The following is a 42,912-nucleotide window of genomic DNA, read 5'->3' on the forward strand; positions in this document are numbered from 1 at the left end:
TGAATCCCCGTGAATCAAATCGCATTCAAATTCCAACTCAGGAAATTTCGCGGTGGAAGTCCTTAGCCGAAGTTACAGAAGTTCGAATCGGACTATCTCAGTTAATGACGTCAAATGGGAAGCCCTATGTCTTGATGCGTTACGGGGGCGGTCCACTCAGCATGCATCATGGTTAATATCAATTGAGAGAATGCACCAATGGACGCTGCAAGCAGCCCGCCCTGTTCACTCTCACCTATGACTATGAGGACAAGCTGGCCGTGATTGGTCCGCTGTCTCCAGAACCAGAGTCTGCTGCTCATGATTTATGCCGAAAGCATGCCCTTGGTTTCACTGCGCCTCAAGGGTGGAATGAGATGCGCCATTTAGACTTAGTCAATGAGCAAAAACGCCCCTGAAAATCCGGTTGAGAGCCTGCGTTCCATCGTTAAGGCCTACGACGTCCGTGGTTTGGTGGGCGAACAGCTGACCGAAGAAATGGTCGAAGCTCTCGCTGCCGGGTTCATCGACGAGATTGACGGAGCAGGTTCAGAGGTTGTTGTCGGTCACGACATGCGTGATTCTTCTCCCGGATTTGCAGCTGCCTTTGCTCGCGGTGCTCAGGCGCGCGGAGCACACGTGGTGAACCTGGGACTGTGCTCAACAGATGAGACCTACTTTGCATCTGGTTCGTGGAATGCTCCTGCCGCCATGTTCACAGCAAGCCACAACCCAGCTGCCTATAACGGGATCAAATTCTCCCGGGCTGGTGCTCAAGGCATCAGTCTTGACACCGGTCTTGCCGCTATTCGTGATCGTGCGTGTGAGTATCTCGAGAACGGTCTCACCTCTGTTGCCAACCCCGGCTCTTACCGCGAGGTGGACATTCTGGCTGAATATGCCGGCTACTTACGTTCACTCGTGGACCTCTCGGGCATCAAGCCCATCCGGGTTGTTGTTGATGCCGGTAATGGCATGGGCGGTATGACCGTTCCTGCCGTGCTCGGAACAGCGGCAGGACTTCCAGCTCTGCCCATCGAGATCATCCCGATGTATTTCGAACTTGATGGCAACTTCCCCAACCACGAAGCCAACCCGCTAGAGCCAAAGAACCTGGTCGATCTGCAGAAGGCAGTTGTGGAGCACGGTGCAGACCTAGGTCTTGCCTTCGATGGTGACGCCGACCGTTGCTTCGTCGTGGACGAGAACGGTGCTCCTGTTACACCTTCTGCAGTCTCTGCCATTGTTGCGCTGCGAGAGATTGCTCGCGCCAAGGCAGCAACCCCCAATGAAGAAATCTTTGTTATTCACAACCTCATCTCCTCCAACATTGTGAAGGAGACCATCATTGGTGCGGGGGCTACGCCAGTGCGCACCAGAGTGGGTCACTCACTGATCAAGGATCAAATGGCTGCCACTGGCGCTGTTTTTGGTGGGGAGCACTCTGCGCACTACTACTTCAGTAACTTCTGGGGTGCAGATAACGGCATGCTTGCCGCCATGCACGTGCTGGCAGAGTTTGGACACCAGCCCAAGTCCCTTTCTGGTTTTGCTGCAGAGTTCATGCCCTACGCCAGCAGTGGTGAGATCAACTCCACCGTCTCTGACGTGGTGGTGGCCACCCAACGCGTGCGCGAGGCGTTTGCTTCTCGTGGCACTGAAGATGGCCTAGACGGAATGACTATCACCGGAACCACCGGTGAAGGCGAAGCCTTCTGGTGGTTCTCGGTGCGACCTTCCAACACTGAGCCACTGCTGCGGTTGAATGTGGAAGCAGCGGATGAGCAGACCATGTCTGCTATCCGGGACGAAGTCCTCGCTCTCATCCGCGCTGAGTAATCTGCAGCGTTTTTGAGCCTTCGATCCGGCTCTAAACTTGAAGGCATGACTGTGCTGATGCCTACTGCAACCTTCGATGCTCAATCCGGCCTGGAATATAAGGTCGCTGACCTGAGTTTGGCTGAAGCAGGTCGTCACCAGATTCGCTTGGCAGAGAACGAAATGCCGGGGCTCATGGCCCTTCGTGACGAGTTTGGTCCTACACAGCCTCTCAAGGGTGCTCGTATTGCCGGCAGCCTGCACATGACCGTGCAGACAGCAGTGTTGATTGAGACCCTGGTGGCTCTCGGTGCTCAGGTTCGCTGGGCCAGCTGCAACATTTTCTCCACTCAAGACGAAGCTGCCGCAGCTATTGCGGTGGGACCCACCGGTACGGTCGATGCACCTGCCGGTTCTCCCGTGTTTGCCTGGAAGGGTGAAACCCTCGACGAGTACTGGTGGTGCACTGAACGCATCTTTGACTGGTCAACAGAGGCGGCTGCTGCTGGTGCGGACTGGATTGGTCCCAACCTGATTCTTGATGACGGTGGAGATGCAACCCTGCTGGTTCACAAGGGACGTGAGTTCGAACTTGCGGGTGCTGTTCCAGCAACCTCGGCAACAGATAGCCACGAATATGGCGTGATCTTGGAACTCCTGCGCAAGACGCTGGCCGAGACACCTTCTCGCTGGCAGACCGTGGCGTTAGAGCTCATCGGTGTGACCGAGGAGACCACCACCGGTGTTCACCGCCTCTATGAACTTTTTGCCAAGCAGGAACTTCTCTTCCCTGCCATCAACGTCAATGACTCGGTCACCAAGAGCAAGTTTGATAACAAGTACGGCATTCGCCACTCTCTTCCTGACGGTTTGAACCGTGCCACCGATGTTCTCATCGGCGGCAAGGTTGCCTTCGTTGCTGGTTATGGGGATGTGGGTAAGGGATCTGCTGAGGCACTGCGTGGTCAAGGCGCTCGGGTGATTGTCAGCGAGATTGACCCCATTTGTGCCCTGCAGGCAGCCATGGATGGCTACCAGGTGGACACCCTCGAGAACGTCGTGGGCCAGGTTGACATCTTTGTCACCACCACGGGAAACAAAGACGTTATTCGTCTCGAACACTTGCTGGAGATGAAGCACCAGGCCATCGTGGCAAACGTGGGTCACTTCGATAACGAAATCGACATGGCAGCACTAGAAAACCTTGCTGGCACCGAGAAGATCGAGATCAAGCCCCAGGTGCACGAGTGGCGCATGCCCAATGGACGCAGCATCCTGGTTCTGTCCGAAGGACGCCTGATGAACCTCGGTAACGCAACTGGACACCCCTCCTTTGTGATGAGCAACTCCTTTGCTAACCAGGTGTTGGCACAGATTGAGTTGTTTGTGCGCAGGGAGAACTACCCCGTGGGCGTGTATGTGTTGCCTAAACACCTCGATGAGAAGGTTGCGCGCCTCCACTTGGAAGCTCTTGGTGTGAAGATGACAACCTTGACCCCCGAGCAGGCTGCCTACATTGGCGTTCCTGTCGAGGGTCCCTACAAGGTTGACCATTACCGCTACTAGTCCTGCCGAGACTAGGCTCTAACGCATGAGTGCACGCATTCTCGTTGTAGACGACGACGCCGCATTGGCGGAGATGGTCGGCATTGTGCTGGAAGGTGAAGGCTTTGAGCCTTCCTTCTGCGCTGATGGTGCCGAGGCACTTGCGGCATTCCGGGAACACAAGCCAGACCTGGTTCTGCTTGATCTCATGCTTCCCGGTTTTGACGGCATAGAGGTGTGTGGCCAGATTCGTCAAGAATCTGGACTGCCCATCATCATGCTCACCGCCAAGGGCGACGCCACAGACGTCGTCGCTGGCCTGGAAGCAGGCGCCGATGACTACATGGTCAAGCCGTTCAACCCTGGTGAGCTTGTCGCACGTATTCGCACGCGACTTCGTTCCATGGCTCCTGCGCTGGCAACATCGCAGACCCTGCGCATTGGTGATCTCACCATTGATGTGGACGGTCACGAGGTCAAGCGTGGGTCGACATCTATCAACCTCACTCCGCTCGAGTTTGATTTGCTTGTTGCACTGGCATCGAAGCCTCAACAGGTGTTTACTCGTGAAATGCTGCTTGAGAAAGTCTGGGGCTACCAATACAAGGCAGATACTCGTCTGGTGAACGTGCACGTTCAGCGTCTGCGCAGCAAGGTTGAGCACGATGCCGATAACCCCACCATCGTGACAACCGTTCGCGGCATTGGTTACCGTGCCGGAGCTGTGATCTAGCCGACACAATGAAGGTTCGACGCTTCGACATTCTGGGATTGCCCGCGCGCGTGACGCGCATCTGGCGCCGATCCCTCCAGTTTCGAACCGTCGTGTCCTCGATGGCACTCTCTGGAGTTGCCATCATCTTGGTCGGTGTCTATATGTCCTTCTCGATCAGCAATGACCTCTTTGCCTCGAGGTTGAATCAGGTTCTTTCAGAATCTCAGCGTGCCCAGGTTGCTGCCCAGCGCATCTTCGATTCCTCAGACGCCACAGACCAGGCCTCGATGCAATCTGTCATGAATGCTGCCCGCACTGCCATTCGTGACGCCTCCTCGAGCTCGCTGGTGGCGGTCTATCGAGTGCCAGACCAGGAACCCAACCCCCTTGCACCGCAGAACTTCTCCAGTACGGAGCTCACCGGCGGTGTGATTACTCCTGAACTCAAAGATCAGGTGATGACCACCGCAGATCAGCAATTCTGGCAATCAGTTGAACTGCCCGTGAACGGCTCTCTTGTTCCCGGAGTTGTCGTTGGTTCTCAACTAGATATTCCTGGTGCAGGAACTTATGAGTTGTTCATTGGGTATGACTTTGAACAGTCCGAGCAAACACTGCTATTTATTCAGCAGGTGCTCTGGATTTCTGGCTTTGGACTGCTGGTTTTGGTAGGCGGTGTCGCCTGGGTCGTTTCCCGCATGGTGGTCTCGCCACTAAAGAACGCGGCAGAAACATCACAAAAACTTGCTGCCGGAGACTTGGCAGTTCGAATCCCGGAAAAGGGTGAAGACGTTGTGGCCACACTGGCCAGATCCTTCAACGACATGGCTGGCAGTATGCAGCGCCAGCTCACTGAACTGGCTGATCTCTCGGTCATGCAGCAAAGATTCGTCTCTGACGTCTCCCACGAGCTGCGCACACCACTGACCACCATCAAACTTGCTGGTGATGTTCTCTTCCAAGAGCGTGAAAACTTTGAGGCCAAAACCAGACGCAGCACAGAACTGCTCAATGCCCAAGTTCACCGCTTCGAAAAGTTGCTTGGTGACTTACTCGAAATCAGTCGCTATGACGCCGGAAGTGTGAACCTCGAAGCAGAACCTACAAACGTGGCCGGGCTTGTGCAGGACGTGGTGGGAACAATGACCACCCTGGCCGAACAGCACGGATGTGACTTGTCGCTGTCTGCACCCGGTGGTCACTTCGATGCTGATATTGACCCCCGTCGTGTTCGTCGCATTCTGATGAACTTGATTGGTAACGCCATTGAACATGGCGAAAACAAACCCATTGATGTCGCCGTTGACTCCAACGCCACGGCCGTGGCGATCAGTGTTCGTGACCACGGTGTGGGGATGGAACAGGAGCAGCTGGAGCAGGTGTTCAGTCGTTTCTGGCGGGCAGATCCTTCACGTCAGCGCACCTTAGGTGGCACCGGTTTGGGCTTGGCTATCTCGCTCGAAGATGCCCGCATTCACAACGGACAACTCGATGTCTGGGCAGCTCCAGGTGAAGGTGCTCTGTTTAGGCTCACGCTTCCTCGTGACATTGAGGTTCCTATTGCGTCCTCACCACTTCCGCTTCATCCCACTGAGAATTCTGGTGGTGAGGCGTAATGGCGAAGAAATTCTCACGAATCGTCATGGCCAGCATCGCACTAGCTTCACTAGCCGTGCTCACTGCCTGCTCAGGTATTCCACGTTCAGGTGCAGTCAACCAGGGTTCTGCTGTTGTCCCGGTTGAGGATGATGCGATTGAGTTCCTGCCGTCGGGGCCTTCCAGGAACGCCACGATCGAACAGATCTTGCGCGGGTTTATTGAAGCGTCTTCTTCGCCGGTGAGCGACTATGCCATTGCGCGCCAATTCCTCACCCCAGACTTTGCAACCAAATGGGATGCCACCACGACCGTGAGTGTTGATTCGGGGCTGCGTACCATTACCCAAACAGGGGAGAACCTGGGCCAACTCACCTTCTCCCTCGGGGCAGTAGTTGATGCGCAAGGAAACTATTCCGAGGTTGCCCCAGCTCAGTCAGTAACCGGTAATTACACCTTCGCTCAGGTGGATGGCCAGTGGCGCATCAGTGAAGCCCCCAATGGTGTGGTGATGGATCGCTTCACCTTTGACCAGGTCTATCAGCCCCACTCGCTCTACTTCTTTGACTCAACCAACACCAAGCTTGTTCCAGACGTTCGCTTCTTCCCTGCCGGTGCTTCTGCTAGCACGCGCATCACCAAGGCGCTCTTGGCTGGGCCATCTGCATGGCTGTCAGCCAATGGCGCCGTGCACACCAGCTTCCCTGCCGGAACCGCTCTTGTCGCAGACACGGTGCCCGTCTCTCGTGGAACCGCAACAGTAGACCTCAACTCTGCAGCGCTATCGTCTGATCCGGCGATTATTCGCCAGATGAAACAGCAGCTCTCGGCCAGCCTGACCAGCGTGGACAACATCAGTACCGTCACCATGCTGGTCGATGGTGCCACCCTCAACAGCGCCATCTCAGGAACCCTCGATGGCGTCCTACCTGCACCGGTAGATTCCAGACCACTTGTCTTGACCGATAAGACCTTTGGGTATTGGACAGGATCCAAGGTGGAGAGCGTGTCTCAGCTGTCCAACGCCATTGTGGAGCAGAAACCAACCGCCATCACCACGGCAATGAAGAATGGCATGGCTGCCATTCAGACAAGCCAGGGCGCAGCGTTTGTCCGTAATGGCTCTACTCAGCTCGTGGACACCCGTGCAGGGTTGATAGCTCCTGCCTTGGATAGCTTCGGTTATCTCTGGTCTGTCCCTCAGGATTCGCCTGGAAAGTTGTTTGTCATCTCAACCGATGGCAAACAACAATTGCTGGAAGTTCCTTGGACTACCGCAGACTCCATCTTGTCGCTGTCGCTCTCTCGTGATGGCACGAGGGTGCTGGCACTGCTGAAAGAAGGCAGCAGTTACCAACTGCTGGTCAGTGCACTGGTGCGTAGTGAAAAGTCACTACCTGCTCAATTGGGAGTTCCCCAAGTGCTCTCCCTTGCTTCCGGCACACCCATTACTGCAGGCTGGGTTGATTCCACCACTGTTGTGAGTGTTTCTGCAGGTGGCAGTGGTGTCACCAACGTGAAGACACAGGTTGTTGGTGGACAGGGAACTGACTTGGCACAAATCAGTGGCGCGACCCCAGTATCTGTGGCTGGGGCGAATACCGTTGCCGGTATTCGCATCTTGACCAGCGATGGCGTTGTACTTTCCCAGCGCAGTGGAGCTCAGTGGCTTTCTGCCATTACGAGTGTGAAGGCGCTCGCCGTTCAGCAATAAGCACACAACGTGAACCTGAGTCATTATCCACGGATGCGGCTCAGTGGTAGTCGTGTCGCCTGTTTGTCAGCCACACTTCCGGCATGACGTCACTCACTGACTTTATTTCGAGCCTTAAGGAACATGCCGCGGATGCGCTCGCGCTTGCACTGCCGATTTCTTGTGCAGGGTGCGGAATGCTCGATCGCAACCTGTGTCTATCTTGTCGGGATTCACTGGTTGCAACGGTGCAATATCGGGAACTCTTTGATGAAACCAGCCTGGAGCGACTCCCGCTTTGGTATGCCATGGAGTTGGCAGAACCCTTGAGTGGCATTGTTCATGCCTTCAAAGATCAGGGGAGGACTTCTGTCGCCAAGGCTTTGTCTGAGCCGCTTCGTGTGGCAATGAAAGCAATGTATTCGCAAGCTCGAGAAGCTGGGGTGACGGGAGAGATTTGCTGGGTAGTGCCACCATCTAGTCGGGCAGGCTTTCGCCAGCGGGGTTATTCACCCATTGTGGAACTGGTGAAGGCAGTGGGGGTTACCCCCACAAAACTCTTGCGCATCACTCGCACAAGAGCCGACCAATCCACCCTGGGACGCATGGAGCGATTTCACAATATGCGGGGTGTGTATCGGGCGCGAGACGGCATTAAAGGAAAGAACGTGATCCTGGTCGATGACGTGATGACCACCGGCGCCACCATGCTGGAATGCGCCCGGGCGCTGCGCGCCGGGGGCGCCGTGGTGCTCGGCGCAGCAGTGCTTGCCTACACTCCAAAAAACTTTCAGGACACTCGCAGGGAAATTGCGTGACATTTGTTGGGTAACAGGACTACATTTTCAACAACATCGATTGGCGTGAAAGGATCGCCCAAAAGTTGGGCGTAAACGCCAACTACGGGAGGTCGTCATGGAACTGAACTTCGTTACACGTCACATTGAAATCACTGACCGATTCCGTAATTACGTGGCCGAGAAGGTCGACAAGATCGAGAAGCTCGCAGACCGTCCACTCGAACTGGATGTCACCGTGAGCAAGCACCACGGAGGCAAGGGTCTCGTCGGTGGTGACCATGTTGAACTCAAACTGGTTGAGGCAGGTCCTGTTCTGCGTGCAGAGTCAGACGGCGAAGACAAATATGCTGCCTTTGACCTGGCCATGGGCCGTTTGATGGAACAACTTCGTCGTGCTCGCGATAAGAAGAAGATTCACCACCACGGCCACCAGAAGCCACTGTCCATCCATGAAGCAAGCGCAGACGCCTTTGCCCAGCTGGATATTGTCCCTGCTACCCCTGAAGACATTGAGCGTGTGAACACCGGTGAACACGCCATCATTCCTTCATCAGCGGCTTAGGGGGTAATGCTCACCCCACCTCCAGGGCTCTTACAGGGGTTGTTCAGGCGGGGAAAGCTCATTCCCGGTAGCATTGAGGGCGGTCTTACACGCATGCGTGAGGACCGCCCTCAGCGCTTACTGCGCAGCTAGAACGCTCGGAGATTTACGTGGCAAACATTCTTGACAAGGTCCTACGCATTGGTGAGGGTCGTACCCTGCGCAAGCTTGAAAATCTGGCGAAGGCAGTCAATGAACTCGAAGAGGGCTTTATCAACCTCACTGATGAGGAACTGCGTGCGGAGACCACAGACTTCCGCAAGCGCTACATCGAGGGAGAATCCCTCGATCACATGCTCCCTGAAGCTTTCGCAGCTGTGCGCGAAGCAGCACGCCGCACCATTGGTCTTCGTCACTTCGACGTTCAGCTGATGGGTGGTGCTGCACTTCACTTCGGCAACATTGCTGAAATGAAGACCGGTGAAGGTAAGACACTGGTTGCGACCCTTCCCGCATATCTCAACGCCATCGCTGGCCGTGGTGTTCACGTTGTGACCGTGAACGACTACCTGGCCAGCTACCAGTCAGAACTGATGGGCCGCGTCTTCCGCGCCCTGGGCATGACCACCGGTGTGATCACCGCCGGTCAGGTTCCTGCTGTTCGTCGCGAGCAGTACCTGTGCGACATCACTTATGGAACCAACAACGAGTTTGGTTTCGACTACCTCCGCGACAATATGGCGTGGAGTGCTGCTGACAAGGTTCAGCGCGGACACTTCTTCGCCATCGTCGATGAGGTTGACTCCATCCTCATCGATGAGGCTCGTACCCCACTGATCATCTCTGGTCCTGCCTCTGGTGAAGCTAACCGCTGGTTCACCGAGTTTGCCAAGATCGCCACCACATTAGAGCCCGGTGTTGACTACGAAGTCGACGAAAAGAAGCGCACCGTGGGTGTGCTCGAACCCGGTATTGAAAAGGTTGAGGACTACCTCGGTATCGACAACCTCTACGAATCAGCAAATACCCCACTGATTTCGTTCCTCAACAACTCTCTCAAGGCCATCGCGCTGTTCAAGCGCGACAAGGACTACGTCGTGATGAACGGTGAAGTGCTCATCGTGGATGAGCACACGGGCCGTATCTTGGCTGGTCGTCGTTACAACGAAGGTATTCACCAGGCCATTGAAGCCAAGGAAGGTGTTGAGGTTAAGGCCGAGAACCAGACCTTGGCTACTGTGACCTTGCAGAACTACTTCCGTATGTACGAGAAGATCTCGGGTATGACCGGTACGGCAGAAACCGAAGCCGGGGAGTTCATGAGCACCTACAAGATTGGTGTGGTTCCTATCCCCACCAACAAGCCCATGCAGCGCATCGACCAGCCAGACCTGGTTTACAAGAACGAAGTCATCAAGTTCGAGCAGGTTGCCGTTGACATTGCTGAACGCCACGCCAAGGGCCAGCCTGTGCTGGTTGGTACCACCTCGGTCGAGAAGAGCGAATACCTCTCCAAGCTTCTGGCGAAAAAGGGCATCAAGCACGAAGTCCTCAACGCTAAGAACCACGCCCGTGAAGCAGCCATTGTTGCTCAGGCAGGTCGCTTAGGTGCAGTTACTGTTGCCACCAACATGGCCGGTCGCGGTACCGACATCATGCTCGGTGGTAACGCTGAGCACCTGACCGTCACCGAGTTGGCATCGAAGGGTCTCAACCCCATCGAGACTCCTGACGAGTATGAAGCAGCTTGGGAAGAAGCCTTCGGCAAGGTCAAGGCTGCCGTTCAGGAAGAAGCCGACAAGGTTGTCGCCGCCGGTGGTCTTTACGTCCTCGGTACCGAGCGTCACGAGTCACGTCGTATTGACAACCAGCTGCGTGGTCGTTCCGGCCGTCAGGGTGACCCCGGTGAAAGCCGCTTCTATCTCTCCCTCACCGATGACTTGATGCGTATGTTCAACTCAGGTGCTGCTGAGGCCATCATGAGCCGTAGCAATATCCCAGATGACACTGCGATTGAGTCCACCATTGTTTCGCGTGCTATTCGCTCTGCACAGTCACAGGTGGAAGCACGTAACGCTGAAATGCGTAAGAACGTTCTGAAGTATGACGACGTTCTCAACCGTCAGCGTGAAGCGATCTACTCTGACCGTGCACACATCCTCGAGGGCGATGACCTCAAGGATCGCGTCCACGCGTTCCTTGAAGACGTCATCGACGAAGTTCTTGCCGTTCACACCGGTGAAGGCAATGGTGATGACTGGGACTTCGATGCTCTCTGGGCAGAGCTCAAGACCATCTACCCTGTCTCCATCACCATTGATGAGGTCATTCAGGAAGCTGGAAACAAGGGCCGTGTGAACAAGGAGTTCATGCGCCGCGAAATCCAGTCTGATGCTGTTCTTGCCTATGCACGCCGTGAAGAATCACTGGGCGAAACCGCTATGCGTGAACTTGAGCGCCGTGTTGTTCTCTCCGTGGTGGACCGCCGCTGGCGTGACCACCTCTATGAGATGGACTACCTCAAGGACGGTATTGGTCTTCGTGCCATGGCTCAGCGTGATCCTCTGGTGGAATACCAGCGTGAAGGCTTTGCTCTTTACCAGGGCATGATGGCTGCGATTAAGGCAGAATCTGTCGGCTTCTTGTTCAACCTCGAAGTTCAGGTCAACGCTGCTGAAGGCGACCCAGAACACCCCAGCATCGCCGCTAAGGGCCTGGGACAGTCTGAAGACGCTAATGCTCATCTCAGCTACACCGCACCTTCTGAGGACGGTCACGTCGAGGTCCGTGACGACCGTGGTCAGATCGAGAAGGCAGAGACCGCTCGTGCTCAGCAGGCAGCTGATAACGGCCGCCAGATTGTTCCTGAGCAGGAACGTCCCGTTGGTCCTTCCTCCGGTTCCCGCGGTGCGTTCGGTCAGCAGACCGGCGGAGCTCCTGCGATGAACCGCGCAGAGCGTCGCAAGAAGAAGTAGAGGCTAAGGCTGTGCTTCATTCACAGGAATGAAGCAATCTAGACTTTCTCTATGGAGAATGACTGGCTACTCTTGGCGTGGCTCTCGCCGTTGATTGTTGTCATGGTCATTTTTGACCTGAAAGCCAGGAATTACGGCAAGAAAGTTCTTCACCTACCCAAAAAGGAATATGTCAGCCTGTTGTGGTTGGCCATCTTTGATCCCGTTTTTGAAATATTGTTCATCGGGATTGTTCTCTGGGACGATCTTTCCCGCGATGTGTGGCATTGGTTTGCCGGTGGTGTCGGTGTCATCCTTGGCTATCTCTTTGCTCGCTATCGGACACGCATTATGTGGGTGCGCCCGCTACCCGAAAAGAAAGCGGTTATCGTTCGAAATAGCGGCGCAGAGTACTTGGCGTTGATATTCCTCGTCATCGTGAAAACAGTGTCTGAAAACAGCACTTATTCGAACTACTTCGTGAATCTCTTGATCACCACAGGCTTACTCATGATTGTGAGTGAATCAGCATTTAGGGTGGGCATGCTCTTCACGAGATACAACAAAGAACGACCCAACCTCACTGCTTAGAGAACGTGAATAGCGGTTGCTCTCCAGCGACCGTCTAAGCCTTGGAGGCGGATCGCGATAGAGCGGGTGCGGGCTTTGCCGTGCACAATCACCACTGATTCCACGACGCCATCTGTGGGGTGGGTAATGATGGTGCGGCCTAGACCAAATGTGGGCAGCACAACGGCTTGCTTCTTCACTGCACGAGCACGGCGCGAGATGTGCACGCGCTGTAACAGGTTGCGATAGACGTCATCGGTGACCCAGCGTGAGATCTGTTCCAGGTCCCGGCATCCAGCGAGGATTTCCATCACGCTGCGCGCCAGGTTTTCCACCATGGGTTGGGGATCAGGCAGTGCCGTGGTTGCGGTGGGCTGGTGCCCAAAGAATTCATCAGTAGAGATGCTGGTGCGTGGTGTTTGGAATAAGGGTGCGGGGGTCATGCCAACACTGTGACATGAAAATTAGACTGAAAGTCTATTTCTCAGGAAACATGTGGATAACTCCAGCAGATTCTCAGGTTCGCCACTTACCTTCGCTCACTATGGACTTCGAAACCCTTTTCCAAGATTTAGAGAATCAACTCGAATACGAGCTTGATGCCGAAATGATTAATCGCCTCGAAGATGAAGAACGTGAACGTCGTGCCAAGCTCAGTATTCGTGACCGCCTGCTTGCGCTCAAGCGCTCAGAATCAAACCTGGAACTGCGCGGAACAATCCGTGGCCAACGATCTCTTGTCTTCATAATCAAGAACGTGGGCAAAGACTGGGTTGCTATCGAAGTGCTGGAGCCCCAGGAAATCCAGGGTTCTGTAATCTGTCCCATCCATGCCTTTGTGACGCTCGAGATTCCACAGATGTCTGTCAAAGAAAGCTTGGGAACTGCAATTGGCGAAGTCTCAGATCACGACCTGCAGGCTTTCTCTGGAAAGAGCAGCCTTGCTGAAAAGGTCAACTTAGCCTTTGTACTGCGAGACATCAGCCGCCGCAGAAAGAACGTTCGACTTCACACCCAGACAGACATGGTTCACGGAACCATAGATCACGTGGGAAGTGATCACCTCGATGTGACATCCGGCGATGTTCGCCGGGTGATTCCCTTACGAGAAGTGCTCTTCGTTCAGATGGTTTAGAAGTCCACGATGTTGTGAACCGAGGCAAGCGAAGGGTTGTTCCACATCGCGCTGCGTCGAGACTCTTCGTATTGCTGGGCAATGAAGAGCTCGAAGATCTCGTGCTCGATACGCCAAGGACCGCGAGTGCCAACCTTGAATGCGTGTAACTCACCGGAGTCGATGAGTTCATGAACGTCTGCTGCGGAAACCTTGAGTAATTCCGCTGCTTCAGCAACGGTGAGGAAACGGTCAGCCTGAGCTTCGGTCGAATCAAAATCGTTCATATCCATACAATAAGAAACCCTCGCGTCCCAGAGGCCACCGATAGAGAATCTGTGGATAACTTCTGTGGTCCTTTCATCGCTTTAGAGAAGATGCTTGTCATGACTCACACTTCTCTTCGACGCTTCGATATGCGTCTCATCATTGGCATCGCACTGGTGATTGCAGCCGCCCTTGCTGGTTTCCTCCTCGTCACAGCAGCAGATAACACCACAGCTGTGTATGCCGCAACGAAAACTCTTGCGCCAGGTCACGTGCTTCAAAAGTCAGATCTTGTTCTCACCGATGTGAAGCTGGGTAAGTCTGGGAACTCTTATCTCTCGGCATCACAACTGAGTGCCGGATCTGTGGTCACCAAGACAGTGGGTGCTGGAGAACTCATACCCATCAGTGCCGTGGGGACGGCCAAGCAGGTCGCCACCACGAACGTGGTGGTCCAGCTTGACCTGCCACTGTCTTCAGACGCCACCGAAGGCTCCACCGTGGATGTCTGGGCCTCTATGGCAGCAGGTCAAGGTGTCTTTGGTCCACCAGCCGTCATCATTCCTGGAGCTCAGATTGCTCACATCACCGAGGCAACCGGTTTAGCTGCCTCCACCGGTGGAGTTCGCGTTGAGATTGTTGTTCCCCAGACCAAGGTTGCTGCCTTGCTTGAATCCCAAGCCAACGGAGATGCAATTTCTTTAGTACCCAGCAGGGGCAAGGCCTAATGTCTCAGCTGATTGCCGTGTGGGGACCAACAGGTGCTCCTGGTCGCACCACGGTCGCCATCAATCTGGCAGCAGAGCTGGCAGAGCAGGGCAGTCGAGTACTCCTCATTGATGCAGACACCTATGGCGGAGCTATTGCTCCGCTGCTTGGTCTGACCGATGACGCATCTGGCCTAGCTGCGCTGTGCAGATTGGCAGAGTCAGGGTCTTTAGCAGAAGAAGATATCGACCGGGTGAGCCAATTAGTTCCCACGGCACACGGAGAACTTCAGGTCATCTCTGGGATTGTGAAAACGGATCGATGGCCTGAACTCTCCGCTGAGCGCATGAAGAAAGTCTGTGCACTTGCCACACAGTGTTGTGATGTGGTCGTGGTTGATGTCGGTTTCAATCTTGAAACCGACGAAGAGATTACCAGTGACCTCTTTGCACCCAGGCGCAATGCGGCAACGCATGCTGTGCTCAAAGATGCTGATTGCATCATTGAAGTAGCAAGTGCAGATGCATTAGGAATTGCCCGCTTCATCAGAGCACACGACGTGTTGGTCGATGCGTTCCCAGAGTCACTGAGGTTGATAGTGGTCAACAAGGTGCGTTCAGGGTTCGATTCGAGGGGCACAACACAGGCAACAACGGCTCTAGGTCGCTATGCAGGTCTTCATGACTTGCACGAGCTTTCTTACGACGACAAAGCCATAGGTGCTTCTTCTGTGTTGTGTCAGCCACTCAACCAGGCTGCCAAGAACAGCAAACTGAGAAAGCAGTTCCTAACCTTGGCACAGCAGGTAGTGCCTGGTGAAGTATCTACTGCTGTGAAGTCGAACCGATTCGCTCGTTCAAGAAAGCAAGAGTCTGTGTCAGAGCAATCTGAGCAGCATCGAGATTCAGCTTGAACTGGTATTCGTGTGGCAACGCTGGCGTGTAGTCAGCTGGCCAGAACAACTCAGTGACATTCACTCCCAGTGATTGCAGTTTCGCTGCAAAAGGCTTGCTGTTTTCTGCAGTGAGGGGGTCTGCATTTCCACCTGAAATATAAGTTGCAGGGAAGTTGCTTGTGACGTGGTTAATGGTGGACATTTGGCCCATTGCTGGAGATGTGGTGATGTCTCGGTCACCGGTGTATGCCCAGAGCGACATGTCATCACCCCAGCCGAGGATTCCCTTGCCACCAATCAGCGAGGTGAGTTGGTATACGCCACAGTTGAGCACCATTCCCTGCAGGTTTTCTGACGTGAGGGCAGGAGTGAAGTTCATTTCCTTGGCAAAGTCAGGGTTAGTAATCAATGCAGCAAGTTGACTAGATAGTTGTGCACCTGCCGAGTCACCAGCAAGAACAATCTTGGTGGGGTCAATGTGGAACTTGTTTGCGTTCTCCAGCAAGAACTTGTGAGCTTGGTTGAGTTCAAACACTGCTGTGGGGTACTGAGCCTCGGGGCCGTAGGTGTAGTTCAAACCAACGACGGTGTATCCCTTAGATGCCAAGATCTCGAAGTAGCTGCGGTCATTGGACTTGTTACCTGAGATCCACGCACCACCGTGGGTCCAGATCACGGTGCCCAGTTGAGTAGTCGTTCCGGTGGGGTAGTACACATCCAGCTGTGTGAAGTCACTTGCTTTAACATGGGGTTCGGTTGAGTCTGTGGCGTATTGCACGTCGAGTACCGAGTCCACGCCGCTGGTGGGTGCGTAGGGCGCCATGATGGCGGCAGTCTTTTTGGCGCCGTCTTGGAAGATTTGGCGAATAATCAAGGCACTTGGCCAGGGGCTCAGAGTAAACACGAGAACGGTCACCACCACTAATCCGGCAAGGACGGACAGTGTCCGCCACAACCACTTTTTGCGCATGACTCTAGGCTAGAGGTATGTCGACCCTCAGTAACATCATGGAAGCCCAAGGAATTGGCTCAGCAGCCGATATTGAATGGCTCCATATGCTCATTGGGGACTGGCAGCTCATCGCTGACCTTGCCTTTGCCGACATTGTGCTCTGGGCTCCCACCCAAGATGGTTCCTTCGTTGCCGTCTCCCACGCACGCCCCTCCAGCTCGGCAACCCTTTTCTATCGTGACTTCGTAGGCCAGAAAATCAAGGCAGAATGGCGTGCTCAAGTAGGCGAAGCCTATGAAACAGCTCAGATCATTGAGTCGTCTTCACCTGCGTGGTATGAGGAGACCCCCACTCGTGTGCGGGCAGTTCCCGTCATTCGTCGAGTGCGTCAGGGGTCAACAGACCCAGAACCTACCGGGCCTATTGCAGTCATCTCTCTCCACACCAACCTGTCAGAGAGCCGCTCACCGAGCCGCCAGGAAATGACGTTTAACTCCTGCGCAAATGATCTCTTCGACATGATTGCCTCAGGTGACTTCCCCGACTTGGATGCAGCGCCGTCACCACGCCGTGGTGCGCCACGTGCAACAGATGGTTTGATTCGTCTAGATGTGGACGGTGTTGTCACCTTTGCCAGCCCCAACGCCCTTTCAGCCTTCAACCGCATCGGTTTCAACGATGAGCTTGAAGGCGAATCACTGGCAGAAATCACCACCCGTGTGCTCACCGGCAAGATCAACGTGGATGAGTCTCTTCCTGTTGTCGTTACAGGCCGCGCACCGTGGCGCGCAGATATTGAAGCACGTGGAGTGACAGTCTCGCTGCGCACAATCCCCATTCGCCACCTCGGTGAGCGAACTGGTGCGATTGTGCTCTGCCGAGACGTGACAGAGCTTCGTCACCAGGAGATGGAGCTCATCACCAAGGATGCGACCATTCGTGAGATCCACCACCGTGTGAAGAACAACCTCCAAACCGTGGCATCTTTGCTCCGTATTCAGGCACGCAGAACCCAATCAGATGAAGCACGTGAAGCACTCACTCAAGCAATGCGCCGTGTTGCCTCTATTGCGGTTGTTCACGACACCCTGTCCGAAGGCCTCAACCAGAACGTGGACTTCGATGACGTCTTCAACCGCGTCTTGATGCTCAGCGCCGAAGTTGCAGCTATTCACGGCACTACCGTGCACCCGCGCTTGACTGGAAGCTTTGGTGTTCTCCCCAGCGAATACGCCACACCATTGGCATTGGCACTCACTGAGCTCGTTACCAACGCTGTAGAACACGGCCTGGCAGGCCGTGAAGGCACAGTGGTCATTGAAGCCAATAGAACTGATGAGCTTCTCACCGTCCACATCGTGGATAACGGAACAGGATTACCTGAAGGTGAAATTGGTGACGGTCTGGGAACACAGATCGTGAAAACACTCATTCAAGGTGAGCTCAGTGGCTCCATTGAGTGGGGTGCAGCAGCTGATGGTGGTACCGATGTTTCAATCGAGGTTCCACTGCGCTTCGTTACACCCGAATAACACGCTTCCCCGCTTGATTGCGGGAACTTCGGTAAGCTGAAGAAGCAATGGACGACCCGCCGCGAGCACGACACACGAACAGTAGCCTGTTCCGCTTGGTAACCGAGCGAGGTGTTCTTCGTGTGGCTTAACTGGCTCGCTTTCGCCTGTGGTCTCGTGCTTTCTGTCGGCACCGGCTTCTTCGTTGCTGCTGAGTTTGCCCTGGTCAACCTAGATCGCCCGGAGCTCGAAGCAAAGCGTGACCGCGGCGTTCGTGGTCTCAGCCTCACCATCTCTGCACTGACTAAAACATCTACGCATCTCTCCAGTGCCCAACTCGGCATCACGCTCACCACCTTGCTGACAGGTTTCGTTATGGAACCCGCTCTCTCAGCACTTCTCACACCCGCTTTTTCAGGGTTTGGCTGGTCAGCAGGAACAATTCACGCCGTATCCGGCGTGATTGCTGTTGCTTTTGCGACAATCATTTCCATGATTGTGGGGGAGCTGGTTCCTAAGAACTTTGCACTCGCGCTGCCAGAGAAAACAGCACGAGTCGTCATGCCGTTCCAAACAGCATTCACCGTGGTGTTCAAGCCAGTGATTGTGTTGTTGAACGGTCTTTCCAACTCAGTGCTCAAAGGTTTCGGACTTGAGCCCAAGGAAGAACTCTCTGGTGCTCGTTCAGCAGAGGAACTCGCCTCCCTACTGCGGCGCTCCGCAAGCGAGGGCGCCCTCGAGGAAGACACCGCCACCCTGCTGAGCAAGACCTTGGCATTTAGTGAACTCTCTGCCAGCGACGTCATGACACCACGCCTCCGCATTGAATCTCTGGAACCTGGTGATTCAGCACGAGCAGTGTTGGAACTAGCGCGAAAGACAGGTTTCTCCCGCTTCCCAGTTACCGAAGACGGTCTTGACGACGTGGTGGGTATCGTCCACGTCAAGAACGCCATCTCAGTGCCGAGAGAACGCCGCAACGATGTTCCAGTCTCGGCATTGATGAACGATCCCCTTCGAGTTCCAGACACCATGTCTCTGGATGCTTTGCTTGCCGAGCTTCGTGGTCAAGGCTTCCAGATGGCTGTCGTGGTGGATGAATACGGAGGAACCGCCGGTATTGCCACACTCGAAGACTTGGTTGAAGAGCTCGTTGGTGAAGTCGCTGACGAACATGACCGCACGCGTGCGGGTGTCGTCAGCTCTGCCGACTACCTGACCTTTCCTGGCTCACTGCGTCCAGATGAACTCGAAGAGCGCACCGGAATTCTGGTTCCAGAAAATGAGAACTACGAAACCGTGGCCGGTTTCGTCATGAGCGAGTTAGGCAGAATCCCCGAACAGGGAGACGTTGTCTCTGTTGCAGGAGGAGAATTCAAGGTTGTCCGCATGGACGGCCGACGTATTGATCGCCTGAGATTCACACCTGCTGTTTCAGAAGAAGCAGGTGAGAACAATGACTGATTGGTCTGGACTGTTCTGGCTTGTCATTCTGTTGGCAGTAAATGCATTCTTTGTTGCGGCAGAATTTGCCGTGATTTCTGCCCGGCGCTCGCAGATTGAGCCACTGGCGCAAAAAGGAAAGTCTTCTGCGAAGACAGCTCTCTATGCCATTGAACACGTGAGCCTCATGCTGGCAACAAGCCAGCTGGGTATTACGGTTGCCTCACTGCTGATTTTGAACGTCTCTGAACCTTCTATCCACCACTTAGTTGAACTAGGTCTTTCAGGAACTGGAATGGCAGATGGATGGATCACCGGCATCAGCTTCGCTGTTGCGCTGATCCTGGTGACATTCCTGCACGTCATCTTTGGTGAGATGGTACCCAAGAATGCGTCCTTCTCTGTTCCAGAAAAGGCCATTTTGTTACTGGCACCACCGCTGGTGTTTATTGCGCGGATTGTAAAGCCGATCATTGTTGCAATGAATGCCACCGCCAATGCGGTGCTGCGCTTGTTCAAAGTTGAACCACGAGAAGAAGCAAACAGCGCGTTTTCGCTCAATGAAGTGGCAACTATCGTCTCTCACTCCACACGAGAAGGAACTATTGAGGACTCCTCAGGAACCCTCTCTGCTGCCTTTGACTTCACCACCAAGAAGGCAGGCGACATTACCGTCAAGCTAGAGAATCTTGTCACCTTGCCAGAATCGGCAAGTGTGAGTGATCTTGAGCAAGCGGTGGCGAAGTATGGATTCTCCCGTTACGTCATCAGTGACAGTAATGGTGAACCTATAGGTTATGTCCACCTCAAAGATGTCCTCACCTTCGATGATGACATCTCCGAGGCTGGCACCCACACCGGCCCCATTAAAGCCAAGCGAATACGCCAACTTGCCACCCTGACCGAGTCCACAGACTTAGAAGACGCCCTGGCAGAACTTCAGCGAAGTGGAATCCACATCGCGCGGGTTGTTGACCTCAGTGGCACCACCACTGGAGTTCTGTTCCTGGAAGACATCATTGAAGAGCTCGTCGGTGAAGTCCAGGACGCCACAAGGCGCAGGTGAAACAATGGAGAAACCATGACAAACAATGCGCCGTCAGAGAACTTACCCATCATTCACGATGGAATTATTGATCCTCCTCACGATGTAGAGGTGCTCTCGCCTGAGGAGTTCAAGTTGGCTTTCCGTAACCACCCTGCTGGGGTTGCGATTGTGACGGCAGATGCTGGTAAAGGTCCTGTTGCAATGACGGTCACTAGTGTGTTCTCAGTCAGTGCTGAACCACCCCTGTTGGTGTTCTCCGCCTCGGCACTCTCATCCGCAACCCCCACAATCACTGAGGCGCAAACGGTTGTTGTTCACTTACTAGGGGCTGATCAGCTGCACTTAGCCAAACTCGCTGCCACGAGCGGTGTGAATCGGTTCCCCGATGATGTTGCCTGGGAAAAACTGCCCACCGGTGAGACAGTGTATTCCGAAGCTCATGCCTGGATTCGTGGCCGCACCGTGAACAAACTTAAGGCAGGCAACTCCACCGTGTTCTTGATTGAAGCGCTCGAGGCAAAGACCCCTGCTGAAGGCAGCAGTGAACTTGATGCCAGTAGTGCCCACCCGCTGGTCTATCACAACCGCACCTGGCACAAGCTCGACAGCAACTCCAAGCTTGATGGATAGAACGAAGTAAATGCCTTGATTGCAAAGAAAGATGATATCGAGGGCTTGTCTTCAAGTTTTTGGGGAGCTTCGCAGGCGGCACGACATATTCGAGTTCCTGGCCCAAATGACAACAAATACAGCCACGGTGTACTTGGAGTCGTCACGGGGTCTGAGAAATATCCAGGAGCTGCAGTCCTTGGAGTTGAGGCTGCACACAGAACCGGCATCGGAATGGTGCGATTCCTAGGAGAGCAAACACCTGCTGAGCTAGTGCTTGCACGACGGCCTGAAACAGTGATTGTTTCTGGGGCCGTCGATGCATGGCTTGTGGGCTCAGGGATGGAATCAACAACAGACCTAAATCCGGAGCTTCCGGATCTGGCACGTGCTGTGCTCGGCACACAACCCGTTGTTGTGGATGCTGGCGGATTGGGTTTTCTTGACCATGTCACCGCGCCAGCAATCATCACTCCACACGAGGGGGAGCTGGAACGTCTCATTCCTCGGGGAGATTTGAGTCGTGAAGACTGGGCATCCAAGGCTGCAGATTCTCTGGATGTAGTTGTTGTGCTCAAAGGGCACGAAACAGTAGTCGCAACCCCTGAAGAACCAGCAGGTGGCAAGTTCCGAGTGAAAGTAACATCACCCACGACCTGGCTAGCTACTGCCGGCACAGGAGATGTGTTGGCAGGCATCATCGGTGCTGTCCTGGCAACAAATTCAGTGAAGAGAGTCCCTGGATTCCAAGAACTTGGACAGATTGCAGCAACAGGTGTGTATCTTCATGGCAGAGCAGCGGAGCTTGCTGGTGAAAATGGACCATTCCCTGCGCTTGACGTTGCTAAGGCAGCCAGCAGAGCCTTTGTTGAACTCGGTGAAGTAGAAGTCAGATAGCAATGACTCAACGGCCGTGGGCGGTGAGTTCTGCCTTTTTGTGGAGCGTGTTTGTACTCGTCAGCGTGTGGTTGGGTTGGCAGGGGTATGTTGCTGAGGCGGTTCCATATGGTGATGTCAGCTTTGTATATGAATTCTGGGCTGGCCAATCCGCTGGCGGGTCAGGAATTGTCGGACTTGATTCGCAGTGGGTTTATCCGGTCGTCGCTCTAGTTCCCATATTGCTTCCACTTATTGCAGGCCCTGGCCTATATCCCATTGGCTGGATCATTCTGGTCACAACGTTGAACGCCGGGGCATTCGGTTATCTTCTCTATTCGGCACCTGGCACAACTCGCAACTTGTTGCAACGAAAAGCAGCACTGTGGTGGGTTATGTTTCTGCTATTGCTTGGGCCCATATCTGTTGCACGTTTGGACAGCATTGTTACCCCGCTTGCAATTGTTGGATTGCTTGCTGCAGTGCAGCGACCAGCATTCGCTGGAGCGCTGCTGGCAGTGGCGACCTGGATCAAGGTATGGCCTGCAGCGTTGATTGCAGCGGTGCTGGTCGCTGTGAACAAGCGCAAGGCAGTTCTTGTCTCTGTCGTATTTACCTCAGTAGCCATCATCTTGATTGCTCTGATTCTGGGCGGGGGAGCAAATCTATTTAGCTTCCTTGGGCAACAAACCAGTCGCGGCCTTCAAATAGAAGCTCCTTTAGCTACCCCGTTCTTGTGGTTAGCGGCCTTCAAAGAGCCAGGTTATGCCGTCTACTACGACACCGTGATCTTGACCTTCCAGGTCATGGGGGAGAGTACCGGAGTTGTTGCTGATGTTTCTTCTGTGTTGTTGGGAACAGCATTTCTGACAGTCCTGGGTTGGGGAATTTGGCTGCACCGTAGTGGTTCACGTCCCAGCCATGTATTGCCTGCCGTTGCTCTTGCCCTCACAGTTGTGTTGATTGTGTTCAACAAAGTGGGCTCACCTCAGTACATTGGCTGGCTAGCTGCACCCCTCATTGCCGGGCTTGTGCTGGAGAAGAAAAGGTTTAAAGCCCCAGCCATCATTGCCTTGGTAGTGGCAGCACTGACGCAAGCGTTTTATCCCTACCTCTACACAGGGCTGCTTGAGGTTCAGCCCTTAGAGCTCAGCATTCTGACGTTGCGTAACATCGGGGAGCTACTGTTGCTGGCAGTTTCGATTTCCGTGCTCTATGAAGCTAAAAGACGAGAAATCTGAGCTCCCACGAACTCTGACTCAATCAAGAATGCGTCGTGACCAAAGTCAGATTCCAGCAATGCTGGAACATCGCCGTTAATGTTGCCAGGAATGTGAGCAGCTAAACGCTTTTGGCCCTCAAGTGGGAAGAAACGGTCACTATCAATACCGATAATCAGTGTGGGAATCGTGATTGATTCCAAAACTTTTTCAATGCTTTCTCGGTTGCGGCCGAGATCATGTGAATTCATTGCTTCCACGAGGGTGACGTAGCTATTTGCATCGAAACGACGCGTGAACTTATTGCCGTGGAAGTCAAGGTAGCTTGCAACCGCAAAGCGGCCACCCTTACCCAAAGGGCTAATGTCGCTCTGTGAGGAGCGGTCAAATCGTTCATTTAGTTCCGAAGGCGTGCGGAAGTTCTGGAAAGAAATACGGCGGGCTAGGGCAAGGCCACGGTAGGGGCCTTCGCCATCTCGTGCCTCGTAGTAGTGACCTGCACGAAATGCAGGATCTAACATGATTGCTTCAATTTGAACCGTGTTCAATGCAATCTCATCAGCACTTGTTGCAGGGGGTGCAGCAAGAACAGCTAATCGCTCCACACGCTCCGGGAACATTGCTCCCCACTCAAGTGCGTGCATGCCACCCATAGAGCCGCCAATAACAGCAGCCCATTTCTCAATACCTATGACATCAGAGAACTGAGCTTGAGCGCGTGCTTGGTCTCGAATGGTTGTGTAGGGGAAGCGTGAACCCCATTCATACCCATCTGGAGCTAGCGAAGCTGGTCCAGTAGAACCCTGGCAGCCACCCAACACATTAGGAGCAACCACAAACCACTTTTCTGTATCAATAGCTAGGCCTGGGCCGACAACCTCATTCCACCAGCCAGCTGTGGTGTGGCCGCCTCCGGCGGGTCCAACCACATGGCTGTCTCCAGTGAGAGCGTGAAGCACAAGCACAGCATTGTCTTTGGCCTCGTTGAGTGTGCCCCAGGTCTCGTAGGCAATACGAACATGGGGGAGTGATCCACCACATTCAAAGTCAAAAGGGCCTAAGTTGGCGAACTGGCGGTTGCCCGGAGCATCTCCGTCGCGCCACGCACCCGTGACAGGCGGCTTTCCGGCAACAGAACGAACCTGCTCGTCAGTAATAAAGCCTGAGGGCAGGTTGTCGGCCGAATCTTGCCAATCCATAGTGGATTAAGCCTACTTGCCTGTGAACTCTGGCTTTGACCTAGTACTAAATGCAGCAACACCAGCTTGGAAGTCTTTGCTGGACAGGAGCGCTGCCAGTTCCTTCGGGAGCTGGCTTAGCGCTTCCTTCTCAACAGCAGAGCGAGCTACTCGGGCATTTCTTAAAGTGGCTTGAACTGCCAGGGGTGCCTGCTCTGCAATCAGCCCAGCTAGCTCCATGGCCCGCTCTACCTGGGTTCCCGCAGGAACGACTTCATTGATGAGGCCAATACGGAGTGCTTCTGCGGCAGAAAAGGTTTCTCCAGTGAGGAGATAACGAGATGCATTTGCCCAGCCCACTCGTTGGGCAAAGCGCGTGGTTGCCCCACCAAAGGGCATAATTCCTCGTGTGACCTCGAGTTGTCCAAAGACGGTGGTGTCATCTGCCACAGCAAGTTCAGAAGCAAGGATCAATTCCACGCCCAAAGTTAGGCATGTGCCTTGAACTGCCAAAATCACTGGCTTGGAAATCGGTGTGGTTGTAATTCCCCAGGGATCAATTCCACCAATTGGTGTGAGTTCGAGCCCTGATTCCGTGGCTGTTCCTAAGACATCACCTAGATCTAGACCAGCCGTGAAGTGATCACCTGTGGCAGATACGACGACAACGCGGATATTGTCGTCGCGGTCTGCCTCCGCATTAGCGAGTGAAAGCTCAGTGAGCATCTGCCTATTGGCAGCATTCATCTTTTCAGCACGATTGAGCTTAAGGTGACGAATGTGACCAGTTGTGGAAACTATAACGAGGGGCTCAGCCATGAAGTAGACGCTACTCCACGGCCGAGCCCCTCGACCAGTTACAAACGCTGAGAACTAGATTGCTGCAGCCGCAGCAAGACCCTTCTCGAGGTCTGCCTTGAGGTCTTCAATGTTTTCAAGACCAACAGAGAGGCGAACCAGGCCAGGAGTCACACCGCTGGTCAGCTGCTGCTCAGGAGTGAGCTGCGAGTGGGTGGTAGACGCTGGGTGGATAACTAGTGAGCGAACGTCACCAATGTTTGCCAGGTGACTAAACAGGTCAAGGTTGTCAACGAATGCCTTTCCTGCTTCAACCCCGCCCTTGAGTTCAAAGGAGAGCACAGCGCCAACCCCCTTAGGCGCATAGCGGTTTGCTGCGGTGTACCAAGGGCTGGAAGGAAGTGCTGCATAGTTGACGGAAGCAACCTGAGGGTGTGCTTCCAGCCACTGTGCAACAGCAGTTGCGTTTTCCACGTGTCGCTCAATACGCAGGCTCAAGGTTTCAATGCCCTGAATGATCTGCCATGCGCTCGCAGGAGCGATGGAAGAACCGAGGTCACGAAGAAGTTGAACACGTGCCTTGATGATGTAAGCAATAGCGTCACCAAGAACGGTGGTGTAGCTGGCCCCGTGGTAGGAGGGGTCTGGTTCGGTGAGGCTTGGGAACTTCTCGACGTTCTTGGACCATTCGAACTTTCCACCATCCACGATGACACCACCAATGACGGTACCGTGGCCACCCAGGAACTTGGTTGCTGAGTGAACAACAATGTCAGCACCGTGCTCGAGAGGACGGATCAGGTATGGGGTAGCAATGGTGTTGTCCACGATCAGTGGAACACCAGCTTCGTGCGCAACCTTGGAAACCAAGCCAATGTCCAAGATGTTGATCTTGGGGTTACCAATGGTTTCTCCGAAGAAGAGCTTGGTGTTGGGGCGAACTGCTGCACGCCATTCGTCAGCGTCATCCTGATTCTCCACGAAGGTTACTTCGATACCCAGCTTTGCCAGGGTGTACTTGAACAGGTTGTAGGTACCGCCATAGATGGAGCTCGAGGACACAATGTGGTCACCGGCTTCTGCAATGTTGAGCACAGCGAAGGTCTCTGCAGCCTGACCGGAAGAAACCAGCAGAGCTGCAGTTCCGCCTTCAAGAGCGGCTACACGCTGCTCCACAACGTCCTGAGTGGGGTTCTGAATACGGGTGTAGATGTTTCCGAACTCTGCAAGAGCAAAGAGGTTCTTTGCGTGCTCCGCGTTGTTGAAGACGTAAGAAGTGGTCTGGTAGATCGGAGTAGCGCGTGCGTTAGTGACGGGGTCAGGCTGCGCGCCCGAGTGGATCTGTTTGGTTTCAAACTTCCAGTTTGCTTGGTCGTTGCTCATGGTGTGCTCCTTAGGCGGGTGGTGAAAACTTGCTTCGACGTTACGCCCGCCTCGGGCGCTACTCAATTGCGCAAGTCACGCGGTGTAACAAAGAGCCAATTGAGGTTCGGTTGAACTAGCGGTTTGAACAGTTTCACCACTGATTTGGTCGAGAGAACTACCGTCAATCCAAAAGAAAGAATGACAGCTAAGAGGATGTACCACAGAGGCCGTTCACCGTCGAGAACGCCATTCTCCCGCAGGGGATAAAGCACGAAAGTATGCAATAGATAGACATACATCGTGGCTTGGCCAAACTGTGTAAACCAAGTCTGTTCCCGGGGAATCAGAATCAAGAAAGCCATGATCATGGCCGCAGCCACCAGCATGGTGGCCAGACGGCCAAGTCCACCCCACCACTGGTCATAACCAAACGTGGCATAGCCTGCGTCATAGGTAATGAAGCTTCGGATCTGCACTTCTCTAAGGAACGGAACATTCAGGGCAATAAACGTTGCAACTGTTGCCATAACTGCCACGGCGAGGATTCGCCAGCGCGTAACGGACTGGGAACACAATGCCATCCATCGCTCGCCGAGGTTCCATTCGCGCAGTTGCCAGCCGAAGACGAAGAAGGGCAGGAAACCCAGAACTCTGGCGGCAGAGAATGTTTGGTCAATGGGGAAGTAGCCCGCAGCTATGGAAATCACAACGCTTACGAGTAGTGGGTACTTAAGCGCAACCAGGTAGGGCAGCACAATGCGCCAAATGGCGAGAGCCAGCAGGAACCAGAGCGTCCATGATGCTCTGGTGAGATCAAGTCTGAAGTTGCCGTTATTGAAGAACAGAACGATCGACCAGATCACTTCAAAAATGATGTACGGAACAACGATGTCGGTGAAAATCGACCTGATTCGCTTGTCATCTGGAGCTGTTCCTCGGCTGAAGTAGCCAGAAACTGCCACAAAGACAGGAACGTGGAAGGCATAAATAAAGACGTAGAGCGTAAAGGCGGCATCGTTTTCTCCCACCATTTTGGTGAGTGTGTGCCCAGCCACCATGAGCGCAATGGCTCCAAAACGGGCGTTATCCCATAACGCGACCCGTTGTGTGCTCATATTTACTAGCCTAGAACTATGGAATCCACTCCGAAGCCAATGATCATGAACGCAGCTGGTGTTCTCGTTGAAGACACCAGAAGCCCCAAAGAGATTGTGTGGGAGAGATACACCACTCTTCCCTTCATCTTTTTGTCGTTCATTTTCTTACTTGGATTTTCTGTCCTCATCCTGGATGACGAGGTATTTACCCAGGGCCTAGACAAATTCATCCTTGCCGGATTGCTCATCATTTGGGTCGCATTCATCGTTGACTACTTCGTTCGACTTGTGCTTTCCACAAACAAGCGCATTTTCTTCAAGAGAAATGTCATAGATCTCATCTCTATGGCCATTCCTTTCTTTAGGCCTTTTCTGTTGTTGATGTATCTGTCTCGACTGAAGTGGTTCCGTGGACGCCAGGGCTCCTCAGTTCGTGCACGACTCGTTGCTTATGCCGGCTCGTTCGCTCTGATGTATATCTATGTGCTTTCTTTAGCTGTCTATGCTGCTGAGCGTCATGCTCCTAGAGCCAGCATCCTGAGTTACGGAGACTCCGTGTGGTGGGCCATCGAAACCATCACGACCGTGGGCTATGGCGACATGATTCCAGTCACCATTGCTGGCCGTGTCTATGCATCCATGTTGATGCTCGGTGGCGTCGTCATCGTTGGTGCCACGACAGCCACTGTTGTGTCCTATCTCAGTGAAAAGGTCCAGATAGTTCACCGTCGCTCTCAAGACCACAGCGCTCATGAAACAACCTCACACTCTCACGAGAAGCCACACCCCAATGACTCTCACCCTCAATCTTGAGGAATTAGCTGCTTCTCACAGAATTGATCCAAGTTGGGTCGAACCTCTTTCTCCCGTGCAGGGCGTTCTCGATGAGATTGCACAGAAACTCTCAAGGGAAATAGAGCAAGGAAATCAGTTTTTCCCTCGACCTGAGAACATCATGAGGGCGTTCCAGTTGCCATTTCACAGTGTTCGGGTACTCATTCTTGGGCAAGACCCTTATCCAACTCCTGGTGATGCTGTAGGTCTTTCTTTTTCAGTCTCACCTGAACAAAGAGTGTTGCCTCGTAGTCTCAAAAACATCTTCACTGAGCTCAGTGCTGACACTGGCTGTCCACAGCCTGCATCTGGCGATCTCACACCATGGGTCTCCCAGGGCGTGATGTTGCTCAACCGTGTGCTCACGGTCCGCTCTGGACAAGCAGGTTCTCACCGAAAGTGGGGCTGGGAGAAAGTAACAGAACAGGCATTACGTGCACTCGATGAGAGAGAAAAACCATTGGTTGCCCTGTTGTGGGGTAATGATGCAGCTACAGCCATGGAATTACTCACTCACAGTGCTGTGCTGGAATCAGCACACCCAAGCCCTCTTTCAGCTTCCAGAGGTTTCTTTGGATCACGCCCTTTCTCAGGGGCAAACCAGGCGTTGACAGAATTAGGTCAAGAACCCATTAATTGGACACTTCCCAGTGCTGCCTCGTTGTTCTAATAGATAGGCTTGAGCCGTGCTTCCCGAGGAATATCTCAAACCGCGTCAGCTTCCGTTGCATTTGCAGAAGCGACCAGAGCCAGAAGCGCCATTCTCTTTCACCATTCGAGAAGCAACTGCTTCTGATCTCCCAGATATTCGAGAGATATATAACTACTACGTGCTCAACTCTGTTGTGACTTTTGATGAAGATCTCATGACGCTCAAAGAGTGGAAGCAGAAGTTTGCTTATCTTGAGAAACTCAAGATGCCCTTCATCGTTGCTGTTTCACCTGGACAACAAGTACTTGGCTATGCCCTCGTCACTCCCTGGAAGCAAAAGCGGGCATACCGTTACACCGTTGAGAACTCGATCTATCTTCGAGCAGCTTCAACCGGCAAGGGTTTAGGTAAGGCACTTATGCAAGAGCTTGTTGAACGCTCTAAGGCAGCAGGATTGAAAGAAATCATTGCGGTCATCGCAGATGGGGGAGCTGATTCCTCCATCAAGTTGCATGAAGACTTTGGCTTCAAAGAAATTGGCCGAATGGGCAAAGTTGGCTTCAAGTTTGATCGTTGGTTGGGGACAGTTCTTCTTCAAAAAACATTGAAGTAGAGATTGCTGACTGTCACTCAGTCGATTCCAAGGGTCTTCCTGTTAGCTTTCTGGTGTGAAGAAAGTAACCATTGCAGCTGGATTTATCGCACTTGCCATTGCATTGAGTGGGTGTGGGGTATTTCCTGGAACCGAAACTGCTTCCACACCTAATCCTGCAGAAACGATTTCTGAAGCAAAGGCGTCTATTGCAGATGAAAGCTCAGCAAAGCCGAGTTCCTCAGGCACTTCTTCTCCAACTCCGTCAACTGCGCGCACTGAAGTTATTTGGGCTGATTATGACCCAGGAACTCAGGGAGAAATCGATCGCATGACAAACGCTGGGGATTGTTTAGGAATCAACAGTTACTTCGGTATGGCAACCGCGACGGAAGAATCAGTTAAGGCACGTACAGGTCACGGTAATGAAGCATTGACGAAATACCTCAACGAGTCCCTAGCTTTGGCACAGTGCAATTAATCAAGGCTTAATCAACAAATCCCCTCCAGATCCACTGGAGGGGATTCGTTGTTTGAAAGCTAATTAGCTAGCACGACGTGCACGAGCAGCGCGACGCTTGAGAGCACGACGCTCGTCTTCGCTCAGTCCACCCCATACCCCAGAGTCCTGGCCGGTCTCGAGTGCATACTGGAGGCACATCTCGGTGACGGTGCAGCGAGAGCAGACAACCTTTGCCTTGTCGATCTGGTCGACTGCAGGACCAGTGTTACCTACTGGGAAGAATAGTTCTGGGTCTACAGTCAGGCAAGCTGCGTCGTTACGCCAATCCATGGGGATACTCCTTGTTTGCGGGCATGGGAAAAATCAAGTTGAGATGCATTCGGACTATTTTTCGAATGCGTGTCGAGAGCCAGTCCCAAACAATATTCAGAGCGAATATTTGCTTGCCCACAACGACGTAGGGGCTTATCGACTTAGATAATGGTTACATGCCTTCAAGTTAAGGTCAAGACTTTTTTCACAGAAACTCAGGAAATGTCAGAAAATTCAGAGCTAAACCCCACAAAACCGGGCTTAAACGGTCAGAAGCAGCCACGTCAACAACTCTTGGTCGCTTTGCTGGGAGTGCTTGTGAGTATTGAAGTTTTGCTTGTGACTGCAGGAGCAATCTACTTCCTCAGCCGCATTTTCATTGAAAAACCAGAAAACCTCTCCGGCGCAATTGTTATTTTTGTGATCACGGTGATTATCGCTGCAGGGCTGGTTTCCATAGCATTTGGGTCGTTCAAAGCTAAGTCATGGACCCGTGGAGCAATTGTTACCTGGCAGATCATGCAGTTTGTTGTTGCAACGTCATTTATTCAAGGAATAGCAGTGTGGCAGCCAGTGGGATGGCTACTTATCGTCTTGGCGGTTGCAACTGCAGTACTGCTTTTTTCTCGTCCTGTCATCACTGCGATGACGTCGGAGAAATAAAGACTATTCCAGGCCTAACTTGCCCTTGAGGCTAGCCACGTGGCCAGTTGCCTTGACATTGTAGAGAGCAAGCTCAATCTTCCCTGTTTCGTCAATCACAAAGGTTGATCGGATAACACCCATTACAGTCTTTCCATACATCGACTTCTCGCCATATGTGGCGTAAGCGTTGTGGACAGTGAGTTCAGGATCACTGAGAAGCGGGAAAGTCAGGCTTTCGTTGGTTTCAAACTTCTTGAGCTTGGCAGGTGCATCTTTTGATACGCCGAGAACGACATAACCTGATGCTGCAAGTGATTCCAAGCTGTCCCGGAAGTCGCAAGCCTGTTTGGTGCAGCCAGGTGTTGAAGCTGCAGGGTAGAAGTAGAGGATGACTTTCTTGCCTGAGTAGTCAGAAAGACTGACGGGGTTACCGTTCTGGTCCGGAAGGGTAAACGAAGGCGCTTTTTGTCCTGCTTCAAGTCGTGTAGTCATGAATATAGGTTATTCCAGCTACACAAACCCTGCTACTTGAAAATCGCCAGATAAACTGGTCTTTCATTCGGATTAGCTTTTTGAGGTGTGGTTAATTGAGCAAGATTCTCGTAACCGGCGGCGCTGGTTTTATTGGCTCTAATTTTGTGCACTACCTCATGGACAACACTGACCACGAAGTCACTGTTCTTGACTCACTAACCTATGCAGGTAACAAGGCCTCACTCGTAGATCTTCCTTCGAACCGATTCACTTTTGTTCACGGTGACATCCGTGATGCTGAGCTCGTAGATGAGCTCTTCCGCAAGAACGACACAGTCGTTCACTATGCAGCTGAATCACATAATGACAATTCGCTGGATAACCCTCGCCCATTCCTCGAGACCAACATCATTGGTACGTACACGCTGCTTGAAGCAGCGCGTAAATACGACACCAGACTCCACCACATCTCTACAGACGAGGTATATGGCGACCTCGAGCTTGATGATCCAGAACGCTTCAGCGAATCCACTCCCTACAACCCTTCGAGCCCATACTCTTCGACTAAAGCTGGCAGTGACCTGCTCGTTCGTGCGTGGGTTCGATCATTTGGAGTTCGTGCAACTATCTCTAATTGTTCGAACAACTATGGTCCCTACCAGCACGTGGAGAAGTTCATTCCTCGACAGATCACGAATGTGATCCGTGGTGTTCGACCCAAGCTCTATGGAGCTGGGGAGAACGTTCGTGACTGGATTCATGCTGATGACCACTCCAGTGCAGTCATGACAATCGTGGACAAGGGTGTGCTTGGAGAGACTTACCTCATTGGGGCTGACGGAGAAAAGAACAACAAGGACGTTGTTGAATTGATTCTCACGACAATGGGGCAGCCAGCTGACGCATATGACCACGTAACTGACCGTCCAGGCCACGACCTGCGATACGCCATTGATTCAACCAAGCTCCGCACTGAGCTCGGCTGGAAGCCTACCCACGCAGACTTTGAGTCAGGTATTGCGGCTACTATCGACTGGTACAAAGCCAACGAAGCTTGGTGGGCACCTACCAAGGATGCCACTGAGGCGTTCTACGCTTCTAAAGGACAGTAACTTCCTTGCCTGAACAACGAGTTCTTGTCCTTGGTGCAAACGGCCAATTGGGGAAAGCTCTTCGTGCTGAATTTCCGCAAGCTGTTATTTATAGTCGAGAAGACTGTGACCTGGTGAACATTGATCAGGTTGATCAACTCCCGATTGACCAATTTGACGTTCTAATTAATGCTGCTGCGTATACGGCGGTTGATCTGGCCGAGACAACTGAGGGTGCCGCGCTCGCAGAAGCTGTCAATGCTTCTGCGGTTCAAGCACTATCTCATGCTGCGACTGAGCATGGAATTCTCCTTGTTCATGTCTCTACTGACTACGTCTTCGATGGGACGAAGAACACTCCGTATCTGGAAACAGACCAGTTTAATCCGTTGGGCGTCTACGCGAAGACTAAAGCCCAAGGTGATTTATCTGTCATGTTAGTACCGCAGCATTACATTCTTCGAACCAGTTGGGTCATTGGCGATGGCAATAACTTCGTTCGAACTATGGCATCCCTTGCTGAGCGAGGAATCAAACCATCAGTTGTGAACGATCAGATTGGACGATTGACTTTCACTAAAGATTTGGCCGCAGCAATTCGCCACCTGATCAATTCTCAAAGTCCTTTTGGGACATATAACCTCAGCAATGAAGGCCCAGCTTCCAGCTGGGCTGACATTGCTTCGCGGGTGTATGAACTAACTGGTCACAATCCTGCCGATGTCACTGGAGTGACAACCGAAGAGTATTTCGCTGAGAAAGAGGGCATTGCCCCCAGGCCGCTATGGAGCATGCTTGATCTTTCCAAGATTGAAGCAACAGGTTTCATCCCAGCGAGTTGGGAAGCCAGACTTCAGGAGTATCTGGCTTAATCTTTGAACGTCGCAAGCAGGCGATGGAGTGAGTCCAGTCTGGTTGCGCCGGCATCGCCGAGTTCGCCTGCCTCTTGGGCTTCATTGAGGGCACAGTCAGGCGCATCCGCTAAATGCGAACATCCACGAGGGCATCGCTCTGCAATCTCAGTGAGGTCACTGAATGATCCCAAGATGTTTTCTGGGTTCACGTGCCCTAGCCCAAAAGAACGAACACCAGGGGTATCGATAACCCAACCATTGCCAAATGGAGTCTCTAACTTGAAACAGATGCTGGAGCTCGAGGTGTGACGACCACGTCCCGTGACTTCATTGACGTGCCCAGTGGCTCTTTGAGCGCTTGGAACTAAGACATTCACTAGTGTGGACTTTCCCACACCAGAGTGCCCAACTGCCACCGTTGTGTGTCCAGCAAGGGCTTGCTGGAGTTCTTCAAGAGGAACTTGGTCAGTTCCACTTCTAAAGATTGGAACATCAAGACCAGCAAAGTTCGCCAAGAATTCTGAAGGATCATGAGTGTCGCATTTGGTGATAACAATGAGTGGCTTGATGCCCGCATCAAAAGCAGCAACAAGATAGCGATCAACCAGTCGAACGCGTGGTTCAGGATTAGCCGCAGCAATCACAATCAGTAACTGGTCAGCATTGGCAACGATGACGCGTTCTACAGCGTCGGTGTCATCAGCACTTCTTCTAAGGATTGTTGTTCTGGGTTCAACTCGGACAATGCGAGCAAGACTGCCCGGTTCACCAGTGACATCGCCAACCACGTTGACGAAGTCACCAATAACAATGGCGTTCTTGCTGAGTTCACGGGCCCTAGAGCAGGTGACAGGGATTTCATTGATCAGAACGGTGTAACGACCACGGTCAACACCTGTCACCATTCCGGTGACTGCGTCCGCATGGTCAGGACGGTTTTTTGTGCGTGGTTTGTTTGCTTTGGGGTTTGGGCGAATCCGAATGTCTGACTCGTCGTATTGCTCACCGAGTGAGTTTTCGTCAGAGTTTGCAGACCACCAACTCATGAGTGAGAAGACTCCACAAGGCCAGTCCAAAGTTCAGGGAATTCAGGCAGGGTCTTTGAGGTTGTTCCAATGTTTTCAACCTCGACACCAGGAACGACAAGGCCGATGATGGCTCCAGAGGTCGCCATTCGGTGATCTTCGTAGCTCAACCAAACCCCGCCATGGAGATGGGCAGGTTCAATCTGAAGACCGTCTTCAAGCACAGAAACTTTGCCACCGAGTTTGTTTATTTCATTCGCAAGGGCAGCCAAGCGGTCAGTTTCGTGATGGCGAATATGTCCAATCCCTGTGATGGTGCTCGAAGTGGAAGCCAGTGCTGCAATGGCAACGATTGCAGGGGCAAGTTCACCACCGGTGGTGAGGTCAAGTGTGATGCCGTGAACCACAGGGTTTCCTACTTCGTCAAGCTTTCCCGTGACGGTCACCTTGTCACCATCGCGAGAGACGCTCGCACCGAAGAGAGGCAAGATCTCAAGTAAGTCATTGCCTACCTGAGTAGTTTCACTTGGCCACCCCGAAATGGTGACGGAACCACCTGTCACAACCGCAGCTGCCAAGAATGGTGCTGCATTAGATAGATCTGGTTCAATCTGCACATCGATGGCTGAAATCGGTCCTTGTTTCACAACCCAACGACCAACTTCGGGGCTTTCTACTTCAACATCACGAGAATGTAGAACGTCGATAGTCATCTCGATGTGGGGGAGGCTGGGAAGACGTTCACCCGAGTGGGTGAGATCGAGTCCCTTTTCGAAACGAGCTGCAGAAAGCAACAAGCCAGAAACGAACTGACTTGAGCTGGAAGCGTCGATGGTGAGTTCACCGCCAGCTACTTTTCCTGTTCCATGAACAGTGAACGGCAAGCTGCCACGGCCTTCATCAGCCACATCCACGCCTAGTGCGCGAAGAGAAGAAATTGTGGTTGACATAGGGCGACGGCGAGCACCTTCATCGCCATCAAACGTAGTGGGACCAAGTGCCAACGAGGCAACAGGAGGCATAAAGCGCATTACTGTCCCGGCAAGACCACAATCAATGGTGGTTGATCCAATGAGTTCACCGGGGGTGATGTGCCAGTCTGGGCCAAAAGCGCCGTCGCCAGGAACTTCGGTGATTTCAGCGCCCAAAGACTTTAGAGCCTCAATCATGAGGCGGCTGTCTCGTGAATGAAGAGGTCGCTTAATTGTGGATGGGCCGTCTGCCAGAGCAGCGAGTACAAGTTCACGGTTAGTTAGGGACTTGGAGCCTGGGATTTGAAGCTCTCCAGTTACTGGTTTTCCTGCGAGTGGAGCCTTCCAGTGCCCTGAATCGGCATCATGGACGTCGTTTGACCCGTATGGGTCAAATTCAGGACGGGAATAAGGAGAGGTCAACATCTGTTCTAGGTTATCGAGGATTTAGATTAGGAGTGGGCGCTGATGGCAGGTTCAGTCACCTTGGAGGGAGCAGGCGTAGGCTTAGAGCAGATGACTACAGCACCCTCTGCCAAAAGCGCACTGTTTGAAGAACAGGCGATGGAGCACATTGACAAGCTATATGCCCACGCCATGCGTAAGACTGGCAACCGCGTAGATGCCAATGATTTAGTGCAGGAAACCTATCTCAAAGCCTTTGCTGCCTTTGACCAATTCCAGCAAGGAACCAATATCAAGGCCTGGCTTCACCGCATTCTTGAGAACACCTACATCAACCAATACCGCAAGCTTCAGAATCAGCCTTATTACTCTCCGCTTGAGGATTTAGAAGACTGGCAACTCGGAGATGCAGAAAGCAGAACAGCAACTTCCAGTCGTTCTGCTGAGGCAGAAGCTATTGATCACTTGCCTGCAAGTGCAGTAAAAGATGCATTGCAGGCAATCCCTGAAGACTTCAGGGCTGCTGTCTACTTGGTAGATGTTGAGGGATATAGCTACCAAGAAGTAGCCGACATCATGGAGACACCAACTGGAACTGTCATGAGCAGACTTCACCGCGGAAGAAAGCTTCTGCGCGAACAATTAGCTGACTATGCACGCGAGCAAGGCATTGGAAAGGGCAAGTAATGGGTGACTGCGGTTGCGATAAGGCCAAGAAGGACCTTGAAGAGTATCTCCACAATGAACTCTGTAGTGAAGAAGCTGCAGATATCCGTGCACATATGGAGAACTGTGTTGACTGTTCAGATGAGCACCGTGTCGGTGTTGTGTTGACTGAAGCGGTCAAGCGCGCGTGTGAAGAGACAGCACCTGAAGCTCTGAAACTTGAAGTATTAGAAAAACTCCGAAGCATGCAACAACACAGCCTCTGAGTTTCCAGTTAGGCAACACATCTCCTACCGATAATTCAAAAGTAGGCTAGATGAATCATGGCTTCGACAAAACCCTTAAGAACCGACATACAGGTTTTACGCGCGGTAGCTGTGATGTTGGTGGTCCTATTTCATTTGTGGCCTGGGCGGGTGAGATCTGGCTTCATAGGCGTAGACATCTTTTTTGTCATTTCAGGTTTTCTGATCTCCAGTCACCTCTTTTCAGAAGCTTTTTCCACATTGGGAGTTAGTGTCTTTCAATTTTGGGCACGAAGGATAAGAAGACTTCTTCCTATAGCCTTTCTCGTTGTAGCAGCAACCTCAATAGTCGTGCTTGTGGTGCTTCCTCTTTCAGAGAGAGTTGAGTTTGGCAAACAAGCAATAGCGTCAGTGTTTTATTACGAAAACTGGGTGCTTGCGTTTGATTCGGTAAATTACCTCAATGCCGATAATGCACCAACAGCGGTGCAACAGTATTGGTCACTTTCTGTAGAAGAACAGTTTTATATTCTTTGGCCTCTTCTGTTGATTACGGTGCTTATGGTTAGCCGCAAAATTAGGGCTAAATTATCACTCACCATTTTTTCTACGTTGTTTGTACTCGTGTTACTCTCACTCTCCCTCTCAATCTTGTTGGGGGTCACAAACAATCCCAGTGGATATTTCAATACTTTTTCTCGAATTTGGGAATTTGGGTTCGGGGCGATTTGCGCATTTCTTGTGTTAAAGACTTCCGTAATCTCAAGGGAGAATTTGCTCAGGGCTTTTCAGTTTTGTGGCTGGATATTGTTAATTGCATCTATTGCCCTCATCACGCCTGAACTTCAATTTCCTGGTTGGATAGCGATTCTCCCAGTAACCGGGACTGCTTTGATCTTGCTCGGTGGCTCAGGAGTAAATGAGAATCAAGCTGGTAATAACAAACAATTACTCAAGCCAGCAACCTGGCTTGGTGGAATTTCGTATTCCATGTACCTATGGCATTGGCCATTGATCATTCTGTTCCCATTTGTTTTTGGCCACGACCTCCATACACAAAACAAAATTGAGATACTCATTGCCGTCGTTGTTATTTCGTGGGCATCGACAAGGTTTGTTGAAAAGCCTCTTCAAAACTTACAAATTCTTACCAAAGCCAAACCACGAAGAACATTTGTTGCAGCATTACTCGCAGCTATTTTGTGTTTGATGCCTGTGTGTTACCTGTTCTTCGACATGAATGCTCGAGCCGCACATTCTGCAGAATTAACAAAAGAACTACAGCTTCAAGATTGTTTTGGAGCTGAATCAAGAATCCCCGGAATACTTTGTAGTGCTGATGTAACCACTGCTTTAGTACCCGACCTAGCTCTAGTTCATGATGATCTTCCGACCGAAGCTAATGCATGTAAGTCAGACACTACGGAAGTAACTGTTTGCTCATTTGGCAAGGTGGGTTCGAAAACCAAAGTTGCTTTAGTAGGTGATTCTCACGCTGGACACTGGTTTCCTGCGTTGGAACAAATTGCCCTCAATAATAACTGGCAACTTGATCTGTATCTTCGTTCAAGTTGCACATTCTCTCTAGTGCCGAGAAGCGAAATGTATTCTCAATGCCCCATTTGGTCTCAGGGCGCATTGGAGACATTAGTCGCTCAGGGTGATTACAAATTTGCCATCATCACTTCTTTAGCGCCGAACCTGTATAACGATGGCCAGAGCTCAGAGTCTGTTACTGAAGGTTTTGCCAGTGTTTGGGAGCCACTGTTAGCAGAAGGTACGAAGATTGTTGTCATCAAGGACACCCCGTATTGGCTTGAGGACCCGCTAACGTGCATCAGTCAACAACAAAGTGATTTCTCCGTCTGTGATGTTCCTCAAGATGTTGTCTTCCAAACTCCTGATCTTGAGTACTTGGCTGCACAACAGATTGATGGTGTGACCACCGTGGACATGACTCCTTACTTCTGCAGTAATTCGAAGTGCTCAACAGTCATAGGCGGAGTGATTGTCTACAGCGATTTTCACCATATGACCTCGACTTTTTCAAAGTCTTTGCGTTTGCCATTGAAAAAGGCATTAGAAGAAGCACTGGATACGAAGTTGAAGTAATTCCTTGAAAAAAGTGAAAACAGTAATTTAGTCTCTGTTGGTAATAGTTATGAAAAGTTCAGAGCTTTCGAAAGAATCTCAGCAGCTTCAATAGCGTGACGCTTCGCTGAACCCACAGCTGGGGAGGCTGAAGCGGGTCGTGAAACGTTGCGAAGAACGCGTCCTTCAAGCTTGGGGGAGACCTCGAAGAGCATGAAAGGCCATGCACCCTGGTTAGCTGGCTCGTCTTGGTACCAGACCAACTCAGCGTTGGGGTAGGAAGCTAGAACTTCGTTGAGCTGCTTCATGGGAGCTGGGTAGAATTGCTCGAGGCGCACGATTGCTATTGCAGGGTTGGGGAACTTCTCCAGCTCTGCAACGAGGTCGTGGTAAGGCTTACCCGCTGTGAGAATCACGCGCTTAACCGCGTTACGGTCGAGCTGGCGTGGGTCATCAAGAACAGGCTCGAATACACCGCTGGTGAAGTCTTCAACATTGCTGGACGCACCCCGGAGACGGAGCATTGCCTTGGGGGTGAAAACAATCAGTGGCTTCCGTGGCTTGCTGTATGCCTGACGACGTAGCAGGTGGAAGTAAGAAGCAGGTGTCGAAGGCCGAGCCACAACCATATTGTCTTCAGCACAGAGCTGCAGGAAGCGCTCAATACGTGCTGATGAGTGGTCAGGACCCTGGCCTTCGTAACCGTGGGGGAGGAGCATCACAACTGACGAGCGCTGTCCCCACTTCTGCTCGGAAGCAGAAATGTATTCGTCAATGACTGTCTGCGCACCGTCAGCGAAGTCACCGAACTGTGCCTCCCACATTACCAATGCGTCTTCTCGCTGGACTGAGTATCCGTACTCGTAGCCAAGAACGGCATACTCGCTCAGGAGTGAGTCATAGATCCAGAAACGGCCCTGATCTTCGCTGAGGTTGAGCAGTGGCAACCATTCCTGACCGTTCTCACGGTCATGGAAGACTGCATGACGCTGAACGAAGGTTCCACGGCGCACATCTTGACCAGTGAGACGAACAGGCTTTCCTTCAAGAAGGAGGGATCCGAAGGCAAGTAGTTCTCCAAAGCCCCAGTCAATGTCGCCATTGCGACTCATTTCAAGGCGCTTAGCAAGGAGCTGCTGGAGCTTGCTGTGAACAGTGAAGCCTGCAGGAACGTTGTTGAATGCGTCTCCAATACGGTGAATGACGGAAACGTCAACACCAGTTGTGGTGGGGGCAAGAACTTCGTTGTCGAGGAGGTTGCCACCTGTGACAGTGTCATTAGCGCCAATAGTTGACATCGTTCCGGTCTGTGCTGCGTGAGTTTCAGCGAAAGCTGTCTCTAGCTGAGCCTGGAAGTCTGCCTGTGCCTTGTCGAACTCTTCTTGAGTTATGTCACCGCGGCCGACAAGGGCTTCGGTGTAGAGGCGACGAACGGAACGCTTTGCCTCAATCAGGTTGTACATCAGTGGCTGAGTCATCGAAGGGTCGTCACCTTCGTTGTGACCGCGGCGGCGGTAGCAAACGAGGTCAATGACAACGTCCTTGTTGAAACGTTGGCGGAATTCGAATGCCAGACGTGCAACACGAACGACAGCTTCAGGGTCATCTCCGTTGACGTGCCAGATTGGTGCCTGGATGGTCTTTGCGACGTCGGTTGCGTAGACAGAGGTGCGTGATGCTTCGGGCAGGGTGGTGAAACCAACCTGGTTGTTGATCACAATGTGAACGGTTCCACCAATGCGGTAGCCGCGAAGCTGTGACATCTGCAGACCTTCAAGGACAACTCCTTGACCAGCCATAGCTGCGTCACCGTGAATGAGCACAGGGAGAGTTGTGAAAGTGCCGATGGGCTTGAGGTCCTGCTTGGCGCGGACGATTCCTTGGAGAACAGTGTTTACTGTCTCAAGGTGTGAAGGGTTAGCAGCGAGGGAGACGGGAATGGTCTTTCCTTCTGCGGAAGTAAAGACACCCTCGGTTCCGAGGTGGTACTTCACGTCACCAGAGCCCTGAACGCTCTTGGGATCTTGGGTTCCTTCGAATTCACGGAAGATCTGTCCGTAAGTCTTGCCTGCAATGTTGGTCAGGACGTTGAGGCGACCACGGTGAGCCATACCAATGCCTACGCCGTCGAGTTCAGCAGTTGCTGCATCCTGGAGAATTTCATCCAGGAGAGGAATTACAGACTCGCCGCCTTCAAGGCTGAAGCGCTTCTGGCCTACGTACTTGGTCTGGAGGAAGGTTTCGAAGGCTTCTGCTTCGTTGAGCTTGCCCAGAATGCGCATCTGCTCATCGTGGCCAGGCTTTTCATAGGGGCGCTCGACCTTTTCTTGGATCCACTTACGCTGCTCTGGGTCCTGGATGTGCATGTATTCCAGACCAACAGTGCGGCAGTAGGAGTCACGAAGGATTCCGAGAACCTTGCGCAGGGGAGCAGTGCGAGTTCCACCGATGCCACCTGTAACGAATTCACGGTCGAGATCCCAGAAAGTCAGGCCGTGGCTTTCGATTTCGAGATCTGGGTGAGTGCGCTGCTTGTACTCAAGAGGATCGATGTCTGCCATGAGGTGGCCACGAACGCGGTATGCGTTGATGAGCTCCTGAACACGGGCAGTTTTGTCGATGGCAGAACCACGGTTAACGCTGACGTCAACTCCCCAGTGAATGGGGACGTAGGGGATGCGAAGTGCAGCAAAGATGTCTTCGTAAAAATTCCGTTGACCGATAAGCAACTCGTGCACGATCTTGAGGAATTCACCAGAACCAGCACCTTGGATGACGCGGTGGTCATAGGTGCTGGTCAAAGTCAGGACCTTGCTGATCGCCATTTCGATGAGAGTTTCTTCACTCGCACCTTGGAACTCAGCTGGATAGTCGAGTGCTCCAGCACCAATGATGCAGCCCTGTCCACGCATAAGGCGAGGTACAGAGTGAACTGTTCCGATTCCACCAGGGTTGGTCAGAGAAACGGTGATTCCTTGGAAGTCTTCTGCAGCGAGTTTGTTGTTACGCGCCTTGACTACGAGGTCTTCATAAGCAGCAAGGAATTCGCCGAAAGTCATAGTGTCTGCACGCTTAATGCCAGGAACCATAAGGGCACGAGAACCGTCAGGCTTGGGTACGTCAACCGCGAGACCAAGGGTGACGTGTGCTGGTGAAACCAGTGCAGGCTTGCCATCTACTTCGTCGTAATAGACGTTTTGGCTGGGGAAAGCCTTCAACGCCTGGACCAGCGCCCAGCCAATGATGTGGGTGAAGGAAACCTTCCCACCTCGGGTTCGCTTGAGGTGGTTGTTGATAACAATGCGGTTATCAATGAGAAGCTTGGCGGGGATTGCGCGTACGCTTGTTGCGGTGGGGATAGTCAAAGACTGGTCCATATTGGTTGCCAAAGCCTTGGGCATTCCCTTGAGGATCGTTACAACGTCCTCTTCGGCAGACTCAGCAGCAGCGAAGTCCTGAGCAATAACTGGAGCATCTGCAGGGATAGGTGCTGATTGAGCTGGGCGTGAGGTGGTGGTGGCAACGGGCTGTGTGTCTGTGCCAGCAGTTGCAGTGACAGGTGGAGTGGTTGCCTGAGCCGGGGCAGAAAGTGCGGGGGTTGCAGGGGCTGTAAACCCGGACTTTGCTGCGTACTTCTCCAGTGTTGGCCACCAGTTTGGATCGACTGAGTTCTTGTCTACGACGAATTGCTCATAGAGCTCTTCGACCATCCATTCATTAGCGCCGAACTCATCGGCTGCTCCGCCATTCTCCGTCTGGTTCGACACAGCTAAAGTCGCCCACTCTCCGTTGATTATGTTGGTCAAATGTTCAGCGAATTAAGTTTCGCAAAGACGTATATAACTCTAACCGTTGGAATTGATGTTGGTGCCCTATGGCACCCGTATGTAGGTGCAGCCCCAGTCGTAGTCGCCGCCGCCAGAGAGTTGTGGATAGCCACAAATACGGTGTGTGCCTGGGCTTGCAGGGATAGAGGCGGTGAAGCCGTGGCTGGTTCCAGCACTTGGGTATGTCGCAGATGATCCGGTGTTGGTTTGGTTGGCGGTGAATGCGCTGGTGCGTACTCCATCAACGGTGAACACGACAGATGCGCTGCTGTTTTGGCTTGCAGGGTAGAGCAACCATCCAGAGGTGTTGATTTGGCCTGCACTTCCAGTCAACGATTCCCAAGCTCCGGCGATTCGGGGAGTGTTGGGGACGGTGACGTAGGTGCAGCCCCAGTCGTAGTCGCCGCCGCCAGAGAGTTGTGGATAGCCACAAATACGGTGTGTGCCTGGGCTTGCAGGGATAGAGGCGGTGA

At 52.7% G+C, this 42,912-nt stretch carries 42 protein-coding genes and 1 pseudogene (1 of these 43 only partly in view); 30 read left to right on the top strand and 13 right to left on the bottom strand.

All coding sequences use genetic code 11. From position 1 onward, the window contains the following. The 11 genes from M2120_RS07620 to M2120_RS07670 form a co-directional block, all read left to right on the top strand. Nucleotides 1-176, top strand: the final stretch of a protein-coding gene (locus tag M2120_RS07620; protein WP_280798091.1) for a hypothetical protein. It extends 673 nt beyond the left edge of the window; the window shows 176 of its 849 coding nt (coding positions 674-849); its start codon lies beyond the left edge, outside the window; it ends in the stop codon at nucleotides 174-176. Nucleotides 177-182: 6 nt separating this feature from the next. Next, on the top strand, nucleotides 183-398 hold the full coding sequence (locus tag M2120_RS07625) for a DUF3499 family protein (protein ID WP_280798092.1): 216 nt from the start codon (nucleotides 183-185) through the stop codon (nucleotides 396-398). Further along, nucleotides 379-1,818, top strand: a complete 1,440-nt coding sequence (locus M2120_RS07630; RefSeq protein ID WP_280798093.1) for a phosphomannomutase/phosphoglucomutase — start codon at nucleotides 379-381, stop codon at nucleotides 1,816-1,818. The genes M2120_RS07625 and M2120_RS07630 overlap by 20 nt, the downstream gene beginning before the upstream one ends. A 45-nt stretch (nucleotides 1,819-1,863) precedes the next feature. After that, the gene (ahcY, locus tag M2120_RS07635) at nucleotides 1,864-3,363 is read left to right on the top strand and encodes an adenosylhomocysteinase (protein WP_432418540.1); all 1,500 of its coding nucleotides are present in this window, start codon (nucleotides 1,864-1,866) and stop codon (nucleotides 3,361-3,363) included. Nucleotides 3,364-3,388: 25 nt separating this feature from the next. Beyond that, nucleotides 3,389-4,075: an MtrAB system response regulator MtrA gene (mtrA, locus tag M2120_RS07640; RefSeq protein ID WP_280798094.1), complete on the top strand. Its 687-nt coding sequence runs from the start codon at nucleotides 3,389-3,391 to the stop codon at nucleotides 4,073-4,075. Between the two features lie 8 nt (nucleotides 4,076-4,083). Continuing rightward, on the top strand, nucleotides 4,084-5,673 hold the full coding sequence (gene mtrB / locus M2120_RS07645) for an MtrAB system histidine kinase MtrB (protein ID WP_280798095.1): 1,590 nt from the start codon (nucleotides 4,084-4,086) through the stop codon (nucleotides 5,671-5,673). Then, entirely contained in the window at nucleotides 5,673-7,367 is a 1,695-nt protein-coding gene (locus tag M2120_RS07650; protein ID WP_280798096.1) for a GerMN domain-containing protein, read from the top strand. The genes mtrB and M2120_RS07650 overlap by 1 nt, the downstream gene beginning before the upstream one ends. 83 nt (nucleotides 7,368-7,450) lie before the next feature. Beyond that, on the top strand, nucleotides 7,451-8,164 hold the full coding sequence (locus M2120_RS07655) for a ComF family protein (RefSeq protein WP_280798097.1): 714 nt from the start codon (nucleotides 7,451-7,453) through the stop codon (nucleotides 8,162-8,164). 97 nt (nucleotides 8,165-8,261) lie between these two features. After that, entirely contained in the window at nucleotides 8,262-8,708 is a 447-nt protein-coding gene (gene hpf / locus M2120_RS07660; protein ID WP_280798098.1) for a ribosome hibernation-promoting factor, HPF/YfiA family, read from the top strand. 149 nt (nucleotides 8,709-8,857) lie between these two features. After that, nucleotides 8,858-11,662, top strand: a complete 2,805-nt coding sequence (gene secA / locus M2120_RS07665; protein WP_280798099.1) for a preprotein translocase subunit SecA — start codon at nucleotides 8,858-8,860, stop codon at nucleotides 11,660-11,662. Between the two features lie 51 nt (nucleotides 11,663-11,713). Continuing rightward, entirely contained in the window at nucleotides 11,714-12,232 is a 519-nt protein-coding gene (locus M2120_RS07670; RefSeq protein WP_280798100.1) for a hypothetical protein, read from the top strand. Here the strand turns inward: M2120_RS07670 and M2120_RS07675 are convergent. Next, nucleotides 12,229-12,654: an Rv3235 family protein gene (locus tag M2120_RS07675; protein ID WP_280798101.1), complete on the bottom strand. Its 426-nt coding sequence runs from the start codon at nucleotides 12,652-12,654 to the stop codon at nucleotides 12,229-12,231. The genes M2120_RS07670 and M2120_RS07675 overlap by 4 nt on opposite strands. A 50-nt stretch (nucleotides 12,655-12,704) precedes the next feature. Here M2120_RS07675 and M2120_RS07680 point away from each other — a divergent pair, with 50 nt between their 5' ends. Then, entirely contained in the window at nucleotides 12,705-13,346 is a 642-nt protein-coding gene (locus M2120_RS07680) for a hypothetical protein (RefSeq protein WP_280798102.1), read from the top strand. Here M2120_RS07680 and M2120_RS07685 read toward each other — a convergent pair. Then, the gene (locus M2120_RS07685; protein ID WP_280798103.1) at nucleotides 13,343-13,612 is read right to left on the bottom strand and encodes a helix-turn-helix domain-containing protein; all 270 of its coding nucleotides are present in this window, start codon (nucleotides 13,610-13,612) and stop codon (nucleotides 13,343-13,345) included. The genes M2120_RS07680 and M2120_RS07685 overlap by 4 nt on opposite strands. A 99-nt stretch (nucleotides 13,613-13,711) precedes the next feature. On the opposite strand from M2120_RS07685, the gene M2120_RS07690 reads away from it, so the two are divergent. Together M2120_RS07690 and M2120_RS07695 are read left to right on the top strand one after the other, a co-directional pair. Next, the gene (locus M2120_RS07690) at nucleotides 13,712-14,320 is read left to right on the top strand and encodes an SAF domain-containing protein (RefSeq protein ID WP_280798104.1); all 609 of its coding nucleotides are present in this window, start codon (nucleotides 13,712-13,714) and stop codon (nucleotides 14,318-14,320) included. Further along, nucleotides 14,320-15,213, top strand: coding sequence for an AAA family ATPase (locus tag M2120_RS07695; protein ID WP_280798105.1), 894 nt, complete (start codon nucleotides 14,320-14,322; stop codon nucleotides 15,211-15,213). The genes M2120_RS07690 and M2120_RS07695 overlap by 1 nt, the downstream gene beginning before the upstream one ends. On the opposite strand, the gene M2120_RS07700 is transcribed toward M2120_RS07695, so the two are convergent. Next, a complete protein-coding gene (locus M2120_RS07700) occupies nucleotides 15,125-16,165 on the bottom strand; it encodes an alpha/beta hydrolase (RefSeq protein ID WP_280798106.1) in 1,041 nt (346 codons plus the stop codon). The genes M2120_RS07695 and M2120_RS07700 overlap by 89 nt on opposite strands. A gap of 17 nt (nucleotides 16,166-16,182) precedes the next feature. On the opposite strand from M2120_RS07700, the gene M2120_RS07705 reads away from it, so the two are divergent. The 6 genes from M2120_RS07705 to M2120_RS07730 all read left to right on the top strand — a co-directional run bounded on the left by M2120_RS07705 (nucleotide 16,183) and on the right by M2120_RS07730 (nucleotide 22,875). After that, nucleotides 16,183-17,679 carry a sensor histidine kinase gene (locus M2120_RS07705; RefSeq protein WP_280798107.1) on the top strand — a complete coding sequence of 499 codons (1,497 nt, stop codon included), beginning with the start codon at nucleotides 16,183-16,185 and terminating at the stop codon, nucleotides 17,677-17,679. 111 nt (nucleotides 17,680-17,790) lie between these two features. Continuing rightward, on the top strand, nucleotides 17,791-19,122 hold the full coding sequence (locus tag M2120_RS07710; RefSeq protein WP_432418541.1) for a hemolysin family protein: 1,332 nt from the start codon (nucleotides 17,791-17,793) through the stop codon (nucleotides 19,120-19,122). Beyond that, nucleotides 19,115-20,167, top strand: a complete 1,053-nt coding sequence (locus M2120_RS07715) for a hemolysin family protein (RefSeq protein ID WP_280798109.1) — start codon at nucleotides 19,115-19,117, stop codon at nucleotides 20,165-20,167. The genes M2120_RS07710 and M2120_RS07715 overlap by 8 nt, the downstream gene beginning before the upstream one ends. Nucleotides 20,168-20,182: 15 nt before the next feature. Further along, nucleotides 20,183-20,779, top strand: coding sequence for a flavin reductase family protein (locus M2120_RS07720; protein WP_280798110.1), 597 nt, complete (start codon nucleotides 20,183-20,185; stop codon nucleotides 20,777-20,779). A gap of 45 nt (nucleotides 20,780-20,824) precedes the next feature. Next, complete coding sequence (locus M2120_RS07725; protein WP_280798111.1) at nucleotides 20,825-21,655, top strand: ADP-dependent NAD(P)H-hydrate dehydratase; 831 nt, start codon at nucleotides 20,825-20,827, stop codon at nucleotides 21,653-21,655. 2 nt (nucleotides 21,656-21,657) lie between these two features. Continuing rightward, entirely contained in the window at nucleotides 21,658-22,875 is a 1,218-nt protein-coding gene (locus M2120_RS07730) for a hypothetical protein (protein WP_280798112.1), read from the top strand. On the opposite strand, the gene metX is transcribed toward M2120_RS07730, so the two are convergent. The 4 genes from metX to M2120_RS07750 all read right to left on the bottom strand — a co-directional run bounded on the left by metX (nucleotide 22,848) and on the right by M2120_RS07750 (nucleotide 27,310). Beyond that, nucleotides 22,848-24,053 (bottom strand): homoserine O-acetyltransferase MetX, encoded by a 1,206-nt coding sequence (gene metX / locus M2120_RS07735; protein WP_280798113.1) that lies wholly within the window; start codon nucleotides 24,051-24,053, stop codon nucleotides 22,848-22,850. The two genes, M2120_RS07730 and metX, sit on opposite strands and share 28 nt — an antisense overlap. 12 nt (nucleotides 24,054-24,065) lie before the next feature. Next, nucleotides 24,066-24,851 (bottom strand): crotonase/enoyl-CoA hydratase family protein, encoded by a 786-nt coding sequence (locus M2120_RS07740; RefSeq protein WP_280798114.1) that lies wholly within the window; start codon nucleotides 24,849-24,851, stop codon nucleotides 24,066-24,068. Between the two features lie 54 nt (nucleotides 24,852-24,905). Beyond that, nucleotides 24,906-26,213, bottom strand: a complete 1,308-nt coding sequence (locus M2120_RS07745) for a bifunctional o-acetylhomoserine/o-acetylserine sulfhydrylase (RefSeq protein WP_280798115.1) — start codon at nucleotides 26,211-26,213, stop codon at nucleotides 24,906-24,908. Nucleotides 26,214-26,275: 62 nt separating this feature from the next. Further along, nucleotides 26,276-27,310: an acyltransferase family protein gene (locus tag M2120_RS07750; protein ID WP_280798116.1), complete on the bottom strand. Its 1,035-nt coding sequence runs from the start codon at nucleotides 27,308-27,310 to the stop codon at nucleotides 26,276-26,278. An 18-nt stretch (nucleotides 27,311-27,328) separates the two neighbouring features. Between M2120_RS07750 and M2120_RS07755 the strand changes: the two genes are divergently transcribed. From M2120_RS07755 to M2120_RS07770, 4 genes are read left to right on the top strand one after another with little or no spacing between them, the layout of a single operon-like run. After that, complete coding sequence (locus M2120_RS07755) at nucleotides 27,329-28,105, top strand: potassium channel family protein (RefSeq protein WP_280798117.1); 777 nt, start codon at nucleotides 27,329-27,331, stop codon at nucleotides 28,103-28,105. Continuing rightward, nucleotides 28,083-28,796, top strand: coding sequence for a uracil-DNA glycosylase (locus tag M2120_RS07760; protein WP_280798118.1), 714 nt, complete (start codon nucleotides 28,083-28,085; stop codon nucleotides 28,794-28,796). The genes M2120_RS07755 and M2120_RS07760 overlap by 23 nt, the downstream gene beginning before the upstream one ends. Before the next feature lie 16 nt (nucleotides 28,797-28,812). Next, complete coding sequence (locus tag M2120_RS07765; RefSeq protein ID WP_280798119.1) at nucleotides 28,813-29,391, top strand: GNAT family N-acetyltransferase; 579 nt, start codon at nucleotides 28,813-28,815, stop codon at nucleotides 29,389-29,391. 55 nt (nucleotides 29,392-29,446) lie between these two features. Beyond that, nucleotides 29,447-29,851: a hypothetical protein gene (locus M2120_RS07770; protein WP_280798120.1), complete on the top strand. Its 405-nt coding sequence runs from the start codon at nucleotides 29,447-29,449 to the stop codon at nucleotides 29,849-29,851. 63 nt (nucleotides 29,852-29,914) lie between these two features. On the opposite strand, the gene M2120_RS07775 is transcribed toward M2120_RS07770, so the two are convergent. Next, on the bottom strand, nucleotides 29,915-30,163 hold the full coding sequence (locus M2120_RS07775) for a WhiB family transcriptional regulator (RefSeq protein WP_096380259.1): 249 nt from the start codon (nucleotides 30,161-30,163) through the stop codon (nucleotides 29,915-29,917). Nucleotides 30,164-30,367: 204 nt separating this feature from the next. Between M2120_RS07775 and M2120_RS07780 the strand changes: the two genes are divergently transcribed. After that, nucleotides 30,368-30,808, top strand: coding sequence for a hypothetical protein (locus tag M2120_RS07780; protein ID WP_280798121.1), 441 nt, complete (start codon nucleotides 30,368-30,370; stop codon nucleotides 30,806-30,808). Nucleotides 30,809-30,811: 3 nt separating this feature from the next. Here M2120_RS07780 and bcp read toward each other — a convergent pair whose 3' ends face one another. Further along, the gene (gene bcp / locus M2120_RS07785; protein ID WP_280798122.1) at nucleotides 30,812-31,282 is read right to left on the bottom strand and encodes a thioredoxin-dependent thiol peroxidase; all 471 of its coding nucleotides are present in this window, start codon (nucleotides 31,280-31,282) and stop codon (nucleotides 30,812-30,814) included. A 95-nt stretch (nucleotides 31,283-31,377) separates the two neighbouring features. On the opposite strand from bcp, the gene rfbB reads away from it, so the two are divergent. Further along, entirely contained in the window at nucleotides 31,378-32,376 is a 999-nt protein-coding gene (gene rfbB / locus M2120_RS07790) for a dTDP-glucose 4,6-dehydratase (RefSeq protein ID WP_280798123.1), read from the top strand. Between the two features lie 5 nt (nucleotides 32,377-32,381). Next, a complete protein-coding gene (gene rfbD / locus M2120_RS07795) occupies nucleotides 32,382-33,227 on the top strand; it encodes a dTDP-4-dehydrorhamnose reductase (RefSeq protein WP_280798124.1) in 846 nt (281 codons plus the stop codon). Here the strand turns inward: rfbD and rsgA are convergent. Together rsgA and aroA are read right to left on the bottom strand one after the other, a co-directional pair. After that, on the bottom strand, nucleotides 33,224-34,255 hold the full coding sequence (gene rsgA, locus M2120_RS07800) for a ribosome small subunit-dependent GTPase A (RefSeq protein WP_280798125.1): 1,032 nt from the start codon (nucleotides 34,253-34,255) through the stop codon (nucleotides 33,224-33,226). The genes rfbD and rsgA overlap by 4 nt on opposite strands. Further along, on the bottom strand, nucleotides 34,252-35,631 hold the full coding sequence (gene aroA, locus M2120_RS07805; RefSeq protein ID WP_280798126.1) for a 3-phosphoshikimate 1-carboxyvinyltransferase: 1,380 nt from the start codon (nucleotides 35,629-35,631) through the stop codon (nucleotides 34,252-34,254). Before aroA ends, rsgA begins: the two co-directional genes overlap by 4 nt. 90 nt (nucleotides 35,632-35,721) lie before the next feature. Between aroA and M2120_RS07810 the strand changes: the two genes are divergently transcribed. From M2120_RS07810 to M2120_RS07820, 3 genes are read left to right on the top strand one after another with little or no spacing between them, the layout of a single operon-like run. Then, entirely contained in the window at nucleotides 35,722-36,297 is a 576-nt protein-coding gene (locus tag M2120_RS07810; RefSeq protein ID WP_280798175.1) for a sigma-70 family RNA polymerase sigma factor, read from the top strand. Then, a complete protein-coding gene (locus tag M2120_RS07815; RefSeq protein WP_280798127.1) occupies nucleotides 36,297-36,542 on the top strand; it encodes a zf-HC2 domain-containing protein in 246 nt (81 codons plus the stop codon). Before M2120_RS07810 ends, M2120_RS07815 begins: the two co-directional genes overlap by 1 nt. Before the next feature lie 57 nt (nucleotides 36,543-36,599). Next, nucleotides 36,600-38,633 carry an acyltransferase family protein gene (locus M2120_RS07820; RefSeq protein ID WP_280798128.1) on the top strand — a complete coding sequence of 678 codons (2,034 nt, stop codon included), beginning with the start codon at nucleotides 36,600-36,602 and terminating at the stop codon, nucleotides 38,631-38,633. A 47-nt stretch (nucleotides 38,634-38,680) separates the two neighbouring features. Here M2120_RS07820 and M2120_RS07825 read toward each other — a convergent pair whose 3' ends face one another. Continuing rightward, on the bottom strand, nucleotides 38,681-42,322 hold the full coding sequence (locus M2120_RS07825; RefSeq protein WP_432418552.1) for a multifunctional oxoglutarate decarboxylase/oxoglutarate dehydrogenase thiamine pyrophosphate-binding subunit/dihydrolipoyllysine-residue succinyltransferase subunit: 3,642 nt from the start codon (nucleotides 42,320-42,322) through the stop codon (nucleotides 38,681-38,683). A 162-nt stretch (nucleotides 42,323-42,484) separates the two neighbouring features. Continuing rightward, a pseudogene (locus tag M2120_RS07830) lies at nucleotides 42,485-42,912 on the bottom strand (hypothetical protein); the annotation flags it as partial.

This window comes from Aurantimicrobium minutum, assembly GCF_029893825.1.
Classification (GTDB): domain Bacteria; phylum Actinomycetota; class Actinomycetes; order Actinomycetales; family Microbacteriaceae; genus Aurantimicrobium; species Aurantimicrobium minutum_C.

Excerpts from the sequence above, each read along its gene's own strand:
- mtrB (WP_280798095.1), top strand. The coding sequence starts at position 4,084 with ATGAAGGTTCGACGCTTCGACATTCTGGGATTGCCCGCGCGCGTGACG.
- M2120_RS07820 (WP_280798128.1), top strand. The coding sequence starts at position 36,600 with ATGGCTTCGACAAAACCCTTAAGAACCGACATACAGGTTTTACGCGCG.
- M2120_RS07825 (WP_432418552.1), bottom strand. The coding sequence starts at position 42,322 with ATGGTCGAAGAGCTCTATGAGCAATTCGTCGTAGACAAGAACTCAGTC.
- M2120_RS07670 (WP_280798100.1), top strand. The coding sequence starts at position 11,714 with ATGGAGAATGACTGGCTACTCTTGGCGTGGCTCTCGCCGTTGATTGTT.
- M2120_RS07695 (WP_280798105.1), top strand. The coding sequence starts at position 14,320 with ATGTCTCAGCTGATTGCCGTGTGGGGACCAACAGGTGCTCCTGGTCGC.
- M2120_RS07685 (WP_280798103.1), bottom strand. The coding sequence starts at position 13,612 with ATGAACGATTTTGATTCGACCGAAGCTCAGGCTGACCGTTTCCTCACC.
- M2120_RS07680 (WP_280798102.1), top strand. The coding sequence starts at position 12,705 with ATGTGGATAACTCCAGCAGATTCTCAGGTTCGCCACTTACCTTCGCTC.
- M2120_RS07740 (WP_280798114.1), bottom strand. The coding sequence starts at position 24,851 with ATGGCTGAGCCCCTCGTTATAGTTTCCACAACTGGTCACATTCGTCAC.
- M2120_RS07730 (WP_280798112.1), top strand. The coding sequence starts at position 21,658 with ATGACTCAACGGCCGTGGGCGGTGAGTTCTGCCTTTTTGTGGAGCGTG.
- aroA (WP_280798126.1), bottom strand. The coding sequence starts at position 35,631 with ATGTTGACCTCTCCTTATTCCCGTCCTGAATTTGACCCATACGGGTCA.
- M2120_RS07780 (WP_280798121.1), top strand. The coding sequence starts at position 30,368 with ATGTCAGAAAATTCAGAGCTAAACCCCACAAAACCGGGCTTAAACGGT.
- M2120_RS07755 (WP_280798117.1), top strand. The coding sequence starts at position 27,329 with ATGGAATCCACTCCGAAGCCAATGATCATGAACGCAGCTGGTGTTCTC.
- M2120_RS07720 (WP_280798110.1), top strand. The coding sequence starts at position 20,183 with ATGACAAACAATGCGCCGTCAGAGAACTTACCCATCATTCACGATGGA.
- M2120_RS07675 (WP_280798101.1), bottom strand. The coding sequence starts at position 12,654 with ATGACCCCCGCACCCTTATTCCAAACACCACGCACCAGCATCTCTACT.
- ahcY (WP_432418540.1), top strand. The coding sequence starts at position 1,864 with ATGACTGTGCTGATGCCTACTGCAACCTTCGATGCTCAATCCGGCCTG.
- M2120_RS07715 (WP_280798109.1), top strand. The coding sequence starts at position 19,115 with ATGACTGATTGGTCTGGACTGTTCTGGCTTGTCATTCTGTTGGCAGTA.
- M2120_RS07705 (WP_280798107.1), top strand. The coding sequence starts at position 16,183 with ATGTCGACCCTCAGTAACATCATGGAAGCCCAAGGAATTGGCTCAGCA.
- mtrA (WP_280798094.1), top strand. The coding sequence starts at position 3,389 with ATGAGTGCACGCATTCTCGTTGTAGACGACGACGCCGCATTGGCGGAG.
- M2120_RS07810 (WP_280798175.1), top strand. The coding sequence starts at position 35,722 with ATGACTACAGCACCCTCTGCCAAAAGCGCACTGTTTGAAGAACAGGCG.
- M2120_RS07690 (WP_280798104.1), top strand. The coding sequence starts at position 13,712 with ATGACTCACACTTCTCTTCGACGCTTCGATATGCGTCTCATCATTGGC.
- M2120_RS07630 (WP_280798093.1), top strand. The coding sequence starts at position 379 with ATGAGCAAAAACGCCCCTGAAAATCCGGTTGAGAGCCTGCGTTCCATC.
- M2120_RS07760 (WP_280798118.1), top strand. The coding sequence starts at position 28,083 with ATGACTCTCACCCTCAATCTTGAGGAATTAGCTGCTTCTCACAGAATT.
- M2120_RS07750 (WP_280798116.1), bottom strand. The coding sequence starts at position 27,310 with ATGAGCACACAACGGGTCGCGTTATGGGATAACGCCCGTTTTGGAGCC.
- M2120_RS07815 (WP_280798127.1), top strand. The coding sequence starts at position 36,297 with ATGGGTGACTGCGGTTGCGATAAGGCCAAGAAGGACCTTGAAGAGTAT.
- M2120_RS07650 (WP_280798096.1), top strand. The coding sequence starts at position 5,673 with ATGGCGAAGAAATTCTCACGAATCGTCATGGCCAGCATCGCACTAGCT.
- M2120_RS07700 (WP_280798106.1), bottom strand. The coding sequence starts at position 16,165 with ATGCGCAAAAAGTGGTTGTGGCGGACACTGTCCGTCCTTGCCGGATTA.
- rsgA (WP_280798125.1), bottom strand. The coding sequence starts at position 34,255 with ATGAGTTGGTGGTCTGCAAACTCTGACGAAAACTCACTCGGTGAGCAA.
- bcp (WP_280798122.1), bottom strand. The coding sequence starts at position 31,282 with ATGACTACACGACTTGAAGCAGGACAAAAAGCGCCTTCGTTTACCCTT.
- M2120_RS07745 (WP_280798115.1), bottom strand. The coding sequence starts at position 26,213 with ATGAGCAACGACCAAGCAAACTGGAAGTTTGAAACCAAACAGATCCAC.
- M2120_RS07655 (WP_280798097.1), top strand. The coding sequence starts at position 7,451 with ATGACGTCACTCACTGACTTTATTTCGAGCCTTAAGGAACATGCCGCG.
- hpf (WP_280798098.1), top strand. The coding sequence starts at position 8,262 with ATGGAACTGAACTTCGTTACACGTCACATTGAAATCACTGACCGATTC.
- M2120_RS07775 (WP_096380259.1), bottom strand. The coding sequence starts at position 30,163 with ATGGATTGGCGTAACGACGCAGCTTGCCTGACTGTAGACCCAGAACTA.
- metX (WP_280798113.1), bottom strand. The coding sequence starts at position 24,053 with ATGGATTGGCAAGATTCGGCCGACAACCTGCCCTCAGGCTTTATTACT.